Origin of the sequence: Companilactobacillus sp. FL22-1 (assembly GCF_043951805.1) — a bacterium.
Taxonomy (GTDB): domain Bacteria; phylum Bacillota; class Bacilli; order Lactobacillales; family Lactobacillaceae; genus Companilactobacillus.
This window is the reverse complement of the sequence record NZ_JBINJY010000005.1, coordinates 1-57,671: the sequence shown is the minus strand read 5'-3', so window position 1 is coordinate 57,671 and position 57,671 is coordinate 1. Positions and strand designations below refer to the sequence as shown.

49 protein-coding genes and 1 tRNA gene (1 of these 50 running past the window's edge) are annotated in these 57,671 nt (G+C 38.3%); 42 read left to right on the top strand and 8 right to left on the bottom strand.

Annotated elements, in window-relative coordinates:
* The 14 genes from pstB (ACG72T_RS05275) to uvrA form a co-directional block, all read left to right on the top strand.
* Nucleotides 1-27 carry the final stretch of a phosphate ABC transporter ATP-binding protein PstB gene (gene pstB, locus ACG72T_RS05275; RefSeq protein WP_395265099.1) on the top strand. The gene continues 780 nt to the left of window position 1, outside the view, so the window shows 27 of its 807 coding nt (coding positions 781-807); the start codon falls outside the window, past its left edge; it ends in the stop codon at nucleotides 25-27.
* A gap of 12 nt (nucleotides 28-39) precedes the next feature.
* Nucleotides 40-798 (top strand): phosphate ABC transporter ATP-binding protein PstB, encoded by a 759-nt coding sequence (gene pstB / locus ACG72T_RS05270; protein WP_395265098.1) that lies wholly within the window; start codon nucleotides 40-42, stop codon nucleotides 796-798.
* A gap of 9 nt (nucleotides 799-807) precedes the next feature.
* Entirely contained in the window at nucleotides 808-1,500 is a 693-nt protein-coding gene (gene phoU / locus ACG72T_RS05265; RefSeq protein ID WP_395265097.1) for a phosphate signaling complex protein PhoU, read from the top strand.
* Between the two features lie 52 nt (nucleotides 1,501-1,552).
* Nucleotides 1,553-1,810 (top strand): PspC domain-containing protein, encoded by a 258-nt coding sequence (locus ACG72T_RS05260; protein ID WP_395265096.1) that lies wholly within the window; start codon nucleotides 1,553-1,555, stop codon nucleotides 1,808-1,810.
* A gap of 29 nt (nucleotides 1,811-1,839) precedes the next feature.
* Entirely contained in the window at nucleotides 1,840-2,193 is a 354-nt protein-coding gene (locus tag ACG72T_RS05255) for a phage holin family protein (RefSeq protein ID WP_395265095.1), read from the top strand.
* Between the two features lie 157 nt (nucleotides 2,194-2,350).
* The gene (hprK, locus tag ACG72T_RS05250) at nucleotides 2,351-3,307 is read left to right on the top strand and encodes an HPr(Ser) kinase/phosphatase (RefSeq protein ID WP_395265094.1); all 957 of its coding nucleotides are present in this window, start codon (nucleotides 2,351-2,353) and stop codon (nucleotides 3,305-3,307) included.
* The gene (gene lgt, locus ACG72T_RS05245; RefSeq protein ID WP_395265093.1) at nucleotides 3,307-4,122 is read left to right on the top strand and encodes a prolipoprotein diacylglyceryl transferase; all 816 of its coding nucleotides are present in this window, start codon (nucleotides 3,307-3,309) and stop codon (nucleotides 4,120-4,122) included. Before hprK ends, lgt begins: the two co-directional genes overlap by 1 nt.
* A gap of 64 nt (nucleotides 4,123-4,186) precedes the next feature.
* Nucleotides 4,187-5,128, top strand: coding sequence for a thioredoxin-disulfide reductase (gene trxB, locus ACG72T_RS05240; RefSeq protein ID WP_395265092.1), 942 nt, complete (start codon nucleotides 4,187-4,189; stop codon nucleotides 5,126-5,128).
* Nucleotides 5,129-5,317: 189 nt separating this feature from the next.
* Nucleotides 5,318-5,572 carry a helix-turn-helix domain-containing protein gene (locus ACG72T_RS05235; protein WP_395265091.1) on the top strand — a complete coding sequence of 85 codons (255 nt, stop codon included), beginning with the start codon at nucleotides 5,318-5,320 and terminating at the stop codon, nucleotides 5,570-5,572.
* 143 nt (nucleotides 5,573-5,715) lie between these two features.
* Nucleotides 5,716-7,434 carry a phospho-sugar mutase gene (locus ACG72T_RS05230; RefSeq protein ID WP_395265090.1) on the top strand — a complete coding sequence of 573 codons (1,719 nt, stop codon included), beginning with the start codon at nucleotides 5,716-5,718 and terminating at the stop codon, nucleotides 7,432-7,434.
* 169 nt (nucleotides 7,435-7,603) lie between these two features.
* Entirely contained in the window at nucleotides 7,604-8,896 is a 1,293-nt protein-coding gene (locus ACG72T_RS05225) for an alkaline phosphatase family protein (RefSeq protein WP_395265089.1), read from the top strand.
* Between the two features lie 14 nt (nucleotides 8,897-8,910).
* On the top strand, nucleotides 8,911-10,155 hold the full coding sequence (locus ACG72T_RS05220) for an MFS transporter (RefSeq protein ID WP_395265088.1): 1,245 nt from the start codon (nucleotides 8,911-8,913) through the stop codon (nucleotides 10,153-10,155).
* A 122-nt stretch (nucleotides 10,156-10,277) separates the two neighbouring features.
* Nucleotides 10,278-12,287 (top strand): excinuclease ABC subunit UvrB, encoded by a 2,010-nt coding sequence (gene uvrB / locus ACG72T_RS05215; protein WP_395265087.1) that lies wholly within the window; start codon nucleotides 10,278-10,280, stop codon nucleotides 12,285-12,287.
* A gap of 2 nt (nucleotides 12,288-12,289) precedes the next feature.
* The gene (uvrA, locus tag ACG72T_RS05210) at nucleotides 12,290-15,154 is read left to right on the top strand and encodes an excinuclease ABC subunit UvrA (protein ID WP_395265085.1); all 2,865 of its coding nucleotides are present in this window, start codon (nucleotides 12,290-12,292) and stop codon (nucleotides 15,152-15,154) included.
* Between the two features lie 236 nt (nucleotides 15,155-15,390).
* Here uvrA and ACG72T_RS05205 read toward each other — a convergent pair whose 3' ends face one another.
* Nucleotides 15,391-17,427, bottom strand: coding sequence for a cation:proton antiporter (locus tag ACG72T_RS05205; RefSeq protein ID WP_395265083.1), 2,037 nt, complete (start codon nucleotides 17,425-17,427; stop codon nucleotides 15,391-15,393).
* Between the two features lie 100 nt (nucleotides 17,428-17,527).
* Here ACG72T_RS05205 and rapZ point away from each other — a divergent pair, with 100 nt between their 5' ends.
* The 3 genes from rapZ to whiA are packed head-to-tail and all read left to right on the top strand — an operon-like array spanning nucleotide 17,528 to nucleotide 20,398.
* On the top strand, nucleotides 17,528-18,442 hold the full coding sequence (gene rapZ / locus ACG72T_RS05200) for an RNase adapter RapZ (RefSeq protein ID WP_395265081.1): 915 nt from the start codon (nucleotides 17,528-17,530) through the stop codon (nucleotides 18,440-18,442).
* Complete coding sequence (yvcK, locus tag ACG72T_RS05195) at nucleotides 18,429-19,463, top strand: uridine diphosphate-N-acetylglucosamine-binding protein YvcK (protein ID WP_395265080.1); 1,035 nt, start codon at nucleotides 18,429-18,431, stop codon at nucleotides 19,461-19,463. The genes rapZ and yvcK overlap by 14 nt, the downstream gene beginning before the upstream one ends.
* Nucleotides 19,463-20,398, top strand: a complete 936-nt coding sequence (whiA, locus tag ACG72T_RS05190) for a DNA-binding protein WhiA (RefSeq protein WP_395265079.1) — start codon at nucleotides 19,463-19,465, stop codon at nucleotides 20,396-20,398. The genes yvcK and whiA overlap by 1 nt, the downstream gene beginning before the upstream one ends.
* A 78-nt stretch (nucleotides 20,399-20,476) precedes the next feature.
* Here whiA and ACG72T_RS05185 read toward each other — a convergent pair whose 3' ends face one another.
* The 5 genes from ACG72T_RS05185 to ACG72T_RS05165 all read right to left on the bottom strand — a co-directional run bounded on the left by ACG72T_RS05185 (nucleotide 20,477) and on the right by ACG72T_RS05165 (nucleotide 26,682).
* Nucleotides 20,477-22,213, bottom strand: coding sequence for a hypothetical protein (locus ACG72T_RS05185; protein ID WP_395265078.1), 1,737 nt, complete (start codon nucleotides 22,211-22,213; stop codon nucleotides 20,477-20,479).
* Nucleotides 22,214-22,314: 101 nt separating this feature from the next.
* Nucleotides 22,315-23,706: a DHA2 family efflux MFS transporter permease subunit gene (locus ACG72T_RS05180; protein ID WP_395265077.1), complete on the bottom strand. Its 1,392-nt coding sequence runs from the start codon at nucleotides 23,704-23,706 to the stop codon at nucleotides 22,315-22,317.
* A gap of 201 nt (nucleotides 23,707-23,907) precedes the next feature.
* Nucleotides 23,908-24,495 carry an ATP-dependent Clp protease proteolytic subunit gene (locus tag ACG72T_RS05175; protein ID WP_395265076.1) on the bottom strand — a complete coding sequence of 196 codons (588 nt, stop codon included), beginning with the start codon at nucleotides 24,493-24,495 and terminating at the stop codon, nucleotides 23,908-23,910.
* 105 nt (nucleotides 24,496-24,600) lie between these two features.
* Nucleotides 24,601-25,722, bottom strand: a complete 1,122-nt coding sequence (locus tag ACG72T_RS05170) for an acyltransferase (RefSeq protein WP_395265075.1) — start codon at nucleotides 25,720-25,722, stop codon at nucleotides 24,601-24,603.
* A gap of 84 nt (nucleotides 25,723-25,806) precedes the next feature.
* On the bottom strand, nucleotides 25,807-26,682 hold the full coding sequence (locus tag ACG72T_RS05165) for a LysR family transcriptional regulator (protein WP_395265074.1): 876 nt from the start codon (nucleotides 26,680-26,682) through the stop codon (nucleotides 25,807-25,809).
* Nucleotides 26,683-26,804: 122 nt separating this feature from the next.
* Between ACG72T_RS05165 and ACG72T_RS05160 the strand changes: the two genes are divergently transcribed.
* From ACG72T_RS05160 to ACG72T_RS05130, 7 genes are read left to right on the top strand one after another with little or no spacing between them, the layout of a single operon-like run.
* On the top strand, nucleotides 26,805-27,716 hold the full coding sequence (locus ACG72T_RS05160; protein ID WP_395265241.1) for an ACP S-malonyltransferase: 912 nt from the start codon (nucleotides 26,805-26,807) through the stop codon (nucleotides 27,714-27,716).
* Between the two features lie 3 nt (nucleotides 27,717-27,719).
* The gene (mdcA, locus tag ACG72T_RS05155; RefSeq protein WP_395265072.1) at nucleotides 27,720-29,360 is read left to right on the top strand and encodes a malonate decarboxylase subunit alpha; all 1,641 of its coding nucleotides are present in this window, start codon (nucleotides 27,720-27,722) and stop codon (nucleotides 29,358-29,360) included.
* Nucleotides 29,361-29,365: 5 nt separating this feature from the next.
* On the top strand, nucleotides 29,366-30,157 hold the full coding sequence (locus tag ACG72T_RS05150) for a triphosphoribosyl-dephospho-CoA synthase (RefSeq protein WP_395265071.1): 792 nt from the start codon (nucleotides 29,366-29,368) through the stop codon (nucleotides 30,155-30,157).
* Between the two features lie 17 nt (nucleotides 30,158-30,174).
* A complete protein-coding gene (locus ACG72T_RS05145) occupies nucleotides 30,175-30,471 on the top strand; it encodes a malonate decarboxylase subunit delta (protein WP_395265070.1) in 297 nt (98 codons plus the stop codon).
* On the top strand, nucleotides 30,461-32,122 hold the full coding sequence (gene mdcD / locus ACG72T_RS05140; RefSeq protein ID WP_395265069.1) for a biotin-independent malonate decarboxylase subunit beta: 1,662 nt from the start codon (nucleotides 30,461-30,463) through the stop codon (nucleotides 32,120-32,122). The genes ACG72T_RS05145 and mdcD overlap by 11 nt, the downstream gene beginning before the upstream one ends.
* Nucleotides 32,116-32,739 (top strand): malonate decarboxylase holo-ACP synthase, encoded by a 624-nt coding sequence (locus ACG72T_RS05135; protein ID WP_395265068.1) that lies wholly within the window; start codon nucleotides 32,116-32,118, stop codon nucleotides 32,737-32,739. Before mdcD ends, ACG72T_RS05135 begins: the two co-directional genes overlap by 7 nt.
* A 31-nt stretch (nucleotides 32,740-32,770) precedes the next feature.
* On the top strand, nucleotides 32,771-33,559 hold the full coding sequence (locus ACG72T_RS05130; RefSeq protein ID WP_395265067.1) for an alpha/beta fold hydrolase: 789 nt from the start codon (nucleotides 32,771-32,773) through the stop codon (nucleotides 33,557-33,559).
* Between the two features lie 133 nt (nucleotides 33,560-33,692).
* On the opposite strand, the gene ACG72T_RS05125 is transcribed toward ACG72T_RS05130, so the two are convergent.
* Nucleotides 33,693-33,764 (bottom strand) — tRNA-Arg (locus ACG72T_RS05125).
* A gap of 223 nt (nucleotides 33,765-33,987) precedes the next feature.
* Between ACG72T_RS05125 and ACG72T_RS05120 the strand changes: the two genes are divergently transcribed.
* From ACG72T_RS05120 to ACG72T_RS05065, 12 genes are all read left to right on the top strand, one after another.
* Nucleotides 33,988-35,034, top strand: coding sequence for a sugar-binding transcriptional regulator (locus tag ACG72T_RS05120; RefSeq protein ID WP_395265066.1), 1,047 nt, complete (start codon nucleotides 33,988-33,990; stop codon nucleotides 35,032-35,034).
* A 34-nt stretch (nucleotides 35,035-35,068) separates the two neighbouring features.
* The gene (gap, locus tag ACG72T_RS05115) at nucleotides 35,069-36,097 is read left to right on the top strand and encodes a type I glyceraldehyde-3-phosphate dehydrogenase (RefSeq protein WP_395265065.1); all 1,029 of its coding nucleotides are present in this window, start codon (nucleotides 35,069-35,071) and stop codon (nucleotides 36,095-36,097) included.
* A 121-nt stretch (nucleotides 36,098-36,218) separates the two neighbouring features.
* On the top strand, nucleotides 36,219-37,433 hold the full coding sequence (locus ACG72T_RS05110) for a phosphoglycerate kinase (RefSeq protein ID WP_395265064.1): 1,215 nt from the start codon (nucleotides 36,219-36,221) through the stop codon (nucleotides 37,431-37,433).
* A 26-nt stretch (nucleotides 37,434-37,459) separates the two neighbouring features.
* The gene (tpiA, locus tag ACG72T_RS05105) at nucleotides 37,460-38,212 is read left to right on the top strand and encodes a triose-phosphate isomerase (protein ID WP_395265063.1); all 753 of its coding nucleotides are present in this window, start codon (nucleotides 37,460-37,462) and stop codon (nucleotides 38,210-38,212) included.
* An 84-nt stretch (nucleotides 38,213-38,296) separates the two neighbouring features.
* The gene (eno, locus tag ACG72T_RS05100; protein ID WP_395265062.1) at nucleotides 38,297-39,598 is read left to right on the top strand and encodes a phosphopyruvate hydratase; all 1,302 of its coding nucleotides are present in this window, start codon (nucleotides 38,297-38,299) and stop codon (nucleotides 39,596-39,598) included.
* Nucleotides 39,599-39,680: 82 nt separating this feature from the next.
* Complete coding sequence (locus tag ACG72T_RS05095) at nucleotides 39,681-40,736, top strand: oxidoreductase (RefSeq protein WP_395265061.1); 1,056 nt, start codon at nucleotides 39,681-39,683, stop codon at nucleotides 40,734-40,736.
* A gap of 19 nt (nucleotides 40,737-40,755) precedes the next feature.
* Nucleotides 40,756-42,297, top strand: a complete 1,542-nt coding sequence (locus ACG72T_RS05090; protein WP_395265060.1) for a chloride channel protein — start codon at nucleotides 40,756-40,758, stop codon at nucleotides 42,295-42,297.
* Nucleotides 42,298-42,370: 73 nt separating this feature from the next.
* Nucleotides 42,371-42,610 (top strand): preprotein translocase subunit SecG, encoded by a 240-nt coding sequence (gene secG, locus ACG72T_RS05085; RefSeq protein ID WP_395265059.1) that lies wholly within the window; start codon nucleotides 42,371-42,373, stop codon nucleotides 42,608-42,610.
* A gap of 59 nt (nucleotides 42,611-42,669) precedes the next feature.
* Nucleotides 42,670-43,407, top strand: a complete 738-nt coding sequence (locus ACG72T_RS05080) for an alpha/beta hydrolase (RefSeq protein ID WP_395265058.1) — start codon at nucleotides 42,670-42,672, stop codon at nucleotides 43,405-43,407.
* Nucleotides 43,408-43,415: 8 nt separating this feature from the next.
* Nucleotides 43,416-45,743, top strand: a complete 2,328-nt coding sequence (gene rnr, locus ACG72T_RS05075) for a ribonuclease R (RefSeq protein ID WP_395265057.1) — start codon at nucleotides 43,416-43,418, stop codon at nucleotides 45,741-45,743.
* A 5-nt stretch (nucleotides 45,744-45,748) separates the two neighbouring features.
* Nucleotides 45,749-46,219, top strand: a complete 471-nt coding sequence (gene smpB, locus ACG72T_RS05070) for an SsrA-binding protein SmpB (protein ID WP_395265056.1) — start codon at nucleotides 45,749-45,751, stop codon at nucleotides 46,217-46,219.
* A gap of 117 nt (nucleotides 46,220-46,336) precedes the next feature.
* Nucleotides 46,337-48,133 (top strand): DUF2207 family protein, encoded by a 1,797-nt coding sequence (locus tag ACG72T_RS05065; protein ID WP_395265055.1) that lies wholly within the window; start codon nucleotides 46,337-46,339, stop codon nucleotides 48,131-48,133.
* 183 nt (nucleotides 48,134-48,316) lie between these two features.
* Here the strand turns inward: ACG72T_RS05065 and ACG72T_RS05060 are convergent, their stop codons facing one another.
* Entirely contained in the window at nucleotides 48,317-50,485 is a 2,169-nt protein-coding gene (locus tag ACG72T_RS05060) for a SpaA isopeptide-forming pilin-related protein (RefSeq protein WP_395265054.1), read from the bottom strand.
* Between the two features lie 259 nt (nucleotides 50,486-50,744).
* Between ACG72T_RS05060 and ACG72T_RS05055 the strand changes: the two genes are divergently transcribed.
* The 6 genes from ACG72T_RS05055 to ACG72T_RS05030 all read left to right on the top strand — a co-directional run bounded on the left by ACG72T_RS05055 (nucleotide 50,745) and on the right by ACG72T_RS05030 (nucleotide 57,578).
* Nucleotides 50,745-51,386 carry a deoxynucleoside kinase gene (locus tag ACG72T_RS05055; RefSeq protein ID WP_395265240.1) on the top strand — a complete coding sequence of 214 codons (642 nt, stop codon included), beginning with the start codon at nucleotides 50,745-50,747 and terminating at the stop codon, nucleotides 51,384-51,386.
* A gap of 133 nt (nucleotides 51,387-51,519) precedes the next feature.
* Entirely contained in the window at nucleotides 51,520-52,014 is a 495-nt protein-coding gene (locus ACG72T_RS05050; protein WP_395265053.1) for a QueT transporter family protein, read from the top strand.
* A 228-nt stretch (nucleotides 52,015-52,242) separates the two neighbouring features.
* Complete coding sequence (locus ACG72T_RS05045) at nucleotides 52,243-53,442, top strand: glycosyltransferase family 4 protein (RefSeq protein ID WP_395265052.1); 1,200 nt, start codon at nucleotides 52,243-52,245, stop codon at nucleotides 53,440-53,442.
* The gene (locus ACG72T_RS05040) at nucleotides 53,435-54,469 is read left to right on the top strand and encodes a glycosyltransferase family 4 protein (protein ID WP_395265051.1); all 1,035 of its coding nucleotides are present in this window, start codon (nucleotides 53,435-53,437) and stop codon (nucleotides 54,467-54,469) included. The genes ACG72T_RS05045 and ACG72T_RS05040 overlap by 8 nt, the downstream gene beginning before the upstream one ends.
* Nucleotides 54,469-55,512: a YbhN family protein gene (locus ACG72T_RS05035; RefSeq protein ID WP_395265050.1), complete on the top strand. Its 1,044-nt coding sequence runs from the start codon at nucleotides 54,469-54,471 to the stop codon at nucleotides 55,510-55,512. The genes ACG72T_RS05040 and ACG72T_RS05035 overlap by 1 nt, the downstream gene beginning before the upstream one ends.
* A complete protein-coding gene (locus ACG72T_RS05030; protein WP_395265049.1) occupies nucleotides 55,512-57,578 on the top strand; it encodes an LTA synthase family protein in 2,067 nt (688 codons plus the stop codon). The genes ACG72T_RS05035 and ACG72T_RS05030 overlap by 1 nt, the downstream gene beginning before the upstream one ends.
* The last annotated feature ends 93 nt before the right edge of the window (nucleotides 57,579-57,671 follow it).

Genomic DNA, 57,671 nt, shown 5'->3' with positions numbered 1-57,671 from the left:
GATTATGTTTCTGGACACTTTGGATAGGGAGCGTTAACCTTGGCAGAAAAAATTTTAACTTCTTCAGATGTACATTTGTTTTATGGTAAAAAAGAGGCTTTGAAGGGTATTAATCTCGATTTCAACAAGAATGAGATTACAGCTCTGATCGGCCCTTCTGGTTGTGGAAAATCCACTTACTTGCGTTGTTTGAATCGTATGAACGATTTAATTCCAAACGTAACGATAACGGGAACGATTTCTTTGAATGGTAAAAACATCTATGCACCTAGTATTGACACGGTTGAATTGCGAAAACAAGTGGGAATGGTTTTTCAACAACCAAACCCATTTCCTTTCTCAATTTATGATAATGTTATCTATGGATTAAGATTAGCGGGTATCAAGGATAAAGCGGTATTGGATGAAGCTGTAGAAACTAGTTTGCAAAATGCGGCTGTTTGGGATGATGTTAAAGACAAATTGCACCAGAGTGCTCTATCATTATCTGGTGGTCAACAGCAAAGAGTATGTATTGCTAGAGTTTTAGCAGTGAAACCTGATATTATCTTATTAGACGAACCAACTTCAGCTTTGGACCCTATATCTTCGTCCAAGGTTGAAGATACAATGCTAGCTTTAAAAGAGAACTATACGATCATCACAGTTACACACAATATGCAACAAGCTTCAAGAATCTCCGATCATACTGCTTTCTTCTTGAACGGCGAACTGATTGAAGTTAATGAAACAAGTAATATTTTCCTAAATCCCAAGGAAAAACAAACGGAAGACTATATTTCTGGAAAATTCGGTTAGGAGAAAAAGATGCGTTCAACATTTGAGGAACAATTAAATAATTTACATTTGCGCTTCTCAGAAATGGGTATGATGGCCAGTGAAGCTATTATGAAGTCTGTAAAAGCTTATGTTGACCATGATAAAGCTCTAGCAAGAGAAGTTATTGAAAATGATCACGTGATCAATCGACGTGAGATGGACTTGGAAAAAGAGTCCTTTGAAATGATTGCTTTGCAACAACCAGTGACCTCTGATCTGCGGATGATCGTCACCGTTTTGAAAGCCAGTTCAGACTTGGAACGAATGGGTGATCATGCAGTCAGTATCGCTCAAGAAACAATTCGAGTTAAGGGAGAAACTAGAATCCCTGAAATTGAAAAATTGATTGCTGATATGGGTGAGATTACAACTAGTATCGTTGAAGACTCACTGGAAGCCTACTTGAAACGAGACAGTAAGATGGCTGAAGAAGTCGCTAGTCGAGATGTCAAAGAACACTATTTGAGTGCTGAGATCAACAAGATGAGTATTACAGAAATGCAAAAAGAAGGCGACTACGTTCTGAGTGGCTCTTCTTATATGCTAGTTTCCAGTTATTTGGAAAGAGCAGGCGATTATGCCACAAACATTTGTGAATGGGTAGTTTACTTGAACAGTGGACATGTGGTAGAACTGAATCAGAAGCATATTGCAGATGAGGATTATCCTCACGATAATTGATAATTATCTCAATCTGTAGTATATTTTTTGGACGAGTTGAGGTGATAATAACATGAAGAAAAAAATTACCAGATCAAGTACTGATCGAATGCTGGCTGGCGTTTGCGGTGGTTTGGGAGAGTACTTTGGAATTGACTCAACTTGGATTCGTTTGGCATTTATCTTCTTTTTACCATTTACTTATTTCTTACCAGTTTTAGTTTATATAATTTGTGTCTTTTCGTTTCCTGAGAAGCGCAATATTCAAGAGACAAGCTATAATCGTACGAAGAAAAGATCGAGAGCCAAAGATTCTAAAAAATATTATTGATTCAATAGAGAGTTAAATGAGGGTATAAAATGAAATTTCTAATCAAATTGGTAATACAAACGCTATTGTTTTTAGCGATAGCGCGCCTATTTCCAGGTATGTTTCAGATTGCTAGTTTTGGGACGGCGGTCCTAGCTAGTTTGGTATTGGTTTTCTTGAATTGGACTATCAAGCCTCTGTTACATATCATTTCACTACCAATAACGTTTATTACTTTTGGATTATTTTCTTTTGTAATAAATGCCATAATTTTGGAATTGACTTCTGCGTTAGTTGGTTCAAACAGTTTTCACTTTAATGGCTTTGGTTCAACGTTGATCGTGGCAGTGATCTTAGCGATTTGTAATTCAATTATTAATACTTATACAAATGACAACTTATAAATTCGATAAATAAAAATGCTCTTTGATTCTAATCCAACTTTAGAATCAAGGGCATTTTTGCTTTGGAACAAGATGAATGAGTTATGTCTCAAGCTCTTCTTTTTAGCTAGTTTAATGATAGAATTAAACTAAAATATGATTTTTGCGAGGGTTGGTTATGACAAATTTTGTGACAGTATCTGAAATGGTCAAAGATAATGAGCTAAAGGTTTACGCAGGCGCAGATTTAATGGACCAAGAAAAAATAACTACGAGTGATATTTCTCGTCCAGGAATCGAATTAACGGGATATTTCGATTACTACCCAAGTGAACGGATCCAGTTATTTGGACAAACCGAATCAGCATACTCACGTTCAATGACGGAGAATAATCGTTATAAAGTTATGCTTGAACTGTGTCGTGAGGATACACCAGCATTGTTGATTTCTCGAAACATTCAGCCAAGTAAAGAATTGTTGAAAGCTGCCACTGAGCATAATGTTCCGGTCATCGGTTCAGAACTGCCAACAACACGTCTTTCCAGTATGATTACTGAATATTTGGATGAAAAATTAGCTCCTCGGGAATCAATTCATGGTGTCTTAGTTGATGTCTACGGTATTGGAATTCTGTTGACGGGTCATTCGGGAATTGGTAAAAGTGAAACAGCTTTGGAACTTGTTAAAAGAGGTCATCGTCTGATTGCTGATGATCGGGTTGATGTCTATCAACGTGATGAAAAAACGATTGTCGGAGAAGCTCCTAAGATTCTCAATCATTTGCTAGAGATCAGAGGAATTGGTATCATCGATGTTATGAACCTCTTTGGTGCCGGTGCTGTTCGTTCGCAAAGTGAGATCCAATTGATCATTAATTTGGAAAATTGGTCAGCTGATAAGAATTATGACCGGATCGGTACTTTAGAAGACAAACGAACTTTCTTTGACGTTGATGTACCACAGATTACCGTTCCTGTAAAAGTTGGTCGGAATATTTCCATTATTATTGAGGTTGCCGCTATGAATTATCGGGCCAAGAAGATGGGTTACGATGCAACAAAGAAATTTGAAGATAATTTAGGGCAATTGATCAAAGAGAATGAGGAAAAAACAAAAAATGGAGAAAGTAACTGATGAACTTTGATTTATTAGCTTTGAATCCAATTGCTTTTCAGCTTGGTAGTTTACAGATTCACTGGTATGGGGTCATTATCGCTTTGGGGGCCTTGGTCGGAGTATTAATGGCCATGCGCGAAGCCAAGAAACGGCATATGGACCCAGATAATATTTTGGATTTAGTTTTGTATGGTGTGCCGATCGCTTTAGTCGGGGCTAGATTGTATTATGTGATTTTTGAATTGCCATTCTATTTAGCTAATCCTGGTGAAATTATTAAAATCTGGCATGGAGGAATTGCCATATATGGTGGTTTGATTGCGGCCTTTATCGTACTGATAGTCTTGTGCCGTAAGCGAAAACTTTCACCTTGGTTGATGTTAGATATTGCTGCACCGTCAGTTTTGTTAGGCCAGATCGTGGGCCGATGGGGAAACTTCATGAATCAAGAGGCTTTTGGTGCTAAAACAAGTTTGCACTTTTTAGAGTCGTTGCATTTGCCACACTTTATCGTGGAACAGATGTTTATCAACGGTGCTTATCGTCAACCGACTTTCTTGTATGAGTCAGTTGGTAATTTGATTGGTCTCATATTGATTATCAGTTTGCGAAATAAGAGTCATTTCTTTAAACGAGGCGAAGTCTTCTTAACTTACTTGATTTGGTATCCAGCCGTAAGATTTTTTGTTGAAGGGATGCGGACAGATAGTTTATATCTTTTGCCCGGAATTCGTGTTTCACAGATGTTATCCTTGATTTTATTTGTGGTTGCGATTATCCTATTTATTTATCGGCGCAGGAAATATGATGAGCCTTGGTATAATGAATTGTGAGCAATTTAATTGCTAAGTTGAAAATAAATGGTAAGATTTGTTGAGTAATAGGAGGTAATCGACGATGAAAACATATGATGTAGTAGTTATTGGAGCGGGTCCTGGTGGTTTAACAGCTGCCTTGTATGCTTCACGTGCTAACTTATCAGTAATGATTCTTGATCGTGGTATCTACGGTGGTCAAATGAATAACACCGCTGCGATTGAAAATTACCCTGGATTTGATTCAATCTTGGGACCTGATTTGAGTGAAAAGATGTATCAATCTTCAACTCAGTTTGGGGCTGACTTCGGTTATGGAGCAGTAGAATCAGTTGAGGATAAAGGAAATGTCAAAATCATTCATACAGATGATGGCGACTATGAAACTAAGGTAGTAATCATTGCCACTGGTTCACAATATAAGAAGATCGGCGTACCTGGTGAGGAAGAACTTTCAGGACGTGGAGTTTCATACTGTGCTGTCTGTGATGGTGCATTCTTTAAAGGCCAAGACGTTGCTGTTATTGGTGGTGGCGATTCAGCCGTTGAAGAAGGAATTTATTTAACTCAACTTGCTAAGTCTGTAACAATCATTCACCGTCGTGATCAACTTCGTGCCCAAAAGATTCTCCAAGATCGTGCATTTAAGAACGATAAGATCAAGTTTGTTTGGAACGCTGATGTAAAAGAAATCATGAGTGAAGACGACAAAGTAAGTGGCGTTAGATACATTGATAAAGAAACTGGTGCTGAACATGTTGTTCCAGCTAAGGGTGCCTTTATCTATGTTGGTATTCAACCAATGACTGATTCATTCAAGGGTCTAGGTATCCTTGATGAAGCTGGCTGGATCGATACTAATGAACACATGGAAACTAAAGTACCTGGTATTTTGGCTGTCGGTGATGTTCGTAAGAAAGATCTGCGTCAAATTGCAACAGCTGTCGGTGAGGGTGGAATTGCTGGACAACAAGCGTTCAGTTATATCCAAGAACTTGCTGATGACAAAGTTTCAGCCAATTAAAATTTTTATAGAAACAACCGTTGAGGGTTATATGAACGATGAAAAAAAGTCGTTCATATAACCCTTTTTTTATAAATTGAATAATAATTCATGATTTAAATATCGAAAGAATTATTGTTAAAAATTGATTCCACTTCGTACATGTTTAAACATATAATATGTATAAATTATAGTAAGGAAGTGATTCTTATGCGCGAAGTTGCAGATAAAAATATGGACCGTCTAATGCACGAGTCAGGGTTTAATATTGCCTCTAATCTGAAACAACTGAGACGAGAGAGAAACGTTACTCAAAAGGAAGTCGCTCAACATTTAAATATTGATGTGACAACTCTTTCTCATTATGAAACAGGAATTCGGATGCCGGATATCGACACTTTGATTGCACTTGCTAAGTACTATGACATTGATATCAACCGAATGGTCAGCAGTGAAGATAACTAATTGATCCTAATTTGTTAATTTGATGAGCTAATTTTAAGGATGGTTTAAAATTTTATTGTTAAAGTTACGTAAATCAAATTTTAATAGTACTCTATGATTGCTATAATGGTTGTAAGTACTTACAAATTAGGAGGACGAGTTTAATGTCTTGGCAAGATAATATGCAACAATGGCTTGACTACAAAGATTTAGATTTAGATATGAAAGAACAGTTACAAGAAATTGCACAAGATCCTAAAGTAGCAGAAGAAGCTTTTTACGAACCAATGGAATTCGGTACAGCGGGTATGCGTGGCTTGATTGGACCCGGTATCAACCGGATGAACATTTATACAGTTCGCCAAGCAACTGAAGGTTTAGCTTCATTCATGGATACTTTGGATGAAAAAGTTAAGGCACAAGGTGTCGCAATTAGTTATGATTCACGTTATTATTCTCAAGACTTTGCGTACGAATCAGCAAAAGTTTTGGGTGCTCACAATATTCACAGCTATGTATTTGATAGTTTAAGACCTACACCCGAATTATCCTTTGCGGTCAGAAGCTTGCATACTTATGCAGGTATTATGATCACAGCAAGTCATAATCCTAAACAATATAATGGTTTCAAAATATATGGTCCAGATGGCGGACAAATGCCACCAACTGAATCTGACAATATTACTAGTTTTGCTCGTAAGGCAAACGACCTCTTCGCTATCAAGGTTAAATCAGTTCAAAAATTAAGAGCTGAAAAGTTATTGACTTTGATTGGTGAAGACGTTGATATAGATTACATGAAAAATCTAGAAACAGTTATCGTTGATCCTAAGTTGATCCAAGATATTGGTGACAAGATGAAATTCGTTTACTCACCACTTCATGGAACGGGTAAGATGATTGCTCCAAGAATTTTCCAACAACTAGGTTTCAAGAATTTCAATATGGTAACTGAACAAGCCATCCTTGATCCAGAATTTGCCACGACACCGTTCCCTAATCCAGAATTTGCCCAAACCTTTGATCTCGCTATTGAACGAGGTAAAAAGATTGGTGCTAACATTCTGATTGCTACCGACCCTGACGCCGATAGACTAGGTGCAGCTGTCAGACAACCAGATGGCTCTTATAAATTAATGACAGGTAATCAAATTGCTTCAGTTCTTTTGAACTATTTGTTGCAAGCAAAGAAAAATTTGCAAGCTTTACCTGCCAATGGCGCAGTTGTGAAGTCGATCGTTTCCTCAGAATTAGCGACCGCAATTGCTAATAAATATGACATTAAGATGTTCGATGTTTTGACTGGTTTCAAGTATATTGCTGAAAAGATCGAACAATTTGAAAAAACAGGTAGCAATGAATTTCTATTTGGATTTGAAGAGAGTTATGGATATCTCGTTAAGCCATTTGTCCGTGATAAGGATGCTATGCAGTCAACTTTGTTGTTGGCAGAAGCTGCAGCTTATTATGAATCAAAAGGCAAGACGATCTATGATGCTCTAGAAGATCTCTATGAGGAGTTTGGTTACTACCGTGAAAAGACTATCTCTAAGACGTTTGACGGTATTTCAGGTAAAGATAAAATGGCTCAGATCATGAAGACTTTACGTGAAGAGGGAATCGATCAAATCAACGGTGTAAAAGTAGTTGAAACGATCGATTATCTCAATGATACTGATACGACAGCCGATGGAACTAAAGAAACTGGTTTACCAAAGGCTGATGTAATGAAGTATGTTTTAGCTGATGAAACTTGGGTTGCTGCTAGACCTTCAGGAACTGAACCAAAGATGAAGTTCTATATTGGTGTTAAGAGTGACACAGAAGCTGGAGCAGCACAAAAGCTCGTCGACTTTGGCAAAGAAGTTGAGAGCTGGGAATAAAGATTTTAACTAAGTTTGTCTCAGATTAACAGCAATATTTATTATATCCTCTGCTTTTATTATCGAAAGCAGGGGATTTTTTTATTGAACAATTTTTGATCATTTATTACCGTGTTTTTTAGATTGCGATATAATATTTTAATGTAGTTTGTGAAAAGGGGAAAATAAATTGTCGAACAATCAACATTTAGTAATTATCTCGCTTGATTCATTAGGATTTAGAGATATCAACGAGCATCAAGCACAACTACCTACTTTGAACAAGTTAGTTACAAGTGGTACTTGGGTCAAAGAGGTTAAGGGAATTTATCCAACATTGACTTATCCTTCTCATACATCAATTATCACTGGTCAGTATCCCAATGTACATGGGATAGTCAATAATACCAAGATTCAGCCAAAGCGTCGTTCACCCGATTGGTATTGGTATCAAAAAGATGTTAAATCACCTACTTTATACGATTTAGCACATCAAAAGAAACTAACTACCTCAGCCTTTTTGTGGCCGGTAACTGCTGGTAGTAAGATAACTTATAATTTGGCTGAAATTTTCCCAAACCGTATTTGGACCAATCAAGTACTGGTTTCTCTAAAAGCCAGTTCACCATTATTTATTCTGAAAATGAATCAAAAGTATGGAAAATTACGTAATGGTATTAAGCAACCGCAATTAGATGAGTTTATTACTGCCTGTGCCGTGGACACGTTGAAGAATAAAAAACCAAATTTAACTTTATTGCATTTGGTTGACATGGATAGCATGAGACATCGTTATGGCGTTTTGTCTGAGGAAGCGATGGCGGCTTTAAAACGGTTAGATAAACATGTCGCTCAAGTGATCCAAGCTACTAAAGAAGCAGGAACCTTTGAAGACACAAACTTTGTGATTCTTGGGGACCATTATCAAATAAATGTTGATAAGATGATTCATTTAAATACTTTATTTGCCAAGAGAAATTGGCTCACAGCTAAACCTGATCAAACTTTTGCAAATGATTGGCAAGTTATGGCTAAGAATTGTGATGGTTCTACGTATATTTATACGAAAAATTTTGGTCAGCAGCAGCGCTTGCGTGACTTGATCTCTGGTGTTGAAGGTGTTGAAAAAATATATTCTCAACAAGAAGCAATTGCTATGGGGGCTGATCCTGAGTGTACCTTCATGGTTGAAGCGAAAGCGGGATACTATTTCACCGACGAAAGTGATCGTGCTCAAGTCGTTGAAAAGGTGTTGCCAGAAATGATGGGTGATGCTGACCGTTATCAAGGGGTCCATGGCTACCATCCCAATAAACCTGATTATAAGACGACGGTGATTTTTAATGGACCAATGATCAAGGCTGGACATCAAGTTCAACAAGCTAATTTGGTCGATGAAGCACCGACTTTTGCCCGATTATTAGGTTTAGAATTTCCGGAACCTTTAGCTGGCCGTTGTATTGATGATGTATTTAAGGATTAAAAGAGAGGGAATATATGAAATTCAATAAGAAACAGTGGAGTTGGATCTTTTACGACTGGGCTAATTCAGGCTATGGGATCATCGTGACGACGGCAGTTTTACCAGTTTATTTTAAATCTATCGCTCAAAATGCTGGGGTTTCTCAAGCAAATGCAACGGCTTTTTGGGGCTATGCGAATAGTTTTGGTACTTTGATCGTGTCAATTTTGGCACCGGTTTTAGGTGCTCTGGCTGATTACCCTCATCACAAAAAGAAAATGTTGAGTATGTTCTCTTTCTTGGGGATCGTGATGACGTTAGGTTTAGCATTATTGCCACCAAATTTATGGCAGATATTGTTATTTGTGTATATCTTATCGATCATCGGCTATTCCGGTGGAAATTTGTTTTATGATAGTTTTTTGACCGACGTGGCTGATAATAAGACGATGGATTCGTTGTCAGCTAACGGTTATGCTTTTGGCTATTTGGGCGGAGTTATCGCCTTTATTTTGTTCTTAGTTTTACAATTAACGAGTGGCTTTGGTATGTTGTCGAGCTATGGTGTTGCCCGTTGGAGTTTTGTCTTGGCAGCTTTATGGTGGATCATCTTCTTTATTCCGCTATTGAAAAATGTTCGCCAAGTCTATTCTTTACCAGAAGACCCACATCCAATTATCTCTAGTTTTAAGAGAGTTTGGACGACTGTTACTCATTTGAGAAAATATCGGGCTGCAGCTTGGTTTTTAGTAGCGTATTTTTTTTATATCGATGGTGTTGACACTATCTTTACGATGGCAACCTCGATTGGAATGGATATGGGAATCACGACGACAACTTTGATGATCGTTTTGTTAGTGGTGCAATTGGTCGCTTTTCCATTTTCTATTCTGTATGGTTGGATTGCTAACAATTTTTCCACTCGAAAAGGTATTCTTTTAGCAATCGTGCTTTATTTAGGAATCTGTCTCTATGCTCTGAAATTGACGACGACAATAGATTTCTGGATCTTGGCAGTGCTTGTAGGTACTAGTCAAGGTGGTATTCAAGCGCTCAGTCGGTCTTATTTTGGAAAGCTGATTCCGAAAGAATCTGGGAGTGAATTTTTTGGCTTTTATAATATTTTAGGTAAATTTTCTGCAGTCTTAGGACCTGTATTAGTGGGAATTGTGACGCAAATAACAGGAAAATCTACCATTGGTGCGGCATCGTTGAGTATCCTATTTTTGATTGGATTAGTGATTTTCTTGATGTTACCGCATTTAACAGCAGATAAGTAAATATATGGCGAAAATATGTTCGGTATGTTAATATAGAGCCAGCGAAATAAGCCGAAATTAATTACATCTAATTCAAGTGAGATTAGATGTATTTTTTAGCTTAAGAGGGGGTAAGTTAGTCCGTGATAGATAGAATAACCGATAATAAATTTGATTTAGTTTCTAAATATGCTCCAGCTGGTGATCAAGCACAAGCAATCGATACGATAACCAAAGATTTTCAAGCTGGCGATAAAGAAGTCATTTTGGAAGGTGCCACTGGTACTGGTAAGACTTTCACGATGGCAAATGTGATTAAGAACTTGAATAAGCCGACGTTGATCATCTCACACAATAAGACTTTGGCTGGACAACTGTATGGTGAAATGAAAGAGTTTTTCCCTAACAATGCGGTTGAGTACTTTGTCAGTTACTATGACTATTACCAACCCGAAGCCTACGTACCCTCAAGCGATACTTATATCGAAAAGGATTCTAGTATCAATGATGAGATCGATAAACTGCGTCACTCTGCCACCAGTTCTTTATTGGAACGAAATGATGTAATTGTTGTGGCCTCAGTTTCTTGTATCTTTGGTTTAGGTGATCCTCGAGAGTACGCTGATAGTATTATTTCCTTGCGAGTTGGACAACAGATCTCCCGAGATAAATTGCTAGAAGAATTAGTCGAAAACCAATTTGAACGTAACGATATCGATTTTCAACGTGGACGCTTTCGGGTTCGAGGCGACGTGATCGATATTTTCCCTGCTTCAAGGGATGACAATGCGATTCGAGTGGAATTTTTTGGTGATGAAATTGACCGGATCATCGAAATGGATGCTTTGACTGGTGAAGTTAAAGGTTCGATGGATCATATCGGAATTTTCCCAGCAACTCACTTCATGATCAGTGATTCCAAGATGGAAGAGGCTCTCAAACGAATCAAGGATGAGATGGATGTCCAAGTTGCTAAATTTACCAAAGAAGGTAAGTTACTAGAAGCACAAAGAATTCAACAACGGACGGAATATGATATCGAAATGATGCGTGAGATGGGTTATACCTCTGGTATCGAGAATTATTCTCGTCACATGGAAGGCCGAGCTGAAGGTGAACCACCATTTACTTTGCTAGATTTCTTCCCTAAAGATTTCAATATTATGATCGATGAATCTCACGTCACGATGCCCCAAATCCGTGGGATGTATAATGGCGATCGTGCTAGAAAACAACAGTTGGTAGATTATGGTTTCCGTCTACCAAGTGCCCTAGATAACCGACCATTGAAACTTGACGAATTTGAACAACATGTTAACCGCATTCTATATGTCTCTGCAACTCCAGGTCCATATGAATTAGAAAGAACCGACAACAAGGCAGAACAGATTATCCGTCCAACAGGTCTACTCGATCCGGAAATTGAAGTGCGGCCTATTATGGGTCAAATCGATGATTTGGTTGGCGAGATCAATCAAAGAGTGGAACGTCATGAAAGAGTCTTCGTCACGACTTTAACTAAGAAGATGGCTGAAGATCTGACTGACTACTTCAAGGATCTAGGAATCAAGGTGCGGTATTTACACAGTGATATCAAGACTTTGGAACGAACACAAATTATCCGAGATTTACGTTTGGGTAAATTTGATGTCTTGATTGGGATCAATCTGTTGCGTGAAGGTATTGATGTTCCGGAAGTTTCCTTGATTGCAATTTTGGATGCAGATAAGGAAGGCTTTTTGCGAGCTGAACGTTCACTAGTCCAGATTATTGGACGTGCATCCAGAAATGAGAACGGAAAAGTTATCATGTATGCTGATCAAGTTACTGATTCAATGAAAGGTGCAATCGATGCGACAGCACGTCGTCGGAAATTGCAGATGCAGTTCAACGAAGAACACGGAATCACTCCAAAGACGATTGTTAAGCCAATTAGAGATGCCATTTCAATGTTCCAGAAAGTTGATAATTCTTCATCAGAAACAGAAAAGATCAATGACGATATCGACTTCAAAGATATGTCTAAGCAAGAACAAAAAGATTTACTTGCTAATCTAAAAGAACAGATGGAAAATGCAGCTAAGAAACTTGATTTCGAGGCTGCGGCCAATTTGCGTGACTCGATTTTGGAATTAAAGGCGGAAATGAAATAAATATGTTAAACGATAAAATTGTTATTCATGGTGCACGTGCACACAATTTAAAGGATATCGATGTGACGATTCCTCGTGATAAGCTGGTAGTTATGACTGGTTTATCAGGTTCGGGAAAGAGTTCCTTAGCGTTTGATACGCTTTATGCAGAAGGCCAACGGCGTTATGTTGAAAGTTTGTCTTCATATGCACGACAATTCTTAGGACAGATGGACAAGCCAGATGTAGATTCAATCGATGGATTGAGTCCGGCCATTTCAATTGATCAAAAGACAACCTCTAAAAATCCTCGTTCAACTGTTGGTACCGTAACTGAAATCAATGATTATTTGCGGTTGCTTTGGGCTCGTGTTGGGACACCCATTTGTCCCAATGATGGTACGAAGATCACTAGTCAATCAGCCCAACAAATGGTTGATTCAATTCTTAAATTAGACGAGGGGACAAAACTCCAGATTTTGTCGCCCGTCGTTCGAGCTAAACGTGGTCAACACAAAAAAGCCTTGGATCAAATTAAGAAGCAAGGTTATGTCCGTATTCGAGTTGATGGTGAGACTCGTGATATTGGTGAAGATATTGAGCTAGATAAGAATAAAAAGCATGATATTGACGTAGTTGTCGACCGAATCGTGATCAACGACCATATTAAGTCACGTCTTTTTGATTCCGTTGAAGCTGCTTTACGTTTATCAGATGGCTATATGAATGTGGACGTGATTGGACAGGACATGATGGTCTTTTCAGAGAAGAACGCTTGTCCAATTTGCGGTTTTACTGTCGGCGAACTTGAACCGCGTTTGTTCTCTTTCAATGCTCCCTTTGGAGCCTGCGAAAATTGTGATGGTTTAGGTGTGAAGCTAGAAGTCGATTTGGACTTAGTTATTCCCGACCCAAGTAAAACTTTAGCCGAGGGTGCCATTGAACCTTGGAATCCCATCAGCTCACAATATTATCCGGAAATGTTGGCCCAAGCTGCTAAAGAATTTAAGATCGACATGAATACGCCTTTTGAGAAATTACCAGCCAAAGATCAAGATATTATTTTAAACGGATCAAATGGCAAAACTTTCCACTTCCATTATGAAAATGATTTTGGTAGTGTTCGTGACGTCGATGTACCATTCGAAGGAATTATTCCTAATATCGATCGTCGCTATCATGAGACTAGCAGTGACTTTACCCGTGAAGTTATGCGTAAGTATATGACCGAGCTCAAATGTCCGGTTTGTCATGGCAAGCGTTTGAATCGTCAAGCTTTAGCAGTTAAAATCAGTGGCAAGGATATTGCTGAAGTTTCAGATATGTCAATTAAAGATGAATTGCCATTCTTTAAAGAAATCACTTTAGGTGAACAAAATACGGTTATTGCTAAGCCAATTTTGAAAGAAGTTAGAGACCGTTTGAGTTTCTTAATCAATGTTGGTTTGGAATATTTATCCTTATCAAGATCCGCTGGAACTTTGTCTGGTGGTGAAGCCCAACGAATTCGTTTGGCAACTCAAATCGGCTCAAACTTGTCTGGGGTCATGTATATTTTGGACGAACCATCAATTGGTTTGCACCAAAGAGATAACGATCGTCTGATCAGTTCCTTAAAGAAGATGCGAGATCTGGGCAATACGTTGATTGTAGTTGAGCACGATGAAGATACGATGCGAGCAGCTGACTATTTGATCGACGTGGGTCCTGGAGCTGGAGAAGCTGGAGGACAGATTGTGGCGGCAGGGACTCCTCAAGAAGTTGAAGCCAATCCTAAATCACTGACCGGCCAATATTTATCTGGTAAAAAATTTGTACCAGTGCCATTAACTCGTCGTAAAGGTAATGGTGAATATGTTGAAGTTTATGGAGCCGCAGAGAACAACCTTAAGAATCTCAATGTAAAATTCCCACTGGGTAAATTTACTGTTGTGACAGGGGTCTCCGGTTCTGGTAAGTCAACGTTAGTCAATATGATTTTGAAACGAGCCTTAGCCCAAAAGATGAATCATAATTCCCAAAAGCCAGGTGCATATAAGAAAATCACCGGTTACGAGCATTTGGAAAAAATGATTGCCATCGACCAAAGTCCAATTGGTCGTACGCCACGAAGTAATCCCGCTACTTATACTGGAGTTTTTGATGATGTTAGAGACTTATTTGCTCAAACTAACGAGGCTAAGCTTCGGGGTTATAAGAAAGGCCGCTTCTCATTCAACGTCAAAGGTGGCCGTTGTGAAAACTGTCGGGGCGATGGAATTATCAAGATTGAAATGAATTTCTTACCTGATGTCTATGTGCCTTGTGAAGTTTGTCATGGCACACGTTATAATTCTGAAACTTTGGAAGTAACCTATAAAGGGAAGAATATCGCTCAAGTTTTGGATATGAAAGTTAAAGAAGCCTTAGACTTCTTCAGCAATATTCCACGGATCAAACGTAAGCTTCAAACAATCGTTGATGTTGGTTTAGGTTATGTTTCGCTGGGACAATCGGCAACCCAGCTTTCTGGTGGTGAAGCCCAAAGAATGAAGCTCGCTTCTGAACTATATAAGAAGTCAAACGGTAAGAACTTCTATATTCTAGATGAGCCTACTACTGGATTACACACTGATGATATCAAACGATTATTGACTGTTTTGCAACGGTTAGTTGATGAAGGCAATACAGTACTAGTCATTGAACACAACCTCGATGTAATCAAGTCAGCCGACTGGTTGATTGATCTTGGACCAGAAGGCGGCGAAGGTGGAGGTACAATCGTTGGTACCGGAACTCCCGAGAAGTTGAGTAAAGTTAAAGATAGTTATACTGGTCAATATTTGAAGCCGATTTTAGAACGTGACACCAAGCGTACGAAAGAGGCTTCAAAAGTAAGCAACAGCTAAAAAAATTTATCGGTCCATTCAAGAATTAAAAGGAAGTTTTAGTTGTTGAAGTTAACCAAATTGTCTGGTGAGACCTTTTATGAAGAATCATGCCTTAATCAGGTATGGTTCTTTTTTTGTTCTGGGAAAGGTCGAAGTCTTGCACTTTAAACGAGAAAAAACTGGAGTCGTTTGAACTAATAATATGTTCAAACGACTCCAGTTTTTTGATTAGGTGAATAGCCAGTGATTATAAGCTAACTCCTGCCGGACTCTTCGTTGATAGATTGTAAGTAAACTAATTGATCAGTCGATATTTGCTCATATAAAGCACTGCCTAACTCTGAACTGAATTCATTGGTGGCCACTTTTGACTGGACAAAATTGTTTTCTTGTTGAAAAGCTTTGATAAGTAATTCGTTTTGAGAAGTTTCAAAGTCACTTTGTTGATTAAAACTACTGTTGAGACGGCGATGCCTTTCGTCATATGCCCGACGAACTAAATTGATCTCGCGACTATTTTCCTTATCGTTTAGCAGACTGCGATTCAAATAAGCCTTGATTTTTTCATATGGTACTTGCTCAGTTTTAGCGATTTGTTGCCACATATCTTTATTTTGTTGAATCATTTGTTCACGAGTACCAGTTTGACGGTGTTTTAATTGGCGATAAAGTTGGCGACGTTTTCGACTTCGTTTGTTAAAAGCAAATCTTTCGATCAAATTGAATTTTAAAAATAATCCTAGTCTTTGCCAATTGCTCTGTTGATATTGCAAAATGGTTCGTTTGGCCACTCGCATATATAAATTAGCGTTGAGTTCGGTGATTTGGCCTTTTGAAACCATTTCATCGATAGTCTGACGTTCCAATTCAAAGCAATTATCAAACACAATATCCAACTTGGCTTTGTTGATGTGGCCCGCAATTCTTCTTTGACCATCAAGAATATTGATCACTTGGCTGGTGTTGATATCGGTGCTATGACCATTCTGAATAGTAATGATAGCATTGTTGACCATCAGTTCCTTAGCTTGGGCTAATTCCTCTTCAGTGAATTTTGAAACTTGCTGAGGTAGTAGTAAAGGCAAAATAAAAGTTGGTACGATTAAGCTAGTCAAGATTACGACCGCTGCCACAAAGATAATATCAGTTCGATAAGGAAAAGGTTGTCCGTTGAGTGTCAATGGTAAGGAGAAGGCCATTGCTAGAGTGATAGTTCCATGGACACCAGACAGAGCCATGACTAAGCTATTGGATCTTTTGTCATGCTTGTTCCAAGCTCTGATGCGAGCAAAATCTAAATCAGTCCATAAGTAGCGCAGCAGTGTCATCAAAAGGTATAACAGTATACCGATTCCTAAAAGAATAAAGACTGAGCTAGTGTTGTCTTTTCGCAAGTCGATGATAACTGTTGGTAGAGAAAGTCCTAAGAGTACAAAGACGATACCGTTCAATAAGCTTGAAACGATTTGCCAAGCACTTGTCATAACAATTTGTAAACGAGAACTGGTCAAACGCAAGCGGTCTTGTTGAATACCGTGAATCAGTCCTGTGACTACCACTGCTAAAATTCCAGAAACTCCGACGGCTTCAGAGATTAGATAGACGACAAAGGGCGTTAAGAGGGTAAATGGAACTATCACTGATGGTGCGTCGACGTGCATATTGATCAGCCCCAATCGCACAGCCACGATGATTGCCCCTAAAATTGCTCCCAAGATAATTCCACCAAAAAAGACATATGAAAAATTGCCAATACTGTTCCAAACGGAAAACTTTCCGGTAACGGCCGAGGCAATAGCTAGGTTCAAGGCCACAATACCAGAAGCATCGTTGAATAGTGATTCATTTTCAAGTGTTTTCATGACGTCGGTAGGAACAAGCATATTATTAGTGATCGAACTGACAGCCACAGCATCAGTGGGCGTGATGATGGCTCCTAGTGCAAAGGCTAAGGCAAGCGGTAAAGCTGGAATGATCAAATGTGTCACCAGGCCCACAACAATAATTGAAACCATGGCTAAACAGACTGCCAGTGAGAACGTAGCTCCAAATTGGTGTGACAAACGCGCTAGACTAGTATGTTGTCCATCATTAAACATTAAGACTGAAATGATCACCAGTAGAAAAATTTCTGGTTCTAGTTTGAAATGTTGATAAATTGGTAAGAGAGCCAAGCATAGCCCAGCTAAAATTTGAATAAAAGCAATTGGTATCTTAGTAAATTTTACAGAAATAATATTGGCAATAACTACTGCCGCAATCAATAACAGGATTAGAAAAACAGCATTCATGTTTTTTCCCCTCAAATAGAATTTTTTAGTTAATTTCATCCTCAAAACTGACACACCCGGCATGTTATGGTATGCTTATATGCGAATGTGAGGTGCAAAAATGGCAGAAGATATGCTTAGTTTGGTCATTGTTACAGGGATGAGTGGTGCAGGTAAGACTGTTGCAATGCAATCCTTTGAAGATTTAGGATATTTTTGTATTGATAATATGCCACCTAACTTACTTCCTAAGTTTTGGGAGTTAGTTCACGAATCGGGCAAGATCAAGAAAGTCGCACTGGTAGTTGATATTAGATCACGTGCCTTTTATGATGAAATTTTTTCCATGCTGTCTAAGATGGATGAAGATGAACAAGAGAAACATCAAAAAGTCGATATGAAGATCCTCTTTTTGAATGCTTCCAATGAAGAATTGGTTTCACGTTACAAAGAAACACGTCGCAGCCACCCATTGGCTATGGAAGGTCGGCTCTTGGATGGTATCGAAAAAGAACGAGAACTACTTTCAGAGTTGAAGAATCGGGCCTCAGTGGAAATTGATACGACTGATTTAACACCTAGACAATTACGAGAAGAGATCTTTGATCACTTTCAAGAGAGTTCTAGTGTACCAACCTTCCACATTGAAGTGATGTCATTTGGCTTTAAATATGGTTTGCCGATCGACGCTGATATTGTCATGGATGTTCGTTTCCTGAGAAATCCATTTTATATCAAGGAATTAAAAACGCAAACTGGAATGGATAAGCCCGTCTATGATTATGTCATGGATGACGCCGAAACGAAAAACTTTTATAACAAATTTTACGATTTATTGAAGGATATTATTCCTGGTTATGAAAAAGAAGGTAAGACTAGTTTGACGATCGCCATTGGTTGTACTGGTGGTCAACATCGTTCTGTAGCCATCGCACAACGGTTGGGAACAGACTTGAAACAGAAATATTACGTTGATATAACTCACCGAGACATGGAAAAATCGCAAAAGAAGGTAATAGAACATGGCAACAAATAGGATTGTTCGGGTTGTTAAAGGACGTCGTCCGCGCGTTGTAGTTATAGGTGGGGGAACTGGTTTACCAGTTGTTTTAAACAGTTTAAGAAATATGGATGCTAATATCACTGCAATCGTCACAGTTGCCGATGATGGGGGATCATCTGGTATCATTCGTGACTACATTAACGTTGTCCCTCCTGGGGATATTCGAAATGTCTTAGCATCACTGTCAGATCTACCAAAAGTTGATTTAGATGTCTTTCAGTATCGTTTTAAGACTAACGATGACTTTTTCTCAGGCCATGCGATCGGAAATCTGATCATTGCAGCTTTAACGGAAATGTCACCTAATATCTTTGACGCCGTTCAAGAATTGTCGAAGATGATGCACGTTGATGGTCACGTCTATCCAGCTAGCAATACTAAATTGACTTTGCACGCTGAATTCACCGACGGTACCGAATTAGCCGGAGAACATGAAATTACCCATTCTGGTAAACACGTTAAGCGAGTTTGGGTGACCAATTCAGATGATCCTGATGAAGAACCACATTCAGTTATTTCAGTCATTGCTTCAATCATGCAGGCTGATGTAGTTGTTTTGGGACCAGGTAGCTTGTTTACTAGTATTTTGCCTAATTTGATGATCAGTGACATTGGTGAAGCCGTCAAACAAACATCAGCCGAGGTTGTTTATATTTGTAATATTATGACCCAAATTGGTGAAACAGAGGGCTTTACTGATGCTGATCACGTTCGAGTATTGAACCGTCATCTGGGCGGACACTTTATCGATACCGTGCTAGTCAATACCCGGAAAATTCCTAAAGGATACATGAATCACAAGAAATATGACGAATATGTCAATCAAGTAGAAACCGATTTTAAGAGCTTACGAGAACTGGGCTGTAAAGTCGTTCAAGATGATTTCTTGTCTTTGCATGATCAAGGTGCTTTTCATGATGGTGAAAAAGTAGCCAAAGAAATTATCAATCTTTCCTTACAATCAGGAAATAGAAAAAATGAGGTGAGACGTTAGTGGTTTCATATGCAAGTGAGGTTAAACAAGAGCTCACAAAATTAGTAGTTCATCCCGAACATGCCCGAGTTGAATTGTCAGCCTTGTTGCGGATGAATGGTTCTTTGAGTTTACAAAACCATCACTTCGTCTTGACGGCACAGACTGAAAATGCCGCAATTGCTCGCAGGATCTTCTCTTTGATCAAGCAAAAGTACGGCATGGAATCTGAATTGCTTGTCCGTAAAAAGATGAAGTTAAAGAAGAATAATCAATATTTAGTTCGTTTAAAACATGATACGAATAAAGTTTTAACTGATTTGGATATTTTGGATGAATCAGGACTGTCAATCAATACCGATGTGCCTGAAGAAGTCTTGAATGAAGATCAACGGATGCGCTCGTATTTACGGGGAGCTTTCTTGGCTACCGGAAGCGTTAATAATCCTGAAACTTCGAGATATCATTTAGAGATTTACTCATTATACGAAAATCATAACGAAGGCATTGCCCAAATGATGAATTATTTTCATTTGAATGCTAGAACTACGAAGCGACGCAATGGTTACATCGTTTACTTGAAAGAAGCCGAAAAAATAGCTGACTTTTTACAGTTGATCGGTGCTACTAATTCAATGTTGAAATTCGAAGATATTCGTATCGTCCGTGATATGAGAAATTCAGTTAACCGCTTGGTGAATTGCGAGAATGCCAATATCAATAAGACTGTGGCCGCTGCCGAACGTCAAATTGAAAATATTAAGCATTTGCAAGCTACAGTTGGTCTTGATTCACTTCCAGATAAATTACGTGAGATAGCTGTCTTGCGCCTGGAAAATCCCGAAGTTTCTTTAAAAGAACTTGGCGATATGGTTCCGAGTGGGCCTATTTCTAAGTCGGGTATCAATCACCGTTTGAGAAAACTCAACCAGTTGGCTGAAGAAGCACGAGTTTAAAAATACTAATTTCATCAAAAAAATGCGACCTAATCGTTAGATATAATAATCTAACGGCTGGGTCGCATTTTTTGATGACTAAAATAATTCAAAATTAGCGTTGAAATTTTTGATTTTAGGTATTAACAATATCAAGCCTAAAAGAAGGTACAAGCTAAATGATAACCAAATTAAAGGGCGGTAAAGTCGAGGTTGAATTTGAGTGATCTGATAGCTGACATGTTTGAAAGATGTGGGATTGTCAATTGTAATGAAGCCGGCAGGATTTATTTTGAAAGCTGATGCTTTACCATTAACTTTTACTTGGTAATTCAACGAGCGGTAACCAAAAACCGGTAAAGTGATAGTCCCTTTAGAAACATTGTTAGCGGATAATGTCGTGGTATTGACGTTGGCAGTTTGTTGCAAAGGGATGTCTCGTTGTTTGGTAACGGCTAAGTCATGAGAAATCAAGTAGACTACTTGGGGATCAAAGCTAGCACCGTCAGAGTCTTTTTGCATCGGAACTGAGTTAGGTGCGTAGTCAGGAATCAAAGTTCTCATTAAGGTTGGACTATTGATTCCTGTTGAAGTGAGCTTGGCATAGTCATTATTGGGAACAATTTTAGTTGAATTGGCCGTTATGATAGGGCTATTGGATACTTTATGATATTGGTCAAAGAAAGAATAGAAGATCGCCATACCGTAAGACAAAATCACCATCAAGGTGAAAATTTTACGGGTATTTTGCGAATTGAAGTTGATCAGAACCAAGATGATCGGTACCATGCCTAAGAATAGGGCAAAGCGCCAACTAGCATATTGGAACGTGTTTAGGATCGGTAATCGACCTAGAATTGACCAGGGGACGATATTGGAACTGAAGAGCAGCAGTGCTAATTCAATATACATCCAAGGTAAGAGTTGTTTTAATTTGTCTTTCTTTAAACCGATTAAAGTTACGACGATTAAAATGATTGCGGTGACTGAGATAGTTGATTTAGCGTTCCAACTAGTAGTTAAGAATAGTGTCCAAATCGGATCACTGTTAACGTGACCTTTGCCAAAAGGTGCTAATAAACCAGTTTTCGAAATTCTAATGAGTCGATAAATAATTGGCGCCGATAGGATAATCGTTAAGAAGGAAGCGACTATGAGATTAATCCAGGCCACAAAGTTTTTCTTTACTAGGGTGACAATGACTAGAAAAATCCCCGTCATCATAGCAATAACGACTGCACTTAACAAGTGAGAATTGATGACGATCGTCATTAAGAGCGCAGTTTTGATAATTAGCGGCGGGTCGATTTTTTTACTCTCAACCGCCTCTTTTAAAGTAAAGAGTAGCGGAAAAGCAAAAATCATTACAATTGCAGAACCGGTCTGCATTTCATTGGTTAAGTCTTTGAGTGCGGAACCAGACAAGGTGAAAATCGTTGCAGCCAAGACAGCATTACGCATTTCAAAACGCTTGTTTAGCGAGATAAATGAGACGACAAAAGTTAAACCAAATATCAGCGACTTGATAGCAATTAGTTGATGAATCGGCGTCAAGAAGTTGGTTATCCAGACCAATGGCCAGAGAGTAAAGTCAGGATACATGCCATTGATAGCCTGTCCTGTATGAAAGAAAGTGTTGAAGTTCACCCAACTAGGCAAAGTATGGTGTAAAAAGGCAGTCCTAATTTCATAGATACGTGCTGAATGGAAAAAGGTATCATACATGGAAACCATATAATTAAAATGGAATTGCCATATGGTCCAAATAAATAAGGCTAAGAAAAAAATAACGACCAGAGCAAGGGTTTGAAGTGCTGGTTTATTCTTTGAATTCAAAATATTTACTCCTATATGTATAAATAATCCAGAACTTAATTATACAGCTTTTTAAAGCAACACAAAAATAGCATTCGACCAAATAATCGAATGCTATTAGTTTAAGCTTGTTTTTTATTATTTTTAATCAAGAGGGCAAAGATGAAACCAAGAATTGCCATCCCAAAGAAGAAAGCAAAGACTCTTTGATAACCAATCAAACCGTTGTTAGCTGGTAAATGATGATTTTGGTTAGTTGTCACAAGAATCAAGGTAGCTAAACTGACGCCAAGCGATCCTAAAAGCTGACGAACAGTAGTAATGATGGCCGTTCCATGGGGAATGAGTTCCTCAGATAATGAATTGCCACCTAAAGTAGTGGCTGGCATCATTACGAAAGCATTTCCGCCTTCAATCAGAGTCGCAATAAGGATCATTGGCCAGATCGACAGCTTGAAATGCAGCACGAATAGTAAGAACCAGCCGATAACGATCATCGACATCCCGATAATTAGAGTCGATTTAAAACCAATGCGATCGGCTAGTCTACCTGTTAATGGATTTAAAATACTCAACAAAATTGCCGGTGGCACTAGTGCGAGTCCTGACATAAGAACGGACACATGTAAGATATTTTGATAATACAGTGGATAGATGATAGTAACGACAATCAAAGAAATGTAAGAAAAGCCTGTTAACAAAACAGCTAAATCAAAGTTGAAGTTTTTCATGACCTTCAAATCGAGTAATGGCTTTTGCTTAGTTAACTGTCGATGGATAAATAAGACAGTCAAAATGAGACTGATGATTAGTAAAATAACCAAATCAAGACCAAAGCTCTTCGTAGCCCCAGCTTGATTGACAACGTAGAGCAAACCAATCAAACCTAACAAATAGATAATTGAAATCGAATCAAGAGTTGCCTTGTGGCGAGGCATAACATCTTTGATATTAACGAGACCACTGATAAAAATTATGATCATGATCAAGAGGAAAATGACAAATAATCCTTGCCATTGTAAAAAGTTCAAAACAATACCAGAAATAATTGGCCCACTTGCTAATGCTGAACCCATGACCAGACCAGCATAACCCATTGTGGCACCACGTTTTGACTCAGGCGTAATGGTCATCAGAACCGATTGGAATGATGGAAATAGAATACCAACGCCAATAGCTTCTAAAGCACGTCCTAGCATGGCCATGGGAAAGTTTGGTGCCAAAATAATAATCAAAGTTCCCAGCCCAAAAATTGCGACCACGCTCAAAAAGATTTTTTTAAATGAAAAATTATTTAATAGCCAAGGACTGATCGGCATCATAATACACATAATCAGCATGAAGCCAGTCGTTAACCATTGGATTGTGGGCGCATTAACGCCAAAGAATTTCATTAATGTTGGATAAGCCGTTGAAAGTGAAGATTGACTGATCGACATTGTGAAGGTTCCGGACAACAAAGTTATGATGAACAACTTGCGGGCTAAGCTATTTTGAATTTCACCCTTATTCATAAATACCCCTTCTTTTGTTTAGTCTAATAACAATTTAAGGATAGCCTAAAATCAAAAAGCTGTCCAATTCTAAGCCCGTTTTTGAACCAGAAGTAATTTTGATCACACTATGAATCGTTTCTTTTTTCTAATTAGACAACAAAAAACCCTTCAATTCCATATTAGAATTAAAGGGTAGACATTTTGTTAATACTGTAAAAATTACTTACCAGCTTTGTTGGTCATGATTTCGTCAATCAAACCATAATCTTTCGCTTCTTGAGCTGTCATGTAGTTATCACGATCAGTATCTTTTTGAAGTGTTTCAAAGGTTTGACCAGAGTTATCAGCCAAAATGTGGTTCAATCTCTTTCTTGTCTTCAAGATCTCTTGGGCAGCAATTTCAATTTCTGTTTGTTGACCTTGAGCGCCACCAAGTGGTTGATGAATTAGGACAGTTGAATTTGGTAGGGCAAAACGTTTGCCTTTAGTACCTGATGACAACAAGACACTGGCCATTGAAGCAGCCATACCTGTAGCAATTGTTTGAACATCAGATTTAACAAAATTCATTGTATCCATGATAGCTAATCCGTCGGTAACTGAACCACCGGGTGAGTTGATGTACATGGAAATATCCTTATCAGAATCTTGAGCATCTAGGAAGAGTAATTCAGCGATGACAGTATTTGCCATTTGGCTGTTAACCTCACCAGATAACATGATGATTCTATCTTTTAATAATCTTGAGTAAATATCATAGGCACGTTCGCCACGTGAACTTTGTTCAATAACTGTAGGAACTAACATTTAGATGCCTCCTGTTTTTAATTAGCACTCTTAATAGCACAGTGCTAATTTAGCATACTATCAGAAAAGGGTCAACAAACTAAGCTCAATAAATAAAAATAGTTATCAAATTGATTGTTCTAGACGATTTTGTCTAAACTGAGATTTGATTTTTGACCAAATTAGATGAAATCCGTATGCGGAGATAAATGATAATACCCAGGTTAGGATATAGCAAGCAAAAATGGCTAATAATGGATTGATTGCGGTTAGATTTTTTCCACCCAGACGCCAGATTACTTGTAACCAGAAAACATTGGAGAGATAAGCACGATAGGCATAGGTTGCCAAAAAGTGAAAGATAGGTAGAGCTTTGGAGTTGGTGTTGATGTGGTGAATCGCCAAAGCAGCAATCAAACCTATTACAGTTAGCGCATAGAGTGTCATTGATGGTTTGTAATAGGGAGCATTCGTTAATTTGACAGGGAAGCCAAAACTAAACAGCTCGTGATTGGTCCAATAATAAACTGCCAGGATAATAATAATGAGGAACGGCGTGGATTTTTTTATAAAGGTTTCAAATTCTTTACGAAACATCCAAGCTAAAACGCCGAATACTCCATAAATAATAAAACTAATAAAAATTCGGTCTAGTAAATACCAGTCTTGCTCGTGAGGTCCATGGAATACTTGTATGTCGTAGAAATAAATCCAGGCGGCAAAGAAGATAACAGTCAATGAAACCGCAACAAGACCTTGCTTAGGACCATTTCTAACCCAATGTGCTAAGGCCCAGAAGAAAGGCATCAAAAGGATGAATTGTAGCATCATGGTGTTATACCACAAGTGAGGAGCGGCATTACCATTGATGAAATTCCAAAAGAAAGTTCCGATACTATTAAAAGGCCGTATCTGTTGAACACTTGGAAAAATCAAAAGATAAGTTAATGTCCACCAAATCGTAGGTACAAAAAGAGCAGACCATTGTTTACGGAAATATCCACCATAATCCTTCCATGTGTTTTGGTTAGTAGTTCTAGTCGTCGTGTATAAAATACCAAAAATAAAGGCTGGGGCAGTGAACTTGACCAGATTATAAAGGAATCCAATCGTTGTTTGATCACTAGAACTAGGGTTGGTCGATAAAACCAAACTGAGTACAGTCTGCATCATTACAGCAGTACAAGCGAAGACCTTCATATAGTCACCTATATCAGCCGAACTTGTAACGCCTTTGTGTTTATTCATTTGTAAATCTCCTTTTGTAAAATTGTGAGATCAACAAAAGGAAACGCTTAAAGTCAATATAATCTCATCCAAAATAAAAATCAACTAAATTTTTAATTCCGATCTTTGAAAATTTAGAAAAATCATAATCAATTCATTACTGATCTCCCGTTGAATTCCATTTATTTTCTGATGAGGAGAACTGAGATAAATAGTTCTTTGTAGTGGCTCAGGTGTCAGGCGGGCTAACTGAACTTTCTGTTGAATCGTCTGCCATGTCACAGAGGGGATGAAACTAAGACCGATACCTGCCTCGATCAGTCCACGAACGGTAGCTGGGTCATCTGCCTCATACATGTAATCAAGCGTAATATCTCGTTTGTTGAAATATTTATCAATTGTGACACGTAGTGGATTCTTTTTTGATAATCCAATTAGTTTTTCGCCTTTTAATTGTGAGGGCTGAATAAATTGTTGACTGTAACCGTAATTGATATTCCAACCGACAAAAATCTCCTCCTTTAATACCGGAACGTTAGTCAATCCCTGTAACGGGCCACTGGTAATGATGAAGTCAAATTGTTTAAAATCAGTTTCCCTAACGTTATGTTGCGCAATCGTTAATCTAACGTTAGGGAATTTTTGTTTAAAGTTAGTAACAATCGTGGGTATAAAAGGTGAAGCTACTTCCATGAGTAGAGAAATTGGTTGTTCTGATTTATCCGGTCCACCTTTAACGGCCGTGATACCACGGTCCAATTCTTCTAAACTGTCGTTGACATAACTATAAAATAATTTTCCGGAACGATTCAGTTTCAAAGTACGTCCAGTCCGATCAAAAAGTTTTGTGCCAAGTTCATCTTCTAATTGTTTAATCATTTTACTTACGGCGGGTTGTGAGACAAAAAGAATATTGGAGGCTTTTGTGATACTCTCTTGATTTGCTACAACTACAAAGTATTTCAATTGATTGATATTCAAATTATCACCTCATATATAACTAAATGGTTAAGTATATTGCTTTATATATATTATACATGTTATGAATGGTTTTCTATACTGACCTTGTGAGATCAATAAGAAGGATTTGATGGAGGTGATCAATTATCAGAACTTTATGGATATTTCCAGGTCAAGGTGGTCAACGACCAGGAATGCTTGAAAAAGTTCCACAAGCTTTGATCGACCAAGTCAAGATTTTGACAGGAGTCGAATTAACTGATGATGTTACGGCATATCAAGATTCAATTCAAATTCAATTAGGAATCTTGATTTTACAACTGTTTAATGTTCGTCAGTTAAAGAAAATTCATCAACGACCTGATGCTGTGGCCGGTCATTCATTAGGAATATTTGCAGCAGCAGTTGCCGCGGATGTTATTAGCGAAGCGGATGCTATTAAGATTGTTTACATTCGTTCGAAAAAGATGCAAGAATCTTATCCCACTGGTTATGGCATGGGGGCAATCGTTGGGTTAACTAGAAAAGAAGTTTCGGCTTTAGTTGACCAAGTCAATATTGCCGAGGCCCCCGTTTTTACATCGAATCAGAATTCAGAATTACAAACTGTTATTTCTGGCTCGATTACAAGTATCAAGAAAGTCTTGAATTTAGCAAAAAAGCATAGTGCTCAAAAAACAGTTCTTTTAAAAGTACCAGTTCCATCACACTCTCCTTTAATGCAATCCGTAGCAGATATTTTGGAAACAGAATTATCAAAGTTATCGTTGCATGATCCCAGCTGCACCTATTTGACTAATTATAATGGTCATGCGGTCCGCAGAGTTGATGGTGTTAAGTATGATATGATCAATAATCTTGTTCACCCTGTCTATTGGGATACGATGATGAACGTTGCTCAGGAATTAGGAGTTGATACTTCTATAGAGCTACAACCTGGGCAAACATTTACCAAGTTGGTCAAAAGTAAGTTCCCCGACTTTAGGACGATCACCATGGATAATATGAATTTAGATGATATTGAATTTTTGTTAGAAAAATGGAAAAGAGGATAATCGATGGCTAAAAGAAGTTGGACTCAAAATCGTGATGCAAAAGCAGCTAAAATGGCTAGTATTTCGTCAATCTTAGATGGTAAGTTCGTAAAAACAGAAAATGCTAAAGAATTATTGGAAAGTGTACTTAAACCTGGCGATAAGGTCGTACTGGAAGGAGATAATCAGAAACAAGCTAGTTTTCTATCACAAACTTTAGCTTCTGTGGATCCTGAAAAAGTTCATGATCTTCATATGATCATGTCAAGTGTTTCACGCCCAGAACATTTGGATATTTTTGAAACAGGTATTGCAAAGAAACTTGATTTCTCATTTGCCGGTCCTCAAAGTACCCGAATTTCACAGATGATTGCAGATGGGACAATGGAAATTGGTGATATCCATACCTATTTGGAGTTATACGCACGGTTGTATGTTGATCTGATTCCCAACGTTGTACTGGTTGCTGCTGACAAAGTTGACCGTGAAGGGAATCTTTACACTGGTGCAAATACGGAAGAGACACCAGTTATCGTTGAATCAGCCGCTTTCAAGGATGGTATCGTAATCGTTCAAGCAAATGAGATTGTTGACAAAGTACCTAGAGTAGATATTCCTGGGGATTGGATAGACATTGTTGTTCCTGCAGATGAACCATATCAATTGGAACCATTATTCACTCGTGATCCTCAAAATATCTCAGAATTACAAATTTTAATGGGTATGATGGCGATTCGCGGTATTTATGAGAAACACAATGTACAAACAGTTAACCATGGAGTTGGTTTTAATACTGCCGCAATTGAATTGTTATTACCTACATATGGTGAACAATTAGGCTTGAAAGGTAAGATTGTTCCCAATTGGGAGGTAAATCCTACTCCTACTTTAATTCCAGCAATCGAAAGTGGTTGGGTCAAAACTATCCACAGTTTCGGTGGAGAAGTTGGAATGGAGAATTATATCGCTCATCGTCCAGATATTTTCTTTGTTGGTAAAGATGGAACGATGCGTTCAAACCGTGCATTTGGACAAATGGCTGGTCAATATGCTTTAGACATGTTTGTTGGTTCAACTTTACAAATCGATCGTTTTGGTAATTCCTCAACGGTAACAAACGGTCGTCTATCTGGATTTGGTGGTGCTCCTAATATGGGTAGTAATCCTACTGGTCGGCGTCATTCAACTCCGGCTTGGCAAAGCTTACGTCCCGACGATGATCCACTAGGTAAAGGTAAGAAATTAGTTGTACAAATGGTTGAAACCTTTGGTTCAAATAAAAAGCCAGTCTTTGTAGATCATTTGGATGCTGAAGAAGTTAGAAAAGAAGCTAAATTAGCTAATGTTCCAATCATGATTTATAGCGAGGACACGACACATATTGTTACCGAAGAAGGCATTGCTTATCTTTATAAGACCAATAGTATGGCTGAAAGACAAGCTGCTATTGAGGCAATTGCAGGCGTCACACCGGTTGGTTTGAGAAGCAATCCTAAACAGTTAGCTGATTTACGTAAGCGTGGTATCGTGGCTCTTCCAGAAGATCTCGATGTTCATCGTAGTGAGGCTAAGAGATCACTTTTAGCAGCTCAAAACATGGATGATCTAGTTAAGTGGTCTGATGGTCTATACAATCCGCCAGCTAAATTCAGAAGTTGGTCATAAATTAAATGATAGAAACAGAATTATTACAGGTTGCCCATAAAGCGGTACAGTCTTTAAAATGGGAAGTCTCTTTTTCACCGAAGCCAGGTTTAGTTGATACTTGGTCTAACGGTTCTCATACTGATATGAATATAGAATTATTTTATAAATCAGCCGATAGCTTAGAAAATGGTTTTACAGATATGGCATCAATGGCTTATTTACAGCCCATTGATCTTAAATTGCGTGAAACTATTGGACACCTGGGGAGAATAACCGAGCAAGAGATGTTTAAGGCTACAGCCGGCATTAATACCCACAAAGGTGCTATTTGGAGTTTAGGGCTTTTGATCAGTGCTATCAGTAGTCAACAGACAACGGATTTAACAACCATTTTGAAAAGTGCCAAAAAGTTAGCACAATTGCCTGATAAATTTATTCCAATGTCAAATAAGACGCACGGAATGATAACCAAGCAAAAGTACGCCTTAAGCGGAGCTCGGGGAGAGGCACAAGCCGGTTTTCCAAATATTTCAAAGATTTTGGCTTATCGGCCAACGGAGGATGATTTTGAGACTTGGATGAGAAGATTGTTGATCCTATATAGCAATGTGAATGATACCAACATTGTTTATCGAAGCGATTTGTCAGTACTACGTGCATTTCAAAATTTGTCAAAGCAAGTAGTCTGTGATCCTAAACCAGTACTGGATAATCCGAAATTTGTAGAATTAGAGAATTTTACTAGGAGTTATAACATTTCACCAGGTGGATGTGCAGATTTATTTGCTGCAAGTTATTTTTTAAAACATTTGTAATAGAAACGGAGATAAAAATGGAAAAATTACATTTTAACTTCGACACTAAAGAAACTATTTCTCACCCTGTACACGTGGGTGTCGTAGCTTCTGGTGATCTCGAAGTTATTCTTAGACCAACAGATAAAGAAACAGAAGTTAATATTGTAACTGGAAGTGATGGATTTAAAGAAGTTTGGGGAAATGTTTTGAAACGCTTCTTTGACCGTTATCCAATTCAAGCTAACATTGAGATCAACGACTTTGGTTCAACTCCAGGTGTTGTTAATCTACGCTTAACACAAGCATTGGAGGAACTAAAAGATGAAAAATAGTTTTGTTGAATTACACGCACGCGAACGTGCACTTTCATTATTAGATGATGACACTTCCAAAGAGTTGGTTGGACCATTAGATGACATGATTTCTCCACATTTGGAACCTCAAAATATTGTTCCTGAAAGTGACGATGGGATTGTATTGATGAAAGGTCAAATCAATGGAAATAATGTTTTAATTGTCTCTATCGAAGGTAAATTCCAAGGCGGTGGTATCGGTGAAGTCAGTGGTGCTAAAATCGTTGCAGCACTTGAAAAAGCATTAGCCGATAATCAGGCAGGTAAGACAATCTATCCAATCATCGTACTAGATACCGGTGGAGTTCGTTTACAAGAGGCCAACTATGGTTTATTGTCAATTTCAGAAATTCAAAACGTTGTTATTGCGTTGAAGAAATATGTTCCTGTTATTGGGTTAATTCCAGGACGTGTTGGTTCATTTGGCGGAATGTCAATCACAGCATCAATTCTGTCTTACTTAATAACGACGAATAAAGCTAGAATTGGTTTGAATGGACCGGAGGTTATTGAACAAGAGGCTGGCGTTCGTGAATTTGATTCTAGCGATAAAGACCTAATTTGGAATACCTTGGGTACTAGACAACGTCTCGCTACCGGATTAGTTGATGAAGTGGTTGATGACACTGTTGATGCAATCAAGGCCTCAGTTCTTAATGAAATCGAAAGTAAAAAAGATGCTCATCGAACTGAAAAGGTTGACTTTTATTTGAGCCTATTGGATCAACTTGATTTAACTAAAAAATTGAATATTAAGAATTACGATAAGCTGTATCAAAATATCAATGTGAAAAAGCATGAGATTGCAGAAGCAAAAAGTGGTTCCAAGGCTGGAACTAAGAGTCGTGGACGTCTCTGGTTTGAAAAATTAACTGGTATAAAAAATGCTACTAGCCCAGTTTCAACTGTTTTACATGCTGAAAAAGATGGTAAAGAATATATTGCCATCGTTCCAGATGCAGATAATGACTTTCCACGAGTTAGAAATGGTGAAGTTGGATTGCAAGAAGGTTTTGCGGTGGCTAGTGTTGTTAATGAAATTGTTAATGAAGACAAGAATAAAACAGTTAAGCGTCCAATTATATTAATTGTTGATGTACCTAGTCAGGCTTATGGATACCAAGAAGAATTGATTGGTATTCATGTGGCTCTTGGTTCTAGTGCGGCAGCCTACGCTAAGGCAAGACAGGCTGGACATCCGGTAATTTCCTTTATTCCAGGGGATGCTGTTTCAGGTGGATTCCTAGCTCATGGCCTGCAATCTAACCGTTTGATTGCGCTTGACGATGATTCTATTACTATTCAAGCTATGTCAAAAGCTAGTGCTGCTAGAATCACACAACGGACAATTGCTGAATTAGAGGAAGCTACAAAACACGTTCCAGCAATGGCGTACGATATTGATAATTATGAGAAGCTAGGAGCTTTATACAAACTTGTCAAAGGAATTGGTTCATGGGATGCAACCGAAGAGAATGTTGCTAAGATAAGAACAATTTTGGATGAAGCAATCCAAAGTACGATTGATCAACCAACTAACTTGCACTTCCGTTATGAGACCCCAATTGCTAAGGAAAGTGGTCGTAAGGCTACTATACAAGTACGTAAGTTAGTGGATGAACAATGGTAAAAATAGAACCGCATGATCTTTTGCAAATTGGTTCGATTAATGACTTATCAGATAAAAAATTACCACAGTGGGCTACTGACGTATTTCCTAAATCTTTAACAGTGGTCGTTCGAAGAAGCCCTATTATATCTGGAGAAATTCCTGTGGGAATCCGTGGCCCTAAAAGAGAACAACGTTTTGGTAGTTATTTAGAAATCACAAAAGTACACAAAGTCACTACGCCATATGAATTGGCTCGAATGGAGAAGTGGAATGAATTGACCTCTGAGAGGCAGAAATTACCAGCAGTTAAGGCTCTACCACAAATTAATATGATTTTGCAGGGTTATCACTGGGGTATTGGTGGCAGTGTTGGTTTTGAACTAGCTACTAAAACGATTACGGCTAAAGAAACTAGCGACTTAGATTTGATTTGGAAGCCGATGACACCAATCACTAAATCGAATGCTAAAGAATTGTTGCACTCATTAAACCAATTTGATGTTCATGTAGATTTGCAAGTAATCCAGGAAAATGATGGGTTCTCCTTAGAAGAGTATGCAAATAGTTCATCATCGGTGATGATTAAAACACTAGGAGATCCAATATTGGTAAAAGATCCCTGGATAAAAAGATAGGCCTCGGTCTATTTTTTTTGGAGGCCAATAGATGAATTTTGAAACAAGCGATGGTGTAAAATTAAATTATCGAGTAATGGGTAACGGACAACCAGTTGTCTTGATAGAAGGTTTTGGTGGATATCAGGAAATTTGGCAGTCACAGGTTGAATACTTATTGCAGATGAATTGCCAAGTTATTACCTATGATCATCGTAATCATGGACAATCTGAACGTACCAAGAAGAATTTGACCATCAAACAGTTAACAAAAGATTTGGCCGATTTGATCGCATACTTACATTTAAATAAACCGATTTTAATTGGTCACTCGATGGGAGGAAGCGTATGCTACTCATATCTTAAATCCTTTTCAAATGTTAAGAGTATTCTTGCAGTTGATCAGTCTCCCAAAATGTTAAATGATTACGATTGGAAATTTGGCTTTGAGGATATTACAGCCTCTAATTTTTCTCAAAAATTAACCAAAAAAGACAGTGTTCATGAGACCTTACATGGACTGAATAACCGAGTAGCTTTAAAGCTGAATCAGGTAAAAGGTCAGTATCCATTTGATCGTCGTAGCAATTTACCCTTATTGTTCGATCACGTTCAAAAAGATTGGCGCAAATCACTTTTAGATACAGAAGTACAATTGACATTAGTAGTTGCTAAACTTAGTCCTTATTTTGATTATCACTTTGCAAGTCGACTTGTAGAAAATAATCAAAATATCAAATCGGTAGTTCTTGATAATTGTGGCCATGATATTATGGCAGAGATTCCTGACGTATTTAATCAAACTTTACGTCATTTCATATTTAGTAGTTTAAAAAAATAAAAGAAGAGAATATTTCAACTGTAAAAGCCGAAGTATTCTCTTCTTTTGTATAGATAATATTCTGATAAAAGAATTGTATAAATTAAATTGCTGTTTTATCAACACTTTATGTTGAGGCCTTGTGAAACAATTATGCGCCATGCGGGAGTCGAACCCGCATTTCAGGAACCGGAATCCTGCGTGCGATCCATTACACTAACAGCGCCTTACTCTTAATATTCTATCGCATCTATATATGAAATGTAAATCATCAAAAAAATAATATTTATTTGAACTTTTACTACCATATGACTTGATATTTTCACAAGACAGTTTATACTATTAGTTGTGCTTAAGAGATGAGAATATTCATCCGGGCTTTTATTTTTTGAGTACATGGGTCGTAAACAGACATACAGGGACGATAGTTGTCCCATGGAGTATATCAAATGACTAATAATGAAGATTTAGAATTGCTGGATTTAGTTGCCCCAGACTTCATTAAGACTCTGGAAAAGCGATTTAAAATACTTCAGAGTATCTCATTAATGGAGCCGGTCGGGCGCAGAGTGTTAGCTGAAGATCTTAACATCACTGAACGTGGTTTAAGAACTGAGACCGATCTACTGAAGAAACAGGGATTACTTCTTTCTTCAAAGTCTGGTATGTCATTAACCAGAGCAGGTAGCGATGCCGTAGTTCGGTTGACCGAGGTCTTGGCTGATTATCAAGGAACGGCTCTCTTGGAGAAACAATTGAGTCAGAAATTGGGAATCAGTCGTTGTATCGTGTTGCCTGGCAACGCTGATAAGCAATATCGAGTGATTGATTCATTTGGTAGAAGACTTAATCAGCTGCTAGGTTCGATTTTACCAACAGGGCAGTCAATGATTTCTGTCACTGGAGGAAGTACTCTAGCACGAGTAGCAAGAAATCTTTCACCTGATTTATCGAAGAACCGCCAGCTGATTTTTTTACCAGCACGTGGTGGAGTAGGTGAGTCTGTAACGATTCAAGCTAATAGTGTCTGTGCTGAAATGGCGTTGAAGACGCAGGGCCAGTACCGGGCAATGTATCTTCCCGAAGACATTAGTGAAAAAAGTTTTGAATCTTTGCAAAAAGAGACTTCAATTAAGTCGGTTCTTGAACTAATATATAGAAGTAATGTTGTGATTCACAGCATTGGCACGGCAAGTATTATGGCTGAAAGAAGAAATCTTTCAGCTGAGGAGCAGGCAACGATCGATAATGGTCGAGCTGTTTCAGAAGCTTTTGGAGATTTTTTCGATGAAAGTGGTAAACTTGTGTATAAGGTACCTAGGATTGGACTTCATGTCCGGGACCTTGATAAAATAGAAAATGTGATTGCGATTGCTGGCGGTCAAAGTAAGGCTAAGGCAATTCAGTCATATATGAAAAACGCACCGCATCATACGGTTCTGATAACCGATGAGGGTGCCTCAAAGCTGATTTTAAGGGATAACCCTTTAAAATAATATTTTTTTGATTTCCTGAAGGAGGAATTTTTGTATGACTACAAAAGTTGGTATTAATGGATTTGGCCGTATCGGTCGTTTGGCATTCCGCCGTATCGCTGCACTTCAAGCAGCTGGCAAGACAGATTTGGAAGTTGTTGCAATTAACGATTTAACTTCACCTGCTATGCTTGCTCACCTATTGAAGTATGATACAGCTCATGGTAACTTCGAAATTGACAAGATCACTGCTGAAGATTCAGCTATCGTTGTTGACGGTAAGAAGATCCCTGTATATGCTGAAATGAACGCTGCAGACCTTAAATGGGTTGCTAACGACGGTGTTGATATCGTTCTTGAATGTACTGGTTTCTACACATCAACAGAAAAGGCACAAGCTCACATCGACGCTGGTGCAAAACGTGTATTGATCTCAGCTCCATCAGGTAACATGCCTACAGTTGTTTATGGTGTTAACGATGACATCCTAACAAACGACGTTAAGATCGCTTCAGCTGGTTCATGTACAACTAACTGTCTTGCACCTCTAGCAAATGCCGTAAACAAAGAATTCGGTATCAAAGCTGGTACAATGACAACTATCCATGCTTACACAGCTACTCAAAAACTTCAAGATGGTCCAGAACGTAAAGGTAACGTACGTGCTGCACGTGCTGCTGCTGCTAACATCATCCCTCATTCAACTGGTGCTGCTAAGGCCCTAGGTCTAGTTGTTCCTGACTTGAAAGGTAAGCTTGATGGACATGCACAACGTGTACCAGTTATCACAGGTTCAGTTACAGAATTAGTTGCAACTCTTAACAAAGAAGTTACAGTTGACGAAGTAAATGCTGCAATCAAGAAGTATACAGAAAACAACCCTTCATTCGGTTACAACGATGATGAAATCGTATCTTCAGATGTTATCGGTACATCATTCGGTTCAATCTTTGACCCAACACAAACACAAATCGTTGGTTCAGGCGATGGACAAGTTGTAAAGACTGTTGCTTGGTATGACAACGAATCAGGATTTACTGCACAAATGGTTCGTACACTTGAAAAATTTGCTAGCTTAGACTAATTATTGGTTTAAATTAGTATCTAATTTAAGATAAAACCTAATTTAGTGTGATTTAAATTGGCGGAGGGAGGAAAACTCCTTCCGCCTTTTTTTAAGGAAAATATTGGAGGATTTATTTACAATGGCTAAACTTATTGTTTCTGACGTTGACGTAAAAGGCAAAAAAGTCTTGATGCGTGTTGATTTCAACGTTCCTATTAAAGATGGTGTTGTTGGTGACACAAACCGTATCGTCGGTGCTATCCCAACAATCAAGTATGTTTCAGAACACGGTGGAAAGGTTATCTTGCTTTCTCACTTGGGTCGTATCAAGAGTGATGAAGACAAGAAAGCTTTGTCATTGAAGCCAGTTGCTGCTAAGCTTCAAGAATTAAGCGGTATGCCTGTAGAGTTCGTACCTGTTAACGAAGGTAAAGAACTTGAAGATGCTATTAACAATCTTAAAGACGGTCAAATCCTATTGATGGAAAACACTCGTTTCCAAGATATCGATAACGACTTCGGCAAACGTGAAAGCAAGAACGATCCTAAACTTGGCGAATACTGGGCATCACTTGGTGACGTATTTATCAACGATGCTTTTGGTACAGCCCACAGAAGCCATGCTTCAAACGTTGGTATCTCAACAGCTATGAAGGCTGCTGGTAAGCCAGTTGCTGCTGGTTTCTTGATGGAAAAGGAAATCAAGTTCTTAGGTAACGCCGTTGACAATCCTGTACACCCATTCGTAACAATTCTTGGTGGTGCAAAGGTTTCAGATAAGATCGGTGTTATTGAAAACTTAATTCCAAAATCAGACCACATCTTAATCGGTGGTGGTATGGCTTATACATTCCTAGCTGCTCAAGGCCACAAGATTGGTAAGTCACTATTCGAAGCAGATAAAGTTGAACTAGCTAAGGACCTCCTTCAAAAAGCTGGCGACAAGATCGTGCTTCCTGTAGACCACATCGTTGCTAAAGAATTCTCAAACGATGCAGAAGCAACAACTACAGATGGTGTTGATATTCCTGATGACGAAATGGCTCTTGATATCGGACCTAAGACAGTTAAATTGTTCCAAGACACTCTAAAGGGTGCAAAGACTGTTGTATGGAATGGACCAATGGGTGCATTCGAAATGAGCAAGTTTGCTGAAGGTACACTTGAAGTTGGACGTGCTATGGGTAACTTGACAGATGCTATCACAATTGTTGGTGGTGGTGACTCAACTGCTGCTGCTAAGAGTCTTGGTATTGCTGACAAGCTAACACACATCTCAACTGGTGGTGGTGCTTCACTAGAATACCTAGAAGGTAAGACATTACCAGGTATTGACTCAATTTCAGATAAATAATTATTTTTCAGAGGAGAATTAATTTTATGCGTACACCTATTATTGCGGGTAACTGGAAGATGAACAAGAATCCTAAGGAAACCCAAGAATTTTTAGACGGTATCAAAGGTAAATTGCCAGAATCAGGCGTAGAAACTATTATCGGTGCTCCAGCTATTGACCTTACAACACTTGTTGCAGGTGCTGAAGGTACACCTTTAAAGACTGCTGCTGAAAACTCATACTTTGAAGATGCTGGTGCCTTTACTGGTGAAACTTCACCTAAAGCACTTGATGAAATGGGCGTTGATTATGTAATCATCGGTCACTCAGAAAGAAGACAATACTTCAAAGAAACTGACGAAGACATCAACAAGAAAGCTAAGGCTATCTTGAAGAACAACATGTTGCCAATCATCTGCTGTGGTGAAACTCTTGAACAACGTGAAGCTGGCAAGGCTGAAGACTGGGTAACTGGTCAAATCGAAGCTGCTGTTAAAGGCATTTCTGCTGACGATTTAGCTAAATCAGTTATCGCTTACGAACCAATCTGGGCTATCGGTACTGGTAAGACTGCTACTGCTGACCAAGCACAAGAAATGGTTCACGTAATCCGTGAAAAGGTTGCTAGTCTATACGATGCTGACACAGCTGACAAAGTACGTATTCTTTACGGTGGTTCTGTAAAACCTGCTAACGTTAAAGAATTAATGGCTAAAGAAGATATTGATGGTGGACTTGTTGGTGGTGCATCAATGGAACCAGAATCATTCATCGCTTTAGCAAACTTCAATAAATAATAACTTTTATGTTAGATATTTATTTTAAGAGCCAAAAAGGTTAAAATTAGTTTGTATTAAAATCATAAAGGAGATTTTTAAAATATGTCTGTAATTACTGATATTTTAGGCCGTGAAGTTCTTGATTCACGTGGTAACCCAACTGTTGAAGTTGAACTATATACTGAACTAGGTGGCTTCGGCCGCGCACTTGTTCCTTCAGGTGCTTCAACTGGTGAACACGAAGCTGTTGAATTACGTGATGGCGACAAATCACGTTTCGGTGGTAAGGGTGTTCTTAAAGCCGTTGCTAACGTAAACGATAAGATTGCTAAAAAGGTTATTGGTATGGACGTTACTGACCAACGTGCCATTGACCAAGCTATGATCGACCTTGACGGTACACCAAACAAAGGTACTCTTGGTGCTAACGCTATCCTTGGTGTTTCATTGGCTGCTGCACGTGCTGCTGCTGACGAATTAGGTCTTCCATTGTACGAATACCTTGGTGGTCCTAATGCTCACGTATTGCCAACACCTATGATGAACGTTATCAATGGTGGTAAGCATGCTGACAACAACGTTGACTTCCAAGAATTCATGATCTTGCCTGTTGGTGCAAAATCAATGCGTGAAGCCGTACGTATGGGTGCAGAAACATTCCACTCACTTAAAGCTGTTCTTGAAAGCCGTGGCTTGAACACAGCTGTTGGTGACGAAGGTGGTTTCGCTCCTGACCTTGAAAACAACGAAGCTCCTTTCAAGATTTTGGTTGAAGCTATTGAAAAAGCTGGTTACAAACCTGGCGAAGATGTTGCTATTGGTTTTGACTGTGCTTCATCAGAATTCTACAATGCTGAAACTAAGAAGTACGAACTAAAGGGTGAAGGCGAAAATGGTGCTGTTCTTTCAGCAGACGAATTTATCGACTTGCTTGATGGTATCGTAAACAAATACCCAGTTGTTACAATCGAAGATCCTATCGACGAAAACGAATGGGAAGACTGGCAAAAAGTTACTGCTAAACTTGGTAAGAAAGTACAACTTGTTGGTGATGACTTGTTCGTTACAAACACAGACTACTTGAAGAAGGGTATTGAAATGGGAGTTTCAAACTCAATCCTTATCAAGCTTAACCAAATCGGTACACTTACAGAAACATTCGAAGCTATCGAAATGGCTAAAGAAGCTGGCTTTACAGCCGTTGTTTCACACCGTTCAGGTGAAACAGAAGATACAACAATTGCTGACCTTGTTGTTGCTACAAACGCAGGTCAAATCAAGACTGGTTCAATGAGCCGTACAGACCGTATTGCTAAATATAACCAATTGATGAGAATTGAAGATCAACTTGGCGACCAAGCTGAATTCAAGGGTATCAAGAGTTTCTACAACTTGAACAAATAATTACAAATAAGTGATTGATTAAAACAGCCTTTGGGCTGTTTTTTTTGTACAATAATAGTAGTTATCTAAGAAGGAGACTATTATGACATTAAAAATTGCATTCATTGGTTTCGGAAAATCAGCTAATCGTTATCATTTACCATACTTGAATATTCGGTCCGATTTTCAAGTTAAGACGATCTATACTCGTCATGCCGCAAATGAAAAATTAGCTCAACCTTATCGTGAAAAGGGTGTTCATTTCACAAATGACTTAAGCGATATTTTAAATGACCCAGAAATTGATTTGGTCACTATTTGTACACCAGCACCAACCCATTATCAACTGGCAAAGAAAGTGATTGAAGCTAAGAAATCGGTTATTGTGGAAAAACCATTTGTCGATACTTTGGAACATGCCAAGGAATTGATCAAATTAGGTCATGATAATGAGGTACTTGTTATGCCATATCAAAATCGTCGTTTCGATGGTGACTACTTGGCAGCTAAACAAGTAATTGATCAAGGTTTTTTGGGTGATATCGTTGAAGTAGAATCACATATTGATTACTACCGTCCAAACAGTGTCAATAATCAGGGGACTAAAGAGCAAGGAGAATTTTATGGCCTGGGGATTCACTTGATGGATCGAATGGTTGCTATCTTTGGCCGTCCAGATCAAGTGGCTTATGATATCCGCAATACTGAAGTTGCTGATGCGGTCGATAATTATTTTGACGTTGATTTACACTATGGTAATCAGATGAAAGTGAAAGTTAAGGTCAGTACGGATGTTGCTTCAGAATATCCACGATTTATCGTTCACGGTATGAATGGTTCATTCATTAAGTATGGTGCTGATCAACAAGAAAATGATCTCAAAGCAGGTATCATGCCGGGAACTCCAGGTTTTGGTGAAGATAGTCCGATGTATTATGGCCTCGCCAAATATCGCAATGCCAACGGTGACTGGATTGAAAAACAAATTAAGACGCCTTTGGGAGATTATGGATTGTATTACGATTCGGTATATCAAACTTTGGTCAACCAGCAACCACGATTAGTGACTGATGAAGAGATTTTAACTGATATGGAGCTTTTGGAGGCTGGTTTTTATCAACCATCACCATCCGTTTACCAAGTTCCCACAATAGATTGATTTTAAATAGGGGAGAAAGATGAAATTAGCATTAACCGATAATGAAAAAATAAGATTAACAGCCACGGGGATTCTAGTGGGCTTGCTATCAGGGCTAGTTGTAAGTATGTTTCGCTGGTCGATTGCACATTCGCTGAAGATTTTTCAAAATCTTTATATTGCCGCTAGAACTAATATCAGCTTAATAGTTGGATTGATTGGGTTAATGATAGTCATTGCTCTGATCGTAGGTTATTTGTTGAAAAAAGAACCTGATATTTCAGGCTCGGGTATTCCACAAGTTGAAGCCCAGCTAGGTGGTGAAATGCAGATACACTGGTGGTCGGTCCTGTGGAGAAAATTTGTCGGTGGTATTCTTAGTATTGCTCCCGGATTATTCTTGGGACGAGAGGGTCCTTCAATTCAATTAGGTGCTGCAGTAGGTCAAGGGGTTGGTGAATTAACTCATGACAATAAAGGTGTTAACCAACGAGTTTTAATTGCCAGTGGTGCCGCAGCTGGTTTGTCAGCCGCATTCAGTGCACCGATTGCTGGAGCTATGTTCGTTTTGGAAGAAGTCTACCATAACTTTTCACCTTTAGTTTGGATCACTTCTTTAGCTAGTGCTGTCAGTGCCAATGTGATTGCTTTATATGTCTTTGGTTTGAAGCCAGTTTTACAAGTACCATATAAATATAGTTTGCCGATCAAATATTATTGGCATTTGATTATTTTAGGGATCATTCTAGGTTTGATGGGACGACTTTACCAAATTTGTACTTTATCGATGCCAGCTATTTTTCAGAAAACACGTCTGCCACGCTACATCCAATGTATCATTCCTTTAATTTTGATTGTGCCTTTAGGAATGGCTGTGCCAGAGTTTATCGGTGGCGGTAATGAAATCATCACAAGTTTATTGAGTTATGGTCCAAGCTTGAGTTTAATGCTAGTTTTATTGGCGATTAGATTTATTTTTTCAATGATTTCGTATGGATCGGGAGTAACTGGTGGTATTTTCTTGCCAATTCTCAACTTAGGTGCCATTATTGGGGCAATTTATGCAATCGTTATGAATCAACTGGGATTGTTGCCAATTGCCTTTGAGAGTAATTTGATTATCTTTGCGATGGCAGGCTATTTTGCTTGTATCAGTAAAGCTCCTTTCACAGCTATTATTTTGGTCACCGAGATGGTTGGTTCGTTGGAACATTTGATGCCGCTAGCGGTTCTTTCATTAGTAGCGTATATTGTAGTTGATTTGACGAATGGTGCTCCAATTTATGAAGCTTTAAAGGAACGCTTGAATATCAATTCAGAATTTCTCAATCGGGTCAGCAAGTTTAATGATCGCTTGGAGATTCCGGTTTATGAAGGAAGTTCGATTGATGGTAAAGATATTCGGGATGTACCTTTTCCTAAAGATATTCTCGTCGTAGCAATTTATCGTGGCGAACGGCAACTGATACCTCGAGGCGATACGATGATCAAAGCTGGCGATCGCTTAGTCTGCATGGTCAATGCTGGTCAGCGTGCGAAAATTGCTAAAAAGTTGCACGAGTTGTTTGGTGGAATGGACTAGAAATTTGACGTTATTTATGTTATTGTTTTAGAAGTGATTTCAGCTTTAAACACCATGAACGGAGGTTTTAGAGGTGTATAATTTTTTTGAAATGGCATTGATAGTTGTATCAATCATAATAATCATTGCCGTATTAATGCAACCTACGAAACAACAAGATGCTTTGAATGCGTTGTCTGGTGGTGGCGGAGACCTATTTAGTAACCAGAAAAAACGTGGCTTCGAGGCCGTTATGGTTAGGGTTACCTACGTATTACTAGTATTGTTTTTTGTATTTTCACTAATATTAGTTTACTTGTCATCGCATCACTAAGTATTTTATCCTCCTGAAAGTATACTCAGGAGGTTTTTTGTTATAAGGAGCAAAATAGTATGAAAATTTTACGACCTAAGCCATTCTATTTTGATAACGGTGAAACTGCCGTGTTGTTATTGCATTCTTTTTCAGGTACGCCTAATGATATGCGGTTACTGGGACGATTTTTGCAGCGAAGCAACTACTCGTCTTATGCTCCCATGTTTGCAGGTCATGGAACTGAAGAACCTTTAGATATTTTGGAGAATGGTTCACCAGAGAAGTGGTGGCAACAGACCCAAGAAGCTATTCAATTTCTCCAGTCTGAGCACAAGACCAAGATCTATGTGTTCGGCTTATCGTTAGGGGCAATTTTTGCTACGAAAGCGTTAGAGAATTTTTCAGAATTGGCCGGTGGAGGAGTCTTTGGATCACCACTGTATAGTTCAGGTTTCAAAGGAATTAGGACGGCCTTTCTGACTTATGCAAAAAAGGTGTATGCTGTTCAACAGAACTTAACAGAAGTTGAAATCGACTCTAAGATTAGAACTGTGACTTCCAAAATCGATGCAAAACTAACTGAGATAAGAAAAACTTCCGTAGGTGTTACAGATCAACTAGCTGAAATAAACCGACCATATTTTATTGGTCAAGGTACGAGTGATAAATTAGTCAATCCGACTGCTTGCCAAAAACTTGCGGCGGACGTTAAAACATCACAGCTACATTTATACGATGCAGGGCATGTTTTAACTATCAACCGCGCTCACAATCAACTTGAGGGTGACGTGTTAAATTTTTTAGAAAATAATTGAGGATAGAAATGCCAGATAAAGAAAATAAATTAATTGCCGATATATTAGAGGTTTTCAGAAGTAACCCTGATCGTCGGTTCAGATCGGAACAGATCGAAGATATTTTAAGAATGCATGGAGCTTCTGCTTTTAAACGAGTAGTCAAGTCGCTTGCAGTCTTAGAAGGTGAAAGTAAGATTACTTTGACCAACAAAGATGAATTCAAGATGGCTTCACCAGAAACTGTCGTTGAAGGTACATTCAAGGGGAATGATAAAGGCTTTGGCTTTGTCCGCTATGACGAAGTTGACCCTGATGCTTTCATTGCTAAAACAAATACGATGTTTGCCGTGGATGGGGATACCGTTAAAGTTAAGATCACCAAACCATCTAATCCTTGGATCGATAAAGGACCTGAAGGTGAAATCGTCGAAATAGAAGAACGCGCTTTAACAAAGGTTGTTGGTGAATTCCATGCCTATAGTTATGTTCAAGTGAAGAAGACAGGCCACTACGGTTATGTTCAAAGCCATGAAAAAAAGATTGCTTCATACATGGTCTTTATTTCTGATAGAGGTCTTCACCCACAAATTGGAGATATGGTACAAGTTTCTATCGATGAATATCCTAATGCTAAACATCCTCAAAGTATGGATGGTACAGCCCTAGAAATTATCGGTAATAAAAATGATCCCGGAGTCGATATCATGTCGATCGTCGTTGATAATGACATTAATCCGGAATTTCCAAATGAGGTTTTAAAAGAGGCTGAAAAGATTCCTGACCATGTTTTAGACTCTGACCGAGTTGGTCGTAAGGACTTAACTGAGAATATGGTCATCACTATCGATGGCGACGATTCAAAGGACTTTGATGATGCGGTCGGCTTAGATATTTTGCCAAATGGAAATTATCATTTGGAAGTCGACATTGCAGATGTTACGCATTATGTCAAAGAAGGTTCACCATTAGATGAAGAAGCCTATGCTCGTGGGACAAGTACTTATTTGGTTGACCGAGTAATTCCAATGTTGCCATTTAGATTGTCCAATGGAATTTGTTCTTTGAATCCTGGCGAAGACCGATTGGCTTTGACTTGTGAAATGGAAATCGATAAGAACGGGGATGTCGTTAAACACGAAATTTACCCTAGTGTAATCAGATCTAAGTATCGGATGACTTACAACAACGTCAACGAAATCCTTAAAGGCGACGATCTCTTATCAGAAGAATATGCGCCAGTTGTACCAATGTTGAAACAGATGGCTGAATTACATGAGATTCTTTTCAACAAACGTCATGAGCGTGGAGCAATCGACTTTGAGGAAACTGAAGCCCGGATTATCGTTGATGATAATGGTAAGCCAATCGATATCAAGCTGAGAGAACGTGGAACATCTGAAAAAATGATCGAATCATTCATGCTTGCGGCTAATGAAACAGTTGCTGAACACTATAATGTTAAACATGTGCCATTCTTATATCGTGTCCATGAAAAGCCTGATGAAGAAAAAGTTAAAAACTTCTTTGAATTTGCAGCTGCTATGGGTGTTCAAGTTAAAGGTAATTTGAAAGAAATCACACCTAAGATGTTCCAAAATGTGTTATCAAGCGTTGTTGATACACCAGAGGAACAAGTTGTGACAATTATGTTACTAAGAAGTTTACAACAAGCAAGATATTCTGATGAACCACTAGGTCACTTTGGTTTAGCAGCTAAGTACTATACTCACTTTACTTCACCAATCAGACGTTATCCTGATTTAACAGTCCACCGTATGATCCATAGCTATGCTGAACATGGCTTTACAGATGATGAACAAGCTAAGTGGTCTAACAAACTTCAAGAGATCGCTGAACACACGTCTAGTCGTGAAAGAATTTCTATTAACGCTGAACGTGCAGTCGACGACTTGAAGAAGACTGAATATATGGCAGACCAAGTTGGCAATACTTTCGATGCAGTTGTTAGTTCAGTTACAAGTTTTGGAATGTTCATTCAATTAGATAATACGGTTGAAGGTTTGATTCATATTTCCAACATGAAAGATGACTTTTATGAATATGATGAGAAGAGTATGTCCATGCACGGACGTGGTACTGGGAAGACCTTTAAGGTTGGTCAGCCAATTCAGGTTAAATTGATCAGGGCAGATGTTGAACATCGTCAAATCGACTTTGAACGTGTTCTGACACCAGAAGAGCAAGAACAAGCTGACAAACGTGAAGCAGAATTTAAGAAGAAGCGTTCGATGCAACATGGACGTGGACGTGGAGGTCATGGTCGCCACAATAATGATAAGGGTCATGGAGATAATAATAACCATAAGAGACGTGGTAAATACGAAAGACGGTGATTCTTTTGAAGAAACATCATACAAAAGCTGCGAATGAAGTAGCTAATAATCGTAAAGCTCGTCATGATTACAATATTTTAGAGACGTATGAGGCGGGAATTTCTTTAACGGGAACTGAAATCAAGTCGGTTCGTGCAAGTAAAATGAATATTAAAGATGGGTTCGTCCAAGCTAGAAATGGTGAACTTTGGTTGGAAAATGTTAATATCAGTATTTACGATCAAGGGAACCAATTCAATCACGATCCATTACGTAATCGAAAGTTACTTTTGCACAAGAAAGAGATTCGTAAGATCACTTCAAGTATTCAAGAAAAAGGTATTACGGTAGTACCTTTAAAAGTGTATTTAAAGCACGGTTTTGCTAAAGTATTGATAGGCGTAGCTGAAGGTAAAAAGCAATACGATAAACGTGAAACAATTAAAAAGCGCGATCAAGAGCGAGAGATCAGACGTGTTATCAAAAACGCGTACTAATTTCAAGCGATGATCGCTTTTTTTGTGTCTAAATTGTGACAAATAAAGCAGCAAGTTGATTTTTCAAATGAACCAATATGATAAGATAAGGATAGTTTGTTATAGTGGGGGATTCGTATGAAAAAAATTTGGGCTACCTTGCTGTTGCTCCTGGGATTAGGACTGGTTATCCAGTCGACTTCTAGTGAAGTTCAGGCATCAAGGGATTATCAGATTCAAAAGTATGATATTGTCGCTAACGTCAAGAAGAATGGTGATATTGAGATGACGCAACGGCTGAACTATCAGTTTGATGGCGACTTTCATGGAGTCTACTACAATCAAAGCTTGAAAAGGATCAAAGGTATTTCACAACCAAAGGTTTTTATTCAAGAGAATGGGCAAAAATTTGCTATCAAAGACTCTAACAGCGGCCAAAATAATACGGTTAAAGTAACGAAAACGAAGAATAATTTAGGGATGAAAGTCTACCACGAGATTTCTTCTTCCGAGGCTACTTTTATTTATCAATATACTTTAAAAGGGTTAGTGACAAATTATAATGATACAGCTGTGTTGAATTGGCGTGTTATCAATCCGTGGGAAGTAACCGTCAAACATATCAAGGTAACTATCAATTTACCGCAAAAAAATATTCCTCAACTTCAAGTATGGAGTCACGGAACCTTACAAGGATACAATCATGTCGATCGTCAAAATGGTCGGGTAATCATAACAGTTCCAAGATTGTTGGATGATAATTTTGTTGAAACTAGAATGCTTTTCCCAACTTCAGTCACAAGCACCAATCAAAATATTGTGGCTAAAAATATGAAAAGTAAGGTTCGCAATGAAGAAAAGCAATTGGCACAAGAGACGAATCAAAAGCGTCAGAACCAAGAAATTATTTATCGCTCATTGATGGTTTTGGGCTTCTTGGTCATTCTAATTATTTATGGATATAAGTTTATCATGTTGAAAAAAGAACCAGCTAATAAACATAATATCCCTACGCCTTTGTATCATAGTTTTGATGCTCCAGCGTTTTTGCCAAGTTTTAGCAAAGTGATTCTGGAACGATCGGATGAAGCTGACGCACAAGGTTTAACAGCTGATTTAATGAACGAAGTAGGTCAGCGCCGAATGAAGATTGAAAAAGTCGGTAAGACGTACGAAATAACTGCCGTAGTACCACCGACTGAGGACTTCTTTAAATATTTGATCAATGATATTGGTGATGGCACCAAGGTTACGCTCAAGCAAATAAAAAAAGAGGGCCGTGATTATGATGGTGAAAGCCGTTTTAAAGATCACTACAGTGCTTGGGCAAAAGAAGCTGCTAAAGATCGCCAACAATATCTTGATGTGCATAATATTGATATTGCTAAAGGTTTTCAATTAGCTGCTCTTACGACAACAGTCCTTGTTTTCATTATGTTTGTGATAAGTATGCTCTTCAATAAGCCAGTTCTAATGCCGGCTTTAATTGCATTGATTGTTGCAGCAATTGCTTGGGGAATTAATTGGTGGATGCATAAAAAAATCACCCCCTATACTGATGAGGGTGAGGTTGCTGTCAATCAAATTAGAGCTTTCAAACGAATGCTTGAAGATATCGACGATATCAAGATGGCAGAAGTGGGTGATATTATTTTATGGGAACAATTCATACCATTTGCAGTAGCCTTTGGTATTTCCGATAAAGTGATCAAAGCGTTGAAACTCAATTTTTCGCCTGAGCAAATTGATCAATCGGTGGCTTTGGTAAATTATATCGGACTTAGCCATGCTTTTGGTTCAAACAGTAGTCCGTTCCAATCCGCCTTTATGGGAGCGCTAGGTTCGACTGGTGCAGCCAATGTTTCTGGTGGTTCAGGAGGTTTTTCTGGTGGATCATCAGGAGGCTTTGGTGGTGGTTCTGGTGGAGCCTTTTAAAATTTAATTGTACATAAATGAGAGCGGAGGAATTGGGTTTAGTTTTCGAGCATTGATAAAAATAGAGCGGTAACTCGATTTTGAGTTACCGCTCTATTTTGCTTAAGCGGAAGAAATTATACTGTTGTTCCGCATTTATGTTGCAATATTAAAGATCAAACTATTAATTTGATAATTTCCAGATTATGCTTGACGACGTTTGAAAATAACTGTTCCTAATAAAACAATTAATCCTAAGACGCTGACAAACAAGTTAATTTGGTCGCCTGTTTGTGGCAACTTGTTAGAATTATTGTTACCAGAAGCTGTGTTTTGGCCTGTGGTTGAACCACCATTATTGCCAGAACCAGGATTTTCTGGATTGACAATTAAGCCACCTTCGTTATCTTCATTTTCATCAGTGTCAGGATCAGTAGTGTTACCTTCACCTTCACCTTCGTTATCATCATTTTCATCAGTGTCGGGATCGGTGGTATTACCTTCGTTACCACCGCCTTCACCTTTTGTTCTTGGATCAGAGGTCTCCAAAGTTCCCACTCCGATTTTGTCACCGTCATCAATTATTTCAAATGGAATCTTCTCAGGATTTAAATCAAAACCATCGGGAGCTTTTGTCTCTAGAAAATAATATTTACCAGGTTCTAAGCCGTCGATAGTCAAGATACCATCCTTACCAGTGACAGCTTTAGTAATGAAAGTACCATCTTCTTTGTATAAACTGTATTCGGCACCAGGGACACCAGTCGTCATATCAGCACGGTCAAACTTTTGTAGATCGACTGAATAAGTATCATCAAAACCTGTTTCATTTTCATTTTCAACTGAAATCATGGCTGGTGTGAGATTGTCTTTAGTTATGCTAAAATTAATCTCTTTTTGAGTAATTAAGTAACCAGCAGGAGCTTTAGTTTCTACGAGTGTATAGTCACCAATAGGTAAGTTATACAGATGACCAATACCTAGGCTATCAGTCGTTATTTTACCAACAACATTGCCAGCACTATCTTTGACCTCAAATTCAGCTCCAGATAAGCGATAGCCAGTCTCAGCATCCAGCTTCATAATAACAATTGAACCTTCTTCACTTCCAGCGGGTTCATCTTTAGCAGTTACATTAACTGTAGTTGAAGTTGAACCCGTGATCGTGAAGGGTACTTCATTGCCATTCACTTGATAACCGTCAGGTGCAGTTACTTCTTTAAAATAATAATTACCCTTGGCTAAATCTGTAACCGTTAATTGACCATTTTCATCGGTTGTTAAACCAGTTTTGATTGGTTCGTCGCTGCCGACTTTGTAAAGATCATAAACTGCACCAGCTAATAAAGTCGCATCGTTATCAGCACTTTGCTTAGTCAATGTGACAGAGCCAAGGATTTCGTTACCGTTACCGCTTCCCGAGTTGGTATTGCTGGTAACACTTCCGTCAGCCGAGCCTTGATTGTTATTAGATCCATTGCCAGATCCACCGTCTGACCATGTAAAGTCGGCATGGTTTTTGAATTTAAATCCAGCCATATTTTCAGGATCATTAATTCTTGTTTGGAAAGTTACCGCATAGAATTGATTGTCCTTTGGTAAATTACTGATTTCAAAACCATTGGTTGCTTCGTTCAATTGGTAACCACTGATAGGACCCTTCTTTTTATAGTAACCAGTCTTATCAGTCCAATATGCCTCGTATACATTAACAGTTCCAGGCACATAAGTCTGACCTGAAGTAGTTGAGTCAATGCGGTCGCTAATAGTTAAGTTTTTAAATTCTTGACTATTACGGTTGGCGAGGATGGTCCAAGTAACAATAGCATTACCATTCTCGTCGGTTCCGATAACACCCTTTTTTGAAAAGTCGCTATCAGAAGTGGTGACAGTCATATTGGCATGCTTGTCACCAATTTGAACATCGTTTTTACCAACGACCGCATCTTTACCAACACCGATACCGGATGCAATATTGATACTTCCGGTAAAGTCTTGCTTATTCTCAACATTTTCGTTGAAAGTAACAGTGATAGTATTGTCTGCATTTAAGACTGCATTACCAATCACATTACCGTCATTATCAATCAGTTCAATATTCTCTCCAGGTGACTTAACCTTCAAAGTAGTTGGCAAGTCGATTGTCCAAGTGTCGCCAGCTTGCAAATCTTTACCAGTTGCATCCCAATCGATGGTCAGGTTAACTTCGCTAGCAGTACCGTGATTCTTGTCCTTAATCGAAATACCACTCAGTAAATCATTCGTACCATAATTAGTTGCAGCCTTTGCAGTTGCTTGGCTGCTACTTATTAAAACGATGAAACTAAAGACCGCAAGGAGTGTAACTAGCAGATTGCGAAATCTTTTCCCCATAATAATTTCCCCTTTCTTCATTTGATACATCCCAATTATATGATGAATAATATTTATAAGAAAGGGAAATATTTATATTTTTATAATTTATTATTTCTAACTATATGTGTAGATTTATCAACTGTTTAAGCTTTGAAAACACTACCATATATTGTGAATTTTTGGAAAGCTATACAATATATGGACAAGAAGTGATATTATTATGAATGTTGTTTTTTTTACAAATAGAGATCGAATTGATATATGGAGGAGAATAATGATGATCGTATTGAGCGGCGCAATCGGAGCCGGTAAAAGTTCATTGGCAGCATTATTATCAGAACATTTAGGAACTGAGGCATTCTACGAACAAGTAGATGATAATCCTGTTTTGCCACTATTTTATAAGGACCCTAAGAAGTATGCTTTCTTGCTACAGATTTACTTCTTGAACAAACGTTTTGAATCAATTAAGAAAGCTATGGTGCAAGATAATAACGTCTTGGATCGTTCAATTTACGAAGATTCACTGTTCTTCCACATGAACGCTGATATGGGCCGTGCTACACCTCAAGAAGTAAAAGTTTACGATGAATTGCTTGATAATATGATGCAAGAACTACCATATGCTGCCGCAAAGAAAGCTCCAGACTTGTTAGTTCATTTAGACATTTCTTATGATACGATGATTCACCGCATCGAAAAACGTGGTCGTTCATATGAGCAACCAGAACAAGATCCCACTTTACCAGAATATTATCATCAACTATTGAGCCGTTATGATGGCTGGTATGACGATTATGATTACAGTCCTAAGATGAAGATCGATGGCGACAAGTATGATTTCGTTGAAAATGCTGATGACCGTCAAAAAGTGCTTGATTTAATTGATGAACAATTACGTGTTAGAGGAACTTTATAAGCGTTAATTACGAAAGATCGGCTAAGGCTGATCTTTTTTTAATTCTTGCTAGTCATAAAAAAGTACGATAATCTATTAAAGGCAGTTTGCACTGGTTAACCTGCTATAAATTAAAACAGTGGAGGGTTTTACTTTGAGTAACTTAAAAACTAGGGATATTACCAAATTAGCATTGATTGCAGCGTTATATGTTGCTGTGACGATTGCTCCGGGGATATCTGCACTTTCATATGGATCAATTCAGTTTCGGGTTTCCGAGATTTTGATGTTGTTGCCATTTTTCAATCATAAATACAGTTGGTCGTTGATCATCGGTTGTCTGATTTCCAATCTATTCAGCGCTCAACTGGGGATGTACGATATAGTTCTAGGTACGTTAGCGACAGCTATTGCCTGCTTGATCATTACTAGAATACCTGCTAAGAATAAGTTCTTGTGGACGGTTCCCGTTATCTGTGCCGTGGTCAACGGTATAATTGTCGGAGCCGAGTTACATTATGTGCTGAAATTACCTTTCTGGCTCAACTTTGTAACGGTCGGTTTGGGTGAGTTAGCTGTAGTAGCACTCGGAGCTGTAATTTTTTATTTCTTAATGGAAAATAAGGCTTTTAGTAGATTAGTTAGATAGAAACAGTGGATGAAGGGAGAGGTTCCTTCATTTTTTTGTTATAATCTACTTTATAAAGGTTAAAATTGATAGAATTCCTTTTTGTTGATATATTTTTGGAATTGAAAGTCAAAAAGTCAACTAAATAAGTTGGTTTGGAACAAGCCATAGTTAATAGTTTCAATCGTTGCTAAAAATTCGTTAATTTAATGAATAGTTCACACAGTATTGTGAGGAGATGTGTTTTTTATGAATGTCGGAATTTTTACCGATACATACTTCCCTCAAGTTAGTGGGGTAGCTACATCGATCCAGACGTTGAAAAACGACTTAGAGCGTAAGGGACATTCGGTTTATATTTTTACAACCACTGATCCCAATGTGCCAAAGAATACGATCGAGCCTAATATTTTTCGTTTAGCCAGTGTGCCTTTTATCTCATTTACTGATCGAAGGATTGCTATTCGAGGGATGTTTCATGCGGTCGATTTAGCTAAAGAACTTAAACTAGATATTATTCATACACAAACTGAGTTCTCACTTGGTATGATTGGAAAATTTGTTGCTAAACAGTTAAAAATTCCTTTCGTTCACACATATCACACAATGTATGAAGATTATTTGCATTATGTTTTGAATGGTCATTTGCTCAAGCCTTATCACGTTAAACAAATGACCCGGATCTTTTTAAAGAATGCTTCTGGAGTTATCGCTCCGAGTGTGCAAGTTAAAGAGACAATGGATCGTTATAAGATTAAAGCTCCAATCTCTATCATACCTACTGGGGTGGATCTGTCAGAGTATACTAAGCCCGTTAACACGTCGGAATTACGAGAGAAGCTTGGTCTTCAAGAGGACACTCCCGTTATCTTGATGCTGAGCCGAATTGCGTTAGAGAAGAAAATCGACCATATGTTGAAGTCAATGCCAGCATTATTGAAATATAATCCTAAGATCATGTTGGTAATCGTTGGCGATGGGCCTGATATGGATGAGTTAGTTCAAATGACTCAAGATCTAGGAATCAGCGATAATGTCATCTTCACTGGTGAAGTTGAGCATGACAAGATCTCACCTTATTACCATATGGCTAATATTTTTGTCTCCTCGAGTGATACCGAGTCGCAAGGGTTGACTTATATCGAAGCAATTGCTTCAGGTACGAAGATCATAGTTCGTAGTGCGCCTTATACGGATGCATTATTGACTGATCCGTCGGTTGGTGTAACATTCAATGAAGACAATCAGTTGGTACCAAAAATCAAGACTTATCTTGACCATCCAAGTTCCTTTGACGATCGAGAAGCTCGCCACAAGGTCTTGTACGGTATTTCGTCCGATGGTTTTGGGAACTCAGTGCTTGACTTTTACAGTCGAGCTGAAGACTACTTCGTCAAGGAAAAGCTTTCAGACCTATCAATCGATCCAGAGGAGTATTCGAATGATTAAAATTAATATGTTTTCATCTGCCGATAAAGTGGCTGGACAAGGTGTCGGCAGTGCCTATAAAGAATTGATCGGATTGTTGAAGGATCATTTTAGTGATGAGTTCGATGTCAAAATCAATGATTATCACGCAAGTGATCTAAGTCATTATCATACAATCGATCCGCAATTTTATTTATCGACTTTTTCTAAAAAGCGTGGTCGTAAGATCGGTTACGTTCACTTCTTGCCGGAAACTTTAGAAGGCAGTATCAAATTGCCTGAACCAGCTAAGAGTGTTTTCTACAAATACGTGATCAGCTTTTACAAACGTATGGATCAAATTGTAGTGGTTAATCCCACTTTCATCGATAAATTAGTCGCTCACGGATTGGATCGAAAGAAGATCAAATATATTCCTAATTTCGTTTCGACCGAGAATTTCTACGAGAAGACTGCCGAAGAGAAAGCTGATTTTCGTAAAAAAATGGGTATTCCAGCTGATAAATTCGTTGTTTTCGGCGACGGTCAAGTTCAAGAGCGTAAGGGTGTCGATGATTTTTACAAACTGGCACAGACTAACCCCGATATTATGTTTATCTGGGCCGGTGGCTTTTCATTTGGAAAAATCACCGATGGTTACGACCGTTACAAGGATATGATCGATAATGCTCCTAGTAATATGAAATTCACAGGTATAGTTGATAGAAATGATTTAGTAAACTACTATAATATTTGTGATTTATTCTTGTTACCTTCATATGATGAACTTTTTCCAATGTCAGTTTTAGAAGCATTCAGTTGTGGAGCACCAGTTTTGTTGCGTGATTTGGAACTTTATCGTGCAATCATTGACGGTTACTATCAAAAAGCTGATGGATTTGCTGATATGAACGCTTTCATCAATAAGGCCAATCAAGATCGAAGCATACTAGATGATTTCAAGCTCAAGTCTAAAGAAGCCGCAAATCAGTATTCGGAAGAAAATTTGAGTAAAATCTGGTATGATTTTTACACGAGTCAATATAATATTGCTAAACGGGATAAATAATGAGTAGAAAACAAATTGCAGCACTTTTTGTAATGTTGGGCTTAGGAGTTGGAATTTTCTGGTGGGAAGCTAGAAAAATCAATTTCAATTCTTTAGTTTCAACTTTTCGGAGTTTGAATTACTTTTGGCTCGCGGTGGCTTTCTTATCGATTTTGCTATCGTATGGGGTGGAAGCTTTAGTTTTACATACATTATTAAAGAAGAAAGAAGATCGTAAGTTTGGTTGGTGGGAAATGTATCGAATCCCCTTGATCCAAGCTTTGTTTAACGCAATAACGCCGTTTTCATCTGGCGGACAACCTGCCCAATTGGTTGGATTAATGCAATCCAAGATCGATGGTGGACGGGCTAGTTCAGTGCTGTTAATGAAATTCGTCATTTACCAAGCTATGGTTTTGGTCAATTTCATCATCGCTATGCTGGTTAGTTTCAACAGTGTGGCCAAACACTTTTCTGGCTTGGCAACCTTGATTGTTTTCGGTATGGTGATCCACGTTGTGACGATTTCCTTTTTGTTAATGATCATGTATTACTATGACTTTACAAAAAAAATGGTACAAATTGTTTTGAAACCGATTTTATTTTTCCTTAAAGAGGAAAAGCGTGATAGAATCTTACAGTCGGCTACAAATTATATTGATAGTTTCTATCAAGAAAGTTTGGTATTGAAGCGCGAAAAGAAGAAAGTCTTCAAAGCTTCATTATTAACTATTTTGCAACTATTTCTGTATTACTTTGTAGTTTACTTTGTTTTACTAGCATTGAATTGTGACCACGTTAATGTCGTTGACGTCTTAGTCATGCATATTATGATCGTCATGATCGTGTCAATCTTCCCAATTCCTGGTGGATCAGGTGGAGCCGAATTCAGTTTTAAGACACTCTTTGCTGGGTTCATTCCTTCAGCCTCAGGCTTAATCTTGGGTATGTTTTTATGGAGATTTATTACGTATTATTTGGGGATGTTCTTAGGGATTATTGCTGTTTCAAAAAAACCAAAAATTGAACAACAAATTGCTAATAAATCTATGGAGCGAAAATAATGAAGCGTATTACTAAAGGTATTTCCAATTTTTTAAATACTAGGCTAGGTTTTGTCGTCCTAGCGGTACTTTTATACACCATTAAGACCATTTATGCGTATGAAACCAAATTCAATTTGGGCGTTAAAGGTTCGATTCAAACATTCTTGATGATCATTAATCCAATTCCGGTAATGCTACTATTATTTGGGATTGCGTTATATATGAAGGGAAGAAAGTCTTATATCTTCCTTTTGGTCATTGATTTCTTAGACACTGTCTGGTTGTTCTCGAATATTTTATATTATCGAGAATTTTCCGACTTTTTGACTATGGTATTGATCAAAGGATCAGGCTCTGTTTCTAACAACTTAGGTAAGAGTATCCTAGGTATTGTGAAACCAACTGACTTTTTAGTCTTTATCGATGTTATTATTTTGATATTATTATTGGCTTTCCATGTTATTAAGATGGATATCAGACGCTTAAACTGGAAAATACCAGTCTTAGTCAGTTCCTTAGCGGTATTATTGTTTGGTGCTAACTTAACTTTAGCTGAAAGTGACCGTTCCCAATTATTGACTAGAACTTTTGACAATAACTATATCGTTAAGTATTTAGGACTCAACGTCTTCAATGTTTATGATCTGGTTAAGACGACGCAGACGAATGCTGTTAAGTCACAAGCTAAGAGTTCAGATATCAATTCGATCGAGAAATATATGAAAGACAATTATGTTCAACCTAATGTTGAATATACTGGTGTCGCAAAAGGCAAGAATGTCTTTATCATTCACTTGGAAAGTTTGCAGCAGTTCATGATCGACTATAAGTGGGATGGACAGGAAGTAACTCCTAACTTGAACAAGATTTATCATGAAGATGATACTTTAAGTTTTGATAATTTCTTTAATCAAGTTGGACAAGGTAAGACAGCTGATGCTGAGTTGATGCTTGAAAACTCACTCTTTGGTTTACCAGAAGGATCAGCGATGGTTACTGACGGTACTACGAATACTTTCCAAGCAGCTCCGGCTATTTTGGATCAAGAAGCAGGCTACACGTCAGCTTCATTCCACGGGGATGTTCCAAGTTTCTGGAATCGTGATAATGCTTATAAGTCATGGGGCTATGATTATTTCTTTAGTTCCAATTACTATAAGGAAAAGAAGAGTTATAACGTTGGCTATGGTATGAAAGATAAGATCTTCTTGAAAGATTCGGCACAATATATCGAGCAATTGCCACAACCTTTCTATGCTAAGCTGATTACCGTAACGAACCACTATCCATATACTTTGGATAAACAAAACCAAAGTATTTCTAAAACTGATACTGGTGATAAGACCGTCGACGGATACGTTCAAACTGCTCATTACTTGGATCAATCGATCGGTGAGTTTATGGCCTGGTTGAAAGAGACTGGTCTTGATAAGAATAGTATGATCGTTCTCTATGGTGATCACTATGGTATTTCGAATAACCATAAGAAGGCTATGGCTAAACTGACTGGAATTAAGAATTTCAATGAGTTTAACGACGCACAGTATCAAAGAGTTCCTTTCATGATTCATATGGATGGACTAAAGGGTGGAATCAACCATACTTATGGTGGTGAAATTGATGTTCTACCAACTATCTTGAATCTCTTGGGAATTAGTAATAAGAATATGATTCAATTCGGTAGTGACTTACTATCGAGCGAACATTCGCAAGTCGTGGCATTTAGAAATGGTAACTTTGTTTCGCCAACCGTCACAAAAGTCGGTGGAACTTATTACAATACCAAGACTGGTAAGGTCGATAAGAAGATTTCTAAGACCGAAAAAGCTAAACTATCTAATCGAGTAACTACGGAACTGTCGCTGTCTGATCGAGTAATTAATGGGGATCTGTTGCGATTCCATAAGTTACCTGGCTTTACGACGGTTGATAAGAAAGACTACTCATATAAGAAGAGTACGGCTCTGAAGGCTCTTAAAGCAGCACAGAAGAAGAACGGGACGAGTCTATTGGCACAAAATGATAACAAGTCAATGGTTGATCTCTATCAAACAGATGCGCCAGAATTAAGTTCTGACAATTAACTATAGACACTAGAGGTGTGATTTTGCCTCTAGTGTTTTTTTGTTGTTTTAAAAGCTTTGAGAGGGTAATATGGTATAAAAATTTGTTGATTG

Bases quoted from the DNA above. Each gene is read 5' to 3' on its own strand.
- ACG72T_RS05145 (WP_395265070.1), top strand. From the start codon at position 30,175: ATGGAAAAATTACATTTTAACTTCGACACTAAAGAAACTATTTCTCAC.
- ACG72T_RS05045 (WP_395265052.1), top strand. From the start codon at position 52,243: ATGAATGTCGGAATTTTTACCGATACATACTTCCCTCAAGTTAGTGGG.
- ACG72T_RS05135 (WP_395265068.1), top strand. From the start codon at position 32,116: ATGGTAAAAATAGAACCGCATGATCTTTTGCAAATTGGTTCGATTAAT.
- phoU (WP_395265097.1), top strand. From the start codon at position 808: ATGCGTTCAACATTTGAGGAACAATTAAATAATTTACATTTGCGCTTC.
- ACG72T_RS05095 (WP_395265061.1), top strand. From the start codon at position 39,681: ATGACATTAAAAATTGCATTCATTGGTTTCGGAAAATCAGCTAATCGT.
- yvcK (WP_395265080.1), top strand. From the start codon at position 18,429: ATGGCAACAAATAGGATTGTTCGGGTTGTTAAAGGACGTCGTCCGCGC.
- ACG72T_RS05065 (WP_395265055.1), top strand. From the start codon at position 46,337: ATGAAAAAAATTTGGGCTACCTTGCTGTTGCTCCTGGGATTAGGACTG.
- ACG72T_RS05040 (WP_395265051.1), top strand. From the start codon at position 53,435: ATGATTAAAATTAATATGTTTTCATCTGCCGATAAAGTGGCTGGACAA.
- ACG72T_RS05035 (WP_395265050.1), top strand. From the start codon at position 54,469: ATGAGTAGAAAACAAATTGCAGCACTTTTTGTAATGTTGGGCTTAGGA.
- ACG72T_RS05150 (WP_395265071.1), top strand. From the start codon at position 29,366: ATGATAGAAACAGAATTATTACAGGTTGCCCATAAAGCGGTACAGTCT.
- hprK (WP_395265094.1), top strand. From the start codon at position 2,351: ATGACAAATTTTGTGACAGTATCTGAAATGGTCAAAGATAATGAGCTA.
- ACG72T_RS05030 (WP_395265049.1), top strand. From the start codon at position 55,512: ATGAAGCGTATTACTAAAGGTATTTCCAATTTTTTAAATACTAGGCTA.
- ACG72T_RS05060 (WP_395265054.1), bottom strand. From the start codon at position 50,485: ATGGGGAAAAGATTTCGCAATCTGCTAGTTACACTCCTTGCGGTCTTT.
- lgt (WP_395265093.1), top strand. From the start codon at position 3,307: ATGAACTTTGATTTATTAGCTTTGAATCCAATTGCTTTTCAGCTTGGT.
- ACG72T_RS05090 (WP_395265060.1), top strand. From the start codon at position 40,756: ATGAAATTAGCATTAACCGATAATGAAAAAATAAGATTAACAGCCACG.
- uvrA (WP_395265085.1), top strand. From the start codon at position 12,290: ATGTTAAACGATAAAATTGTTATTCATGGTGCACGTGCACACAATTTA.
- ACG72T_RS05175 (WP_395265076.1), bottom strand. From the start codon at position 24,495: ATGTTAGTTCCTACAGTTATTGAACAAAGTTCACGTGGCGAACGTGCC.
- ACG72T_RS05055 (WP_395265240.1), top strand. From the start codon at position 50,745: ATGATCGTATTGAGCGGCGCAATCGGAGCCGGTAAAAGTTCATTGGCA.
- ACG72T_RS05120 (WP_395265066.1), top strand. From the start codon at position 33,988: ATGACTAATAATGAAGATTTAGAATTGCTGGATTTAGTTGCCCCAGAC.
- ACG72T_RS05170 (WP_395265075.1), bottom strand. From the start codon at position 25,722: ATGAATAAACACAAAGGCGTTACAAGTTCGGCTGATATAGGTGACTAT.
- mdcA (WP_395265072.1), top strand. From the start codon at position 27,720: ATGGCTAAAAGAAGTTGGACTCAAAATCGTGATGCAAAAGCAGCTAAA.
- ACG72T_RS05180 (WP_395265077.1), bottom strand. From the start codon at position 23,706: ATGAATAAGGGTGAAATTCAAAATAGCTTAGCCCGCAAGTTGTTCATC.
- ACG72T_RS05080 (WP_395265058.1), top strand. From the start codon at position 42,670: ATGAAAATTTTACGACCTAAGCCATTCTATTTTGATAACGGTGAAACT.
- gap (WP_395265065.1), top strand. From the start codon at position 35,069: ATGACTACAAAAGTTGGTATTAATGGATTTGGCCGTATCGGTCGTTTG.
- eno (WP_395265062.1), top strand. From the start codon at position 38,297: ATGTCTGTAATTACTGATATTTTAGGCCGTGAAGTTCTTGATTCACGT.
- ACG72T_RS05220 (WP_395265088.1), top strand. From the start codon at position 8,911: ATGAAATTCAATAAGAAACAGTGGAGTTGGATCTTTTACGACTGGGCT.
- ACG72T_RS05130 (WP_395265067.1), top strand. From the start codon at position 32,771: ATGAATTTTGAAACAAGCGATGGTGTAAAATTAAATTATCGAGTAATG.
- rapZ (WP_395265081.1), top strand. From the start codon at position 17,528: ATGGCAGAAGATATGCTTAGTTTGGTCATTGTTACAGGGATGAGTGGT.
- tpiA (WP_395265063.1), top strand. From the start codon at position 37,460: ATGCGTACACCTATTATTGCGGGTAACTGGAAGATGAACAAGAATCCT.
- ACG72T_RS05110 (WP_395265064.1), top strand. From the start codon at position 36,219: ATGGCTAAACTTATTGTTTCTGACGTTGACGTAAAAGGCAAAAAAGTC.
- ACG72T_RS05255 (WP_395265095.1), top strand. From the start codon at position 1,840: ATGAAATTTCTAATCAAATTGGTAATACAAACGCTATTGTTTTTAGCG.
- ACG72T_RS05230 (WP_395265090.1), top strand. From the start codon at position 5,716: ATGTCTTGGCAAGATAATATGCAACAATGGCTTGACTACAAAGATTTA.
- mdcD (WP_395265069.1), top strand. From the start codon at position 30,461: ATGAAAAATAGTTTTGTTGAATTACACGCACGCGAACGTGCACTTTCA.
- trxB (WP_395265092.1), top strand. From the start codon at position 4,187: ATGAAAACATATGATGTAGTAGTTATTGGAGCGGGTCCTGGTGGTTTA.
- ACG72T_RS05205 (WP_395265083.1), bottom strand. From the start codon at position 17,427: ATGAATGCTGTTTTTCTAATCCTGTTATTGATTGCGGCAGTAGTTATT.
- ACG72T_RS05260 (WP_395265096.1), top strand. From the start codon at position 1,553: ATGAAGAAAAAAATTACCAGATCAAGTACTGATCGAATGCTGGCTGGC.
- rnr (WP_395265057.1), top strand. From the start codon at position 43,416: ATGCCAGATAAAGAAAATAAATTAATTGCCGATATATTAGAGGTTTTC.
- ACG72T_RS05235 (WP_395265091.1), top strand. From the start codon at position 5,318: ATGCGCGAAGTTGCAGATAAAAATATGGACCGTCTAATGCACGAGTCA.